Source organism: Streptomyces sp. NPDC016309, from assembly GCF_043077235.1.
GTDB lineage: Bacteria > Actinomycetota > Actinomycetes > Streptomycetales > Streptomycetaceae > Streptomyces.
Genome location: NZ_JBIBSG010000001.1, coordinates 453,968 through 509,600 on the forward strand (window position 1 = coordinate 453,968; position 55,633 = coordinate 509,600).

At 72.1% G+C, this 55,633-nt stretch carries 54 protein-coding genes (1 of these 54 only partly in view); 19 read left to right on the forward strand and 35 right to left on the reverse strand.

Features of this window, described 5'->3' with window-relative positions:
• The first annotated feature begins 177 nt into the window (after positions 1-177).
• The gene (locus tag ACF068_RS02000; RefSeq protein WP_392272197.1) at positions 178-1,059 is read left to right on the forward strand and encodes an alpha/beta fold hydrolase; all 882 of its coding nucleotides are present in this window, start codon (positions 178-180) and stop codon (positions 1,057-1,059) included.
• Here the strand turns inward: ACF068_RS02000 and ACF068_RS02005 are convergent, their stop codons facing one another.
• Entirely contained in the window at positions 1,060-1,971 is a 912-nt protein-coding gene (locus ACF068_RS02005; RefSeq protein WP_392272198.1) for an NYN domain-containing protein, read from the reverse strand.
• Between the two features lie 175 nt (positions 1,972-2,146).
• On the opposite strand from ACF068_RS02005, the gene ACF068_RS02010 reads away from it, so the two are divergent.
• Positions 2,147-2,299, forward strand: a complete 153-nt coding sequence (locus ACF068_RS02010) for a hypothetical protein (RefSeq protein ID WP_392272199.1) — start codon at positions 2,147-2,149, stop codon at positions 2,297-2,299.
• A gap of 111 nt (positions 2,300-2,410) precedes the next feature.
• Here the strand turns inward: ACF068_RS02010 and ACF068_RS02015 are convergent, their stop codons facing one another.
• The 4 genes from ACF068_RS02015 to ACF068_RS02030 form a co-directional block, all read right to left on the reverse strand.
• Positions 2,411-3,016, reverse strand: a complete 606-nt coding sequence (locus ACF068_RS02015; RefSeq protein ID WP_392272200.1) for a MarC family protein — start codon at positions 3,014-3,016, stop codon at positions 2,411-2,413.
• Positions 3,017-3,147: 131 nt separating this feature from the next.
• Positions 3,148-4,014: a PHP domain-containing protein gene (locus ACF068_RS02020; RefSeq protein WP_392272201.1), complete on the reverse strand. Its 867-nt coding sequence runs from the start codon at positions 4,012-4,014 to the stop codon at positions 3,148-3,150.
• A 74-nt stretch (positions 4,015-4,088) separates the two neighbouring features.
• Positions 4,089-4,727 (reverse strand): DUF6758 family protein, encoded by a 639-nt coding sequence (locus ACF068_RS02025; RefSeq protein WP_392272202.1) that lies wholly within the window; start codon positions 4,725-4,727, stop codon positions 4,089-4,091.
• Between the two features lie 153 nt (positions 4,728-4,880).
• On the reverse strand, positions 4,881-5,471 hold the full coding sequence (locus ACF068_RS02030) for a suppressor of fused domain protein (protein WP_392272203.1): 591 nt from the start codon (positions 5,469-5,471) through the stop codon (positions 4,881-4,883).
• Between the two features lie 472 nt (positions 5,472-5,943).
• Between ACF068_RS02030 and ACF068_RS02035 the strand changes: the two genes are divergently transcribed.
• Both ACF068_RS02035 and ACF068_RS02040 read left to right on the forward strand, forming a co-directional pair.
• Positions 5,944-7,077 (forward strand): magnesium and cobalt transport protein CorA, encoded by a 1,134-nt coding sequence (locus tag ACF068_RS02035; RefSeq protein ID WP_392272204.1) that lies wholly within the window; start codon positions 5,944-5,946, stop codon positions 7,075-7,077.
• A gap of 23 nt (positions 7,078-7,100) precedes the next feature.
• Positions 7,101-7,607: a hypothetical protein gene (locus ACF068_RS02040; protein ID WP_392272205.1), complete on the forward strand. Its 507-nt coding sequence runs from the start codon at positions 7,101-7,103 to the stop codon at positions 7,605-7,607.
• 78 nt (positions 7,608-7,685) lie between these two features.
• Here ACF068_RS02040 and ACF068_RS02045 read toward each other — a convergent pair whose 3' ends face one another.
• Entirely contained in the window at positions 7,686-8,546 is an 861-nt protein-coding gene (locus ACF068_RS02045) for a hypothetical protein (RefSeq protein ID WP_392272206.1), read from the reverse strand.
• Between the two features lie 157 nt (positions 8,547-8,703).
• On the opposite strand from ACF068_RS02045, the gene ACF068_RS02050 reads away from it, so the two are divergent.
• The 3 genes from ACF068_RS02050 to ACF068_RS02060 are packed head-to-tail and all read left to right on the forward strand — an operon-like array spanning position 8,704 to position 11,696.
• Complete coding sequence (locus ACF068_RS02050) at positions 8,704-9,984, forward strand: magnesium transporter MgtE N-terminal domain-containing protein (protein ID WP_392272207.1); 1,281 nt, start codon at positions 8,704-8,706, stop codon at positions 9,982-9,984.
• Positions 9,974-10,519 (forward strand): DUF1003 domain-containing protein, encoded by a 546-nt coding sequence (locus ACF068_RS02055; RefSeq protein WP_392272208.1) that lies wholly within the window; start codon positions 9,974-9,976, stop codon positions 10,517-10,519. The genes ACF068_RS02050 and ACF068_RS02055 overlap by 11 nt, the downstream gene beginning before the upstream one ends.
• Before the next feature lie 43 nt (positions 10,520-10,562).
• Positions 10,563-11,696, forward strand: coding sequence for an Mrp/NBP35 family ATP-binding protein (locus ACF068_RS02060; RefSeq protein ID WP_392272209.1), 1,134 nt, complete (start codon positions 10,563-10,565; stop codon positions 11,694-11,696).
• Positions 11,697-11,799: 103 nt separating this feature from the next.
• On the opposite strand, the gene ACF068_RS02065 is transcribed toward ACF068_RS02060, so the two are convergent.
• The 5 genes from ACF068_RS02065 to sigE all read right to left on the reverse strand — a co-directional run bounded on the left by ACF068_RS02065 (position 11,800) and on the right by sigE (position 16,643).
• Positions 11,800-12,495, reverse strand: coding sequence for a hypothetical protein (locus ACF068_RS02065; RefSeq protein ID WP_392272210.1), 696 nt, complete (start codon positions 12,493-12,495; stop codon positions 11,800-11,802).
• A 128-nt stretch (positions 12,496-12,623) separates the two neighbouring features.
• On the reverse strand, positions 12,624-13,049 hold the full coding sequence (locus ACF068_RS02070; RefSeq protein ID WP_392272211.1) for a sec-independent translocase: 426 nt from the start codon (positions 13,047-13,049) through the stop codon (positions 12,624-12,626).
• A gap of 188 nt (positions 13,050-13,237) precedes the next feature.
• On the reverse strand, positions 13,238-14,953 hold the full coding sequence (locus tag ACF068_RS02075; RefSeq protein WP_392272212.1) for a trypsin-like peptidase domain-containing protein: 1,716 nt from the start codon (positions 14,951-14,953) through the stop codon (positions 13,238-13,240).
• Positions 14,954-15,045: 92 nt separating this feature from the next.
• On the reverse strand, positions 15,046-15,882 hold the full coding sequence (locus ACF068_RS02080) for an anti-sigma factor family protein (protein WP_392272213.1): 837 nt from the start codon (positions 15,880-15,882) through the stop codon (positions 15,046-15,048).
• Positions 15,879-16,643, reverse strand: a complete 765-nt coding sequence (sigE, locus tag ACF068_RS02085; RefSeq protein ID WP_392272214.1) for an RNA polymerase sigma factor SigE — start codon at positions 16,641-16,643, stop codon at positions 15,879-15,881. Before sigE ends, ACF068_RS02080 begins: the two co-directional genes overlap by 4 nt.
• Positions 16,644-16,787: 144 nt before the next feature.
• Between sigE and ACF068_RS02090 the strand changes: the two genes are divergently transcribed.
• The gene (locus tag ACF068_RS02090; RefSeq protein WP_392272215.1) at positions 16,788-17,453 is read left to right on the forward strand and encodes an O-methyltransferase; all 666 of its coding nucleotides are present in this window, start codon (positions 16,788-16,790) and stop codon (positions 17,451-17,453) included.
• Between the two features lie 111 nt (positions 17,454-17,564).
• Here the strand turns inward: ACF068_RS02090 and ACF068_RS02095 are convergent, their stop codons facing one another.
• Positions 17,565-17,732: a DUF3117 domain-containing protein gene (locus ACF068_RS02095; RefSeq protein ID WP_003966491.1), complete on the reverse strand. Its 168-nt coding sequence runs from the start codon at positions 17,730-17,732 to the stop codon at positions 17,565-17,567.
• Positions 17,733-18,045: 313 nt separating this feature from the next.
• Between ACF068_RS02095 and ACF068_RS02100 the strand changes: the two genes are divergently transcribed.
• Positions 18,046-18,828 (forward strand): enoyl-CoA hydratase/isomerase family protein, encoded by a 783-nt coding sequence (locus tag ACF068_RS02100; protein ID WP_392272216.1) that lies wholly within the window; start codon positions 18,046-18,048, stop codon positions 18,826-18,828.
• A gap of 136 nt (positions 18,829-18,964) precedes the next feature.
• Here the strand turns inward: ACF068_RS02100 and ACF068_RS02105 are convergent, their stop codons facing one another.
• Both ACF068_RS02105 and ACF068_RS02110 read right to left on the reverse strand, forming a co-directional pair.
• The gene (locus ACF068_RS02105; RefSeq protein ID WP_392272217.1) at positions 18,965-19,555 is read right to left on the reverse strand and encodes a DNA-3-methyladenine glycosylase I; all 591 of its coding nucleotides are present in this window, start codon (positions 19,553-19,555) and stop codon (positions 18,965-18,967) included.
• Positions 19,552-19,941, reverse strand: coding sequence for a DivIVA domain-containing protein (locus ACF068_RS02110; RefSeq protein ID WP_392272218.1), 390 nt, complete (start codon positions 19,939-19,941; stop codon positions 19,552-19,554). The genes ACF068_RS02105 and ACF068_RS02110 overlap by 4 nt, the downstream gene beginning before the upstream one ends.
• Positions 19,942-20,044: 103 nt before the next feature.
• On the opposite strand from ACF068_RS02110, the gene folP reads away from it, so the two are divergent.
• A complete protein-coding gene (gene folP, locus ACF068_RS02115) occupies positions 20,045-20,905 on the forward strand; it encodes a dihydropteroate synthase (RefSeq protein WP_392272219.1) in 861 nt (286 codons plus the stop codon).
• 16 nt (positions 20,906-20,921) lie between these two features.
• Here folP and ACF068_RS02120 read toward each other — a convergent pair whose 3' ends face one another.
• Together ACF068_RS02120 and dapE are read right to left on the reverse strand one after the other, a co-directional pair.
• Positions 20,922-21,692, reverse strand: coding sequence for a TIGR00730 family Rossman fold protein (locus tag ACF068_RS02120; protein ID WP_392272220.1), 771 nt, complete (start codon positions 21,690-21,692; stop codon positions 20,922-20,924).
• A 77-nt stretch (positions 21,693-21,769) separates the two neighbouring features.
• Entirely contained in the window at positions 21,770-22,849 is a 1,080-nt protein-coding gene (gene dapE, locus ACF068_RS02125; RefSeq protein ID WP_392272676.1) for a succinyl-diaminopimelate desuccinylase, read from the reverse strand.
• Between the two features lie 51 nt (positions 22,850-22,900).
• On the opposite strand from dapE, the gene ACF068_RS02130 reads away from it, so the two are divergent.
• Together ACF068_RS02130 and ACF068_RS02135 are read left to right on the forward strand one after the other, a co-directional pair.
• The gene (locus ACF068_RS02130) at positions 22,901-23,806 is read left to right on the forward strand and encodes a hypothetical protein (RefSeq protein ID WP_392272221.1); all 906 of its coding nucleotides are present in this window, start codon (positions 22,901-22,903) and stop codon (positions 23,804-23,806) included.
• A gap of 327 nt (positions 23,807-24,133) precedes the next feature.
• On the forward strand, positions 24,134-24,487 hold the full coding sequence (locus ACF068_RS02135) for an ATP-binding protein (protein ID WP_392272222.1): 354 nt from the start codon (positions 24,134-24,136) through the stop codon (positions 24,485-24,487).
• A gap of 60 nt (positions 24,488-24,547) precedes the next feature.
• Here ACF068_RS02135 and ACF068_RS02140 read toward each other — a convergent pair whose 3' ends face one another.
• Complete coding sequence (locus ACF068_RS02140; RefSeq protein ID WP_392272223.1) at positions 24,548-25,645, reverse strand: bifunctional succinyldiaminopimelate transaminase/glutamate-prephenate aminotransferase; 1,098 nt, start codon at positions 25,643-25,645, stop codon at positions 24,548-24,550.
• An 82-nt stretch (positions 25,646-25,727) separates the two neighbouring features.
• Complete coding sequence (gene fdxA, locus ACF068_RS02145) at positions 25,728-26,048, reverse strand: ferredoxin (RefSeq protein ID WP_031078476.1); 321 nt, start codon at positions 26,046-26,048, stop codon at positions 25,728-25,730.
• Between the two features lie 113 nt (positions 26,049-26,161).
• On the opposite strand from fdxA, the gene ACF068_RS02150 reads away from it, so the two are divergent.
• Positions 26,162-27,163 (forward strand): GNAT family N-acetyltransferase, encoded by a 1,002-nt coding sequence (locus ACF068_RS02150; RefSeq protein WP_392272224.1) that lies wholly within the window; start codon positions 26,162-26,164, stop codon positions 27,161-27,163.
• A 5-nt stretch (positions 27,164-27,168) separates the two neighbouring features.
• On the forward strand, positions 27,169-27,993 hold the full coding sequence (locus ACF068_RS02155; protein WP_392272225.1) for a transglutaminase-like domain-containing protein: 825 nt from the start codon (positions 27,169-27,171) through the stop codon (positions 27,991-27,993).
• A 188-nt stretch (positions 27,994-28,181) separates the two neighbouring features.
• Here ACF068_RS02155 and ACF068_RS02160 read toward each other — a convergent pair whose 3' ends face one another.
• The 4 genes from ACF068_RS02160 to ACF068_RS02175 form a co-directional block, all read right to left on the reverse strand.
• A complete protein-coding gene (locus ACF068_RS02160; protein ID WP_392272226.1) occupies positions 28,182-30,233 on the reverse strand; it encodes a hypothetical protein in 2,052 nt (683 codons plus the stop codon).
• 142 nt (positions 30,234-30,375) lie between these two features.
• Positions 30,376-30,744 carry a DUF6113 family protein gene (locus ACF068_RS02165; protein WP_392272227.1) on the reverse strand — a complete coding sequence of 123 codons (369 nt, stop codon included), beginning with the start codon at positions 30,742-30,744 and terminating at the stop codon, positions 30,376-30,378.
• Positions 30,741-31,625, reverse strand: a complete 885-nt coding sequence (mshB, locus tag ACF068_RS02170) for an N-acetyl-1-D-myo-inositol-2-amino-2-deoxy-alpha-D-glucopyranoside deacetylase (protein ID WP_392272228.1) — start codon at positions 31,623-31,625, stop codon at positions 30,741-30,743. The genes ACF068_RS02165 and mshB overlap by 4 nt, the downstream gene beginning before the upstream one ends.
• Positions 31,626-31,662: 37 nt before the next feature.
• The gene (locus tag ACF068_RS02175) at positions 31,663-31,857 is read right to left on the reverse strand and encodes a hypothetical protein (RefSeq protein ID WP_189550932.1); all 195 of its coding nucleotides are present in this window, start codon (positions 31,855-31,857) and stop codon (positions 31,663-31,665) included.
• 157 nt (positions 31,858-32,014) lie between these two features.
• On the opposite strand from ACF068_RS02175, the gene ACF068_RS02180 reads away from it, so the two are divergent.
• Positions 32,015-34,144, forward strand: coding sequence for a prolyl oligopeptidase family serine peptidase (locus ACF068_RS02180; protein WP_392272229.1), 2,130 nt, complete (start codon positions 32,015-32,017; stop codon positions 34,142-34,144).
• Positions 34,145-34,441: 297 nt separating this feature from the next.
• Here ACF068_RS02180 and ACF068_RS02185 read toward each other — a convergent pair whose 3' ends face one another.
• The 12 genes from ACF068_RS02185 to ACF068_RS02240 all read right to left on the reverse strand — a co-directional run bounded on the left by ACF068_RS02185 (position 34,442) and on the right by ACF068_RS02240 (position 51,188).
• Positions 34,442-35,485 (reverse strand): ABC transporter ATP-binding protein, encoded by a 1,044-nt coding sequence (locus tag ACF068_RS02185; protein WP_392272230.1) that lies wholly within the window; start codon positions 35,483-35,485, stop codon positions 34,442-34,444.
• Positions 35,469-36,452 (reverse strand): ABC transporter ATP-binding protein, encoded by a 984-nt coding sequence (locus ACF068_RS02190; RefSeq protein ID WP_392272231.1) that lies wholly within the window; start codon positions 36,450-36,452, stop codon positions 35,469-35,471. Before ACF068_RS02190 ends, ACF068_RS02185 begins: the two co-directional genes overlap by 17 nt.
• Before the next feature lie 7 nt (positions 36,453-36,459).
• A complete protein-coding gene (locus tag ACF068_RS02195; protein WP_392272232.1) occupies positions 36,460-37,419 on the reverse strand; it encodes an ABC transporter permease in 960 nt (319 codons plus the stop codon).
• Complete coding sequence (locus ACF068_RS02200; protein ID WP_392272233.1) at positions 37,412-38,335, reverse strand: ABC transporter permease; 924 nt, start codon at positions 38,333-38,335, stop codon at positions 37,412-37,414. The genes ACF068_RS02195 and ACF068_RS02200 overlap by 8 nt, the downstream gene beginning before the upstream one ends.
• A 29-nt stretch (positions 38,336-38,364) precedes the next feature.
• Positions 38,365-39,990, reverse strand: coding sequence for an ABC transporter substrate-binding protein (locus ACF068_RS02205; RefSeq protein ID WP_392272234.1), 1,626 nt, complete (start codon positions 39,988-39,990; stop codon positions 38,365-38,367).
• Between the two features lie 221 nt (positions 39,991-40,211).
• Positions 40,212-41,375: an ABC transporter ATP-binding protein gene (locus ACF068_RS02210; RefSeq protein WP_392272235.1), complete on the reverse strand. Its 1,164-nt coding sequence runs from the start codon at positions 41,373-41,375 to the stop codon at positions 40,212-40,214.
• Positions 41,368-42,411 carry an ABC transporter ATP-binding protein gene (locus tag ACF068_RS02215; RefSeq protein WP_392272236.1) on the reverse strand — a complete coding sequence of 348 codons (1,044 nt, stop codon included), beginning with the start codon at positions 42,409-42,411 and terminating at the stop codon, positions 41,368-41,370. Before ACF068_RS02215 ends, ACF068_RS02210 begins: the two co-directional genes overlap by 8 nt.
• Positions 42,412-42,422: 11 nt before the next feature.
• Positions 42,423-43,373 carry an ABC transporter permease gene (locus ACF068_RS02220; protein ID WP_392272237.1) on the reverse strand — a complete coding sequence of 317 codons (951 nt, stop codon included), beginning with the start codon at positions 43,371-43,373 and terminating at the stop codon, positions 42,423-42,425.
• The gene (locus tag ACF068_RS02225) at positions 43,366-44,289 is read right to left on the reverse strand and encodes an ABC transporter permease (RefSeq protein WP_392272238.1); all 924 of its coding nucleotides are present in this window, start codon (positions 44,287-44,289) and stop codon (positions 43,366-43,368) included. Before ACF068_RS02225 ends, ACF068_RS02220 begins: the two co-directional genes overlap by 8 nt.
• Positions 44,290-44,446: 157 nt before the next feature.
• On the reverse strand, positions 44,447-46,066 hold the full coding sequence (locus ACF068_RS02230; protein WP_392272239.1) for an ABC transporter substrate-binding protein: 1,620 nt from the start codon (positions 46,064-46,066) through the stop codon (positions 44,447-44,449).
• Between the two features lie 474 nt (positions 46,067-46,540).
• A complete protein-coding gene (gene typA / locus ACF068_RS02235; protein WP_392272240.1) occupies positions 46,541-48,448 on the reverse strand; it encodes a translational GTPase TypA in 1,908 nt (635 codons plus the stop codon).
• A gap of 364 nt (positions 48,449-48,812) precedes the next feature.
• Positions 48,813-51,188, reverse strand: coding sequence for an ABC transporter family substrate-binding protein (locus tag ACF068_RS02240; RefSeq protein ID WP_392272241.1), 2,376 nt, complete (start codon positions 51,186-51,188; stop codon positions 48,813-48,815).
• 243 nt (positions 51,189-51,431) lie between these two features.
• Here ACF068_RS02240 and ACF068_RS02245 point away from each other — a divergent pair, with 243 nt between their 5' ends.
• From ACF068_RS02245 to ACF068_RS02260, 4 genes are all read left to right on the forward strand, one after another.
• The gene (locus ACF068_RS02245; RefSeq protein WP_392272242.1) at positions 51,432-51,662 is read left to right on the forward strand and encodes a hypothetical protein; all 231 of its coding nucleotides are present in this window, start codon (positions 51,432-51,434) and stop codon (positions 51,660-51,662) included.
• A 323-nt stretch (positions 51,663-51,985) separates the two neighbouring features.
• Positions 51,986-52,825, forward strand: a complete 840-nt coding sequence (locus ACF068_RS02250) for a hypothetical protein (RefSeq protein ID WP_392272243.1) — start codon at positions 51,986-51,988, stop codon at positions 52,823-52,825.
• A gap of 18 nt (positions 52,826-52,843) precedes the next feature.
• The gene (locus ACF068_RS02255) at positions 52,844-54,754 is read left to right on the forward strand and encodes a fumarate reductase/succinate dehydrogenase flavoprotein subunit (protein WP_392272244.1); all 1,911 of its coding nucleotides are present in this window, start codon (positions 52,844-52,846) and stop codon (positions 54,752-54,754) included.
• Entirely contained in the window at positions 54,751-55,521 is a 771-nt protein-coding gene (locus ACF068_RS02260) for a succinate dehydrogenase/fumarate reductase iron-sulfur subunit (protein WP_392272245.1), read from the forward strand. The genes ACF068_RS02255 and ACF068_RS02260 overlap by 4 nt, the downstream gene beginning before the upstream one ends.
• Positions 55,522-55,536: 15 nt before the next feature.
• Here the strand turns inward: ACF068_RS02260 and ACF068_RS02265 are convergent, their stop codons facing one another.
• On the reverse strand, positions 55,537-55,633 hold the 3' portion of the coding sequence (locus ACF068_RS02265; RefSeq protein WP_392272246.1) for a hypothetical protein. The gene runs 935 nt beyond the window's last position; 97 of the gene's 1,032 nt are visible here — the last part of the coding sequence; its start codon lies beyond the right edge, outside the window; its stop codon occupies positions 55,537-55,539.

Below are 55,633 nucleotides of genomic sequence, written 5' to 3' on the forward strand. Positions count from 1 at the left end.
CACCGAGACGGTCACCGAGGCCAAGCCGCGCCGGCGCCGGACGGTCAAGGCCGCGGCCTCCGCCCAGCCCGAGGGCTGACGGACCCCGCGCACACGGCCGACGGCCCCGCTCCCTTTCCGGGTGCGGGGCCGTCGCCGTACCCGCGCCCGGACCCCGGGCCCCGCTAGCCTCGTCCCATGAGCCGCCCTCCCACGTTCACCCCACCCCCTTGTGCCCGCTCCTACGCCCTCCGCACCGCTCGTGGTGACTTCGCCGTCCTGGACGCGGCGCCCGCCGACGGTACGGAGCCGAAAGGGACGGCCCTCCTGCTGCCCGGGTACACCGGGTCGAAGGAGGACTTCATCGCCATGCTCGAACCGCTCGCCGAGGCCGGCTACCGCACCGTCTCCGTGGACGGTCGCGGGCAGTACGAGACCCCCGGGCCGGCTGACCAACAGGCGTACGAGCAGGAGGAGTTGGCCCGTGACGTGCTTGCCCAGGCGGACGCCCTCGGGGTGGGCCGGGTCCATCTCCTCGGCCATTCCCTGGGCGGGCAGATCGCCCGGGCGGCGGTGCTGCTGGACCCGGCGCCGTTCACCACGCTGACGCTGATGTCGTCCGGGCCCGCCCAGGTCGCTCCGGCCCAGCAGGAGAAGATCAAGCTGCTGAGCGACGCGCTGGCGGTGATGACCATGGGCCAGGTGTGGGAGGCGATGCGGGCGCTCGACCCGCCGGAGGACGCCGACGAGGCGGGCGGCAATCGCGAGGACCTGCGGCGGCGCTGGCTGCTGCACAATCCGGCGCAGTTGCTGGCCACCGGGCGCCGGCTGTCGGTGGAGCCGGACCGTGTCGACGAGCTGGCCGCCCTGGAGCCGCCGCTGCCCGTGCACGTGGTCTCGGGCATCCGGGACGACACCTGGCCGGTGGCGCTGCTGGACGCGATGGCGGGCCGGCTGGCCGCCCGGCGTACCCGCGTCGAGGGGACCGAGCACTCACCGAACACGGACCGGCCGCGGGAGACGGCGGCGACGGTCGCCCGGTTCTGGGACGACCACGCCGGTGGTCGGAACCGGGCCTGATCAGAACCGGGACTGAAGGTGCTGCCAGAAGCCGTCGCGCAGCGAGCGCCGCAGCACCGCGTGCCCGCGCAGCGACCGGCTCAGGACGCGTTCCGCCTCCATGAGGAGGTCCTGGTCCACCGGCCCGGGCAGGTACGGGTGCCCGGGCAGCAGCTCGGCCATGGCCGCCCGGCCGCGCTCCCCCAGCCACGCCTCGGCGATCCGGGCGCCCACGAACCGCACCTCGTCCCGTGACGGCGGCGGCTCGCCCTCGCTCTCGTAGGTCGTGACGGGCCGGCGGCTGACGTAGGGGCGGCAGAAGTCGAGGTCCAGGGTGCGGGTGCTGTCGACCTCCCACAGGAGGGGTTCGGCCTGGTTGCGGCCCTCCGCCGCCTCGATGCCCCAGAGGTGGACGCGGGCCCCGTACCCCTGGGCCGCCTCGACCGCCGAGACCAGGTCCTCGTCCCCGCCGATCAGGGCGGCGTCGCTGATCGCGCGGTGACGGGCCAGGGACTCCAGGTCGGAGCGGATGAGGGAGTCGACGCCCTTCTGCTGGTTGTGGGCGTTGAGGTTGCCGAGCCGCACCTTGACGTCCGGGAGTTCGGCGATCGCCTGCTGTTCGGGGGTGTGGATACGGCGGCGTGCGCCGTCGTACCAGTAGACGCGCAGCAGCCGGCTGTCGGCGAAGACGGAGCGGGCCTTGTCGATGAGGGCCTCGATGAGCCCTTCCGCGTCGAGGTCGAAGGAGCGCCGGTCCTCGGTGCCCGCCACCAGCAACCCGGCCGAAGCATGGACGTAACCGGCGTCGACGAAGATGGCGTGTGTCGAGGGAGTCTTGGCGACCTCGGCCAGCATCCGCTGGAGGAGCTCGTTGGTGCGCTCCAGGCGGGTGCCGAGCTCGCTGAGGGTGGGGGTGTCAGGGTGCTGGTTCATACGGTGCCCATTGTCGGGGTCCGGGAGCCCGGTCGCCACCATCCACCCGCGATTACTTAGACGTGCGAAAATTTTCTTTAGCGTAGGGAATGTTTGCCCCCTACAAGCCGTTGGAACGGGTAACGAAACACAGTTCTCCACCAGGAGGATCAACTCGGACGAAGGGAGAAGCCCCATGCGCTTCGAAATCCTGCGACTCGACGACGTCGACGGCACGCCCGTGGACACCACCGTCGTGGACGCCGCCTCCGTCAACCGGATCGTGCAGCATGCCGCCTCGATCGGCCAGCGCATCTGGATCCGCCCGACCGGTGCCCCGGCCTCGTAACCCGTACATGCCACCGCGCCCCCGCGCGGACTCCGGCGCTCGATGTGAGCCGGAATCCGTACGGGGGCGCAGTGCTGTGCGGGGGCGGGTGGCCGGTGGCGGGCGGCCGGGTCAGGAGCCCTGGATGACCTGGGTGACGCCGTTGATGATCTGCTGCACCGCGATGGCCGACAGCATCATCCCGGCGAGCCGGGTCACCAGCACGACCCCGCCGTCCTTGATGACCCGGATGATCAGCAGCGAGTAGCGCATGGTCAGCCAGAGGACCACGTGCATGGCGGCGATGGCCGCCCACACCGAGACCTGGCCGCGCACGCCGTCCGCGTGCTGGACGGCGAGGATCACGGACACGATGGCACCGGGTCCCGCCAGCAGCGGCATGCCGAGCGGAACGAGGGCGACGTTGACGTCCTTGGTCTGCTTGGGCTCGTCGGTCTTGCCGGTCAGCAGGTCGAGCGCGATCAGCAGCAGGAGCAGCCCGCCGGCGATCATCAGCGCGGGCACGGAGACGTGCAGGTAGTCCAGGATCTGCTGGCCCAGGATGCCGAAGACGGTGATGACGCCGAAGGCGACGGCGACGGCCTGCCAGGCCATCCGGCGCTGCACCTTGGTGGCGCGCCCCGAGGTCAGGGCGAGAAAGATCGGGGTGATCCCGGGGGGATCCATGATGACGAAGAGGGTGAGGAACAGGGAGCCGAAGACGGCGACGTCGAACACGGTGAGGCCTTGCGAGAGAGGGTCGTACGGAAGTGAGGAGGGGCGGGGCGGGGCGGCGTCCGCCCCGGCGAGCCGCGCCCGAGGGAGCCGCGGCCCACGGGGCGGCGGCAGCAGCACGGGGTGCGGGACGGCTAGGCCCGGGAGGGTCCCCCGGTGCCCGGGACGGGGAACGCGCCGGTCGCGCGGCGCGTGATCTCGCCGTAGATCTCGGGGTCGGTGGTGTGGTCGCCGAGCCCGCAGGTCTTGCGGGTGCCGTGGTAGTCGCTGGAACCGGTGGTGAGCAGCCCGAGGTCGGCGGCGAGTCCGCGCAGCCGGGCGCGGGTCGGCCCGTCGTGGTCCATGTGGTCGGTCTCGATGCCGTCGAGGCCGTACGCGGCGAGTTCGGCGATGACGGACTCGGGCACCGTGCGGCCCCGCTTGGTGGCACCGGGGTGGGCGAAGACCGTGACGCCGCCGGCCGCCTTGACCAGACGGATCGCGGTGAACGGGTCGAGCTCGTGCTTGTCGACGTACGCCCGGCCGCCGTCGGCGAGCCACTGGGGCGTGAAGGCGTCGGAGACGGTGGGGACGACGCCGAGTTCGACGAGAGCCTCGGCGATGTGCGGCCGGCCCACGGAGCCGTCGCCGGCGATGGCGGCGACCCGCTCCCAGCGGACGGGGACGCCCAGCTCCTGGAGCTTGCCGACCATGGCCCGGGCGCGCGGGACGCGGTCGTCCCGGACCAGTTCCCGCTCGGCGAGCAGCTCGGGCTCGTCCGGGTCGAAGAGGTAGGCCAGCATGTGCATGCCGATGCCGTCGATCCGGCAGGACAGCTCGGCGCCGGTGACCAGGGTGAGGCCCTCGGGGAGGGCGGCGACCGCCTCGGCGTGGCCGCGGGTGGTGTCGTGGTCGGTCAGCGCGACGACGTCGAGTCCCGCCGCGGCGGCGTTGGCCACGAGCTCGGCGGGGGTGTCCGTACCGTCGGAAGCCGTGGAGTGGGTGTGCAGGTCGATGCGCACGACGCGGACTCCGGGGCTCGGGACGGACAGGGGACACCCAAGGATAACGGCCCCGGCCGCACCCCCCGGCCCCGTCAGTCCAGCAGCCTGGGGCTGAGCGCTCCGCACGGGAGCAGTTCCACCTCGGACCCGGCCTCGCGGAGGTCGGTCAGCACCAGCTCGTCGTACATCAGCAGGCCGGACTTCTCGGGCCAGACGATCGCCCAGAGCCACAGACCCCGCGCCTCACCGGCGAACACGGCCCGGTCCTCGGGGGCGTCGCTGACGTGCCAGAGCGGGGTGGGGCGGCCGGCGGCGAGCACCTTGGCCTGCGGGCGGGTGCCGGTGCACATATGGGGGCCCGGGTCGGGGCCGTCGAGCCCGGCGTACCGCGCCCCGAGTCCGACGCCCAGTTCCTCGGCGACCAGCAGCAGCTCGCCCACGCCGCCGAGCGGCCCGGGGCCGGAGCAGGCGACGACGGTGGCGCGGCCGCCGCTGCGGTCGTCCCCCGCGTACGCGACGCCGGTGAACAGCCAGCCCACCGGGAGCGGCCAGGGCATCCACACGGGCACCAGCGACCGGTGCGTCACCACGCCGAGCGCTTCGACGCTGGGCGGGATCACGGGCTGCAGCGGGTGCACGGCGCCGTGCAGGTCGCACTGCCAGGCGTCGGAAAAGAGACCGGGCGCCCGGACCCGACCACCGCACTTCGGGCAACTGGGTTCGCCCCTCATAGGGTTCAACGGTCCTCCCCGCCCGTCGCCCCGTCAAGGACGATCACCCGTCCGGTGTGCCGCCGACACCCACCAATATGGATGTAGATCACATTTATTAGCTCGTCCCGCTCACTGTGTGCATGGAGCACCCAGTGAGCCGGCCGGGCCGGCTCAGCCGAGGGGCACGGGCCCGCGCAGCGGATCGCGCAGGTCCGTGCCGGCCGCCAGCCACCGCTCCTGGAGGGCCTGCGCCCCATGCACCCGCTTCCACGCCGCCTCGTTGGGCGTCATCGGCAGCAGCGGCAGGAAGCGCACCGGATCCATCGGCGCGTCCAGCTCCAGGTCCTCCACCAGCCCGCCGGACTCCGCCACCAGCACGGAGGTGAACGGCGCGCCCGGCCACAGGGGTTCGCCGGTGTCCAGGGACGCGCCCGGGGCCACGACGACGCCCTCCACCTGCGGCGTGGCCGCGAGGACCGCCAGCGGGCGCAGCACCTTGTCGGTGTCGGCGAGCCCCGCCCGTACCGTCAGCAGCAGCTCGGCGCGCGGCCCTTCGACCGGGTCGGCCAGGACGGCGGCCGGGTCGGTCATCGGCCGGTCCGCCATACCGAGGGTGGCGTACCTCACCAGGCCGAGGGCGGCGTCCGGGAAACGGAGGACCTCGATGCGGTCGGTGCCCAGGAAGGTCACCGCGGCGCGCGCGTCCGGTTCTCCGAGGGCGGTGCGCAAACGGGCCTCGACCAGAGCAAGAACTTCTCCCATGTGGCGAGCATAGAGCGCGTATGGAACGGGCAAAGTAAGGGATTGACCCTCAGTCGGCTGATAGTCTTGGCCGTCTGCTGTTCGGGACAGCACGCCGGAGCTCCTCCGGCGGTGGCCGGGAGAGGCACTCTCCGGTCCCGACAACACGTCATCCCCCACGGGGGACCGGCCGGAGGAGGTGGGGCTGCGGTGGATCGAAGTCGACCGTGCAGTACCACCCGCTCTTCCGCCCGCGGCTTTTCTCTGTGACCTGAGAGGCATCCCATCCGCCTCCTCGCGCTCGTTCCCAGGGAGCGCGACACCGGGGTCATGGCTTTTCGCACGACGGAAGAGCACACCGTTTTGCCTGTCTGTAGCGAACGCCGCCACCGCGATCCCGAGGTGCCGCCCGCTTTGCGGACGTAAGGAACGACACGTCCCCATTCCGGGCTGTGCCACGCCCCGCGACGGCCTCTCCGTGAAGGAGCCAGCCATGTCGATGATCCGTGACCTGCGCGCAGCGGTCCGCCCGTCCCTGCGCAAGAGCAGTGCCTCCTACAACACGTACAACTCCTACGACGCGACCCGTGACCCCTCCACGTCCACCGCCGTCGTCGACTGCGCCGTCTACCGCGACGGCCGCCGGCTGAAGGACGACACCACCGACGCCTGCCTCACCCCGCGCGAGGCCATGCGGCAGGTGCGCGAGGGCGGCGGCTTCGCCTGGATCGGCCTGCACGAGCCGACCGAGGCCGAATTCGCCGGTATCGCCGCCGAGTTCGGACTGCACCCGCTGGCCGTCGAGGACGCGGTCCACGCCCACCAGCGGCCCAAGCTGGAGCGGTACGACGACACGCTGTTCACCGTCTTCAAGACCATCCACTACGTGGACCACGCCGAACTCACGGCCACCAGCGAGGTCGTCGAGACCGGCGAGGTGATGTGCTTCACCGGCCGGGACTTCGTGATCACCGTCCGGCACGGCGGCCAGGGCTCGCTGCGCAACCTCCGGCACCGGATGGAGGGCGAGCCCGAGCTGCTGGAGAAGGGCCCCTCGGCGGTACTGCACGCGATCGCCGACCACGTGGTGGACGGCTACATCGCGGTCGCGGACGCCGTGCAGATCGACATCGACCAGATCGAGATCGACGTCTTCTCGCCGCCGACCAAGACCTCCACGCGCGGCACCGACACCGGGCGGATCTACCAGCTCAAGCGAGAGGTGCTCGAGTTCAAGCGGGCGGTGTCGCCGCTGCTGCGGCCGATGCAGCTCCTGAGCGAACGGCCCATGCGGCTGGTCGACCCCGACATCCAGAAGTACTTCCGGGACGTCGCCGACCACCTGGCGCGCGTCCAGGAGCAGGTCATCGGCTTCGACGAGCTGCTGAACTCCATCCTCCAGGCCAACCTGGCACAGGCGACCGTCGCGCAGAACGAGGACATGCGCAAGATCACCTCCTGGGCGGCGATCGTCGCCGTGCCCACCGCCGTGTGCGGGGTGTACGGCATGAACTTCGACCACATGCCGGAGCTCCACTGGAAGTACGGCTACCCGATGGTGCTGACCGGCATCATCGGCGTCTGCTTCGCCATCCACCGCACCCTGAAGCGCAACGGCTGGCTGTAGCCCGACTGGTTAAGCTGCGGCCCATGACAAATGCGTCGCTCCAGCAGGCCCTCGTCGAGGAGGCCACCAAGAAGTCCGGCCTCATCTGGGTACGCGGCGGGGGCCCCGCCCGCGCGCTGTGGCACGTATGGCTCGACGGAGCGGCGTACGTCGTCGGCGACGGCCCGGGCGAGCAGCCGCTGCCGGGGCTGACCGACGGCTCCGAGGCCGAGGTGACGGTCCGCAGCAAGGACAAGGGCGGCCGGGTGGTCGCCTGGACCGCCGGCGTGACCGAGCTGGCCGCCGGGACCGAGGTGTGGGAGGCCGCCGTCGCCGAGCTCAAGGGCAAGCGGCTGAACGCCCCGGACGCGGAGACCATGACCGACCGCTGGGCCCGCGAATGCCGGGTCCTGCGACTGGCGCCGACCGGGGCCACGACCGCCCACCCGGACGGTTCCCTGGCCGCCCGCCCGCTGCCCACCACCGCCACCACCCGCCGGCCGGTACCGGCCGCGCTGCCCCGGCTGCTCTTCAAGCGCAAGAAGCGCTGACACCCCCGGGGGGAAGCGCACGGGGCGCCGGCGCGCCGGAGGCCACCAGGGCGCCCGGGCGCGTGCCCGCGGCGGCGGTCAGTCGCTGGTGCGCGGGAGCTGGCGGCCGTAGTCGAGGGTCTCGTCCTTGGAGGGGGCGGCCAGCGGGAACGGCTTGTTCCAGTCCGACAGCACGACCACTCCCGCGCCGCCGCCCCGGGCGAACTGGAGCGGGTACGGCGTGCCCTCCAGGGACACGTCCAGGGTTCCGCCCTCGCCCTTGGGGCCTCCCGCGACCTTGATGGTGCGGATCCCGCCGATCTTGGAACGGTCGCCCTTCACCACGTCGCCGTGCAGCTCCAGCAGCCCGCCCAGCAGGACGTTCATCTCCGTGAAGCCCCGGAGCTGCTTGTACGAGGGGTCGTCCTGCGGCACCTTCACGTACTTGTCGTCGAGCTTGTCCGCCGCCTCGTCCCCGGGGTCCCCGGAGCCGCCCGCCTCTCCGGACTCCCCGGACTCCCCGGACTCCCCGGACTCCCCGGACCCGCCGGCGCCGTCCTCCTCGCCGTCCTCGCCCGTCGCGCTCGCCCAGAAGTCCGCGTCGGCCTTCAGGTACAGGGCGTCGCCGACCCGCAGCAGCTCGAAGGTCGACGTCCTGGTCACGACCGACCCCGCCGCCCCCGACCGGTTCAGCCGCATGTTCAGCTCGTAGGTGCCGCCCTTGCTGACCAGTGACCCCGACAGCCGCACCGCCGTCGCCCCGTTGGCCGCCGCCCGCGCCTTGGACTCGATCGCGGTGGCGGACAGTCTGCCCACCCCGTTCGTGCCCGCGTCCGGATCGGGTTCCTCTCCGCAGGCGGTGAGCACCGCGGTCAGCCCGGCACACAGGGCGACGGGGAGGGCGGCCCGGCGGGCGCGCGAAGCCGGGGCGGGAAGGGTCACCAGCGCACTGCCTCTCATCAAACCGTGGGGGGTTGGCAGACCGCAGCGTACCCGTGCCGCCCACGGCGGTCGGCAGAGAGCCGTACGGACGCCCTGCCTGGGCGACCCGCACCGGGACGGGCTAGCCTGAACCGGCACAAAGGACGTTTTCCCGGCAGGCGAGGAGGTGTGCGGCATGGCGGCAGGCGCGTCCCGCATCTTCGTCTCCCATCTCGCCGGCGTCCCCGTCTTCGACCCCAACGGCGACCAGGTGGGCCGCGTCCGCGACCTGGTCGCGATGCTGCGCGTCGGCCGCCGCCCGCCCCGCCTGCTGGGCCTGGTGGTGGAGGTGATCGGCCGCCGCCGGATCTTCCTGCCGATGACCCGGGTCACCGGGGTCGAGTCGGGCCAGGTCATCACCACCGGTGTGCTCAACGTCCGCCGCTTCGAGCAGCGCCCCACCGAGCGGCTGGTCCTCGGCGAGCTGCTCGACCGGCGCGTCCGGCTCGTCGAGGACGGCTCCGAGGTGACCGTCCTGGACGTGGCCATCCAGCAGCTCCCGGCCCGCCGCGACTGGGAGATCGACAAGGTCGCGGTCCGCCGGGGCGGCGGCGGGGCGCTGCGCCGCAAGGGCGAGACGCTCACCGTCGAGTGGTCGGCGGTGACCGGCTTCTCGCTGGAGGAGCACGGGCAGGGCGCCGAGAGCCTGGTCGCCACCTTCGAGCGGATGCGCCCGGCCGACCTCGCCAACGTCCTGCACCACCTGACCCCCAAGCGCCGGGCCGAGGTCGCCGCCGCCCTCGACGACGACCGGCTGGCCGACGTCCTGGAGGAGCTGCCCGAGGACGACCAGATCGAGATCCTCGGCAAGCTGAAGGAGGAGCGGGCCGCCGACGTCCTGGAGGCCATGGACCCGGACGACGCCGCCGACCTGTTGTCCGAGCTGCCCGAGGAGGACAAGGAGCGCCTGCTGACCCTGATGCGGCCGGACGACGCCGCCGACGTACGCCGGCTGATGTCGTACGAGGAGCGCACGGCGGGCGGGCTGATGACCACCGAGCCCATCGTGCTGCGCCCCGACGCGACGGTCGCCGACGCGCTGGCGCGGGTGCGCCAGCAGGACCTCTCCCCCGCCCTCGCCGCTCAGGTGTACGTGTGCCGGGCGCCCGACGAGACACCGACCGGCAAGTACCTGGGGACGGTGCACTTCCAGCGGCTGCTGCGGGACCCGCCCTTCACCCTCGTCTCGGCCATCGCGGACACCGACCTGGCGCCGCTGTCCCCCGACACCCCGCTGCCCTCGGTGACCAGCTACCTCGCCGCCTACAACCTGGTCGCCGCCCCGGTCGTGGACGAGAGCGGTTCCCTGCTCGGCGCGGTCACCGTCGACGACGTGCTCGACCACCTGCTGCCCGACGACTGGCGCGAGACGGAGTTCGAACCGGACGGCGAGAGCGAGGCCCCGCATGGCGCATGAGCGCCCCGGCGAGCCGTCCACGCCCCGCATCCGGCTCGACCAGCCGCGCATCCGGCGGCCCAAGCTGCTGCCCGCCTACGACCCGGAGGCGTTCGGCCGGCTCTCGGAGCGGGTCGCCCGCTTCATCGGCACGGGCCGGTTCCTGGTCTGGATGACGGTGATCGTCGTCGTCTGGGTGGTGTGGAACATCTCGGCGCCCGACGAGCTGCGCTGGGACGAGTACCCCTTCATCTTCCTGACCCTCGCCCTGTCCCTCCAGGCCTCCTACGCGGCCCCCCTCATCCTGCTGGCCCAGAACCGGCAGGCCGACCGCGACCGGGTCAACCTGGAGCAGGACCGCAAGCAGAACGAGCGGTCCATCGCCGACACCGAGTACCTCACCCGGGAGATCGCCGCCCTGCGGATGGGCCTCGGCGAGGTCGCCACCCGCGACTGGATCCGCTCCGAGCTGGCGGACCTCGTCCGGGAGCTGGACGAGCGCCGGGATCTATTCCCGCCCGGCGGATCCCACCGGAGTGACGAAGCCGACCGCTGACAGGGCTTTCCGGGGGCCGGGGGCGGCGCCGTACCATCTCCATATGGTTACGGAAGACGCGGTGCGCGAAGCACTGGCGACGGTGAACGACCCCGAGATCAACCGACCGATCACTGAGCTCGGCATGGTCAAGTCGGTGGAGATCGGTGCGGACGGGACGGTCGCCGTCACCGTCTACCTCACGGTCTCCGGCTGCCCCATGCGCGAGACGATCATCACCCGCGTGACCGAGGCGGTCTCCCGCGTGGAGGGCGTCACCGGCGTCGACGTGACGCTCGACGTGATGAGCGACGAGCAGCGCAAGGAACTGGCCGCCGCGCTGCGCGGCACCACCGCCGAGCGCGAGGTGCCGTTCGCCAAGCCCGGCTCGCTGACCCGGGTCTACGCCGTGGCCTCCGGCAAGGGCGGCGTCGGCAAGTCGTCCGTGACCGTGAACCTGGCGGCGGCGATGGCCGCCGACGGTCTGAAGGTCGGTGTCGTGGACGCCGACATCTACGGCCACAGCGTGCCCCGCATGCTGGGCGCCGACGGCCGTCCGACCCAGGTCGAGAACATGATCATGCCGCCGTCGGCGAACGGCGTGAAGGTCATCTCCATCGGCATGTTCACTCCCGGCAACACGCCGGTCGTCTGGCGCGGCCCGATGCTGCACCGGGCGCTCCAGCAGTTCCTCGCCGATGTGTACTGGGGCGACCTGGACGTCCTGCTGATGGACCTGCCGCCGGGCACCGGCGACATCGCCATCTCGGTGGCACAGCTCGTGCCGAACGCGGAGATCCTGGTCGTCACCACGCCGCAGCAGGCGGCGGCCGAGGTCGCCGAGCGTGCCGGTTCCATCGCCGTGCAGACCCACCAGAAGATCGTCGGCGTCGTCGAGAACATGTCGGGCCTGCCCTGCCCGCACTGCGACGAGATGGTCGACGTCTTCGGCACGGGCGGCGGCCAGAAGGTCGCCGACGGCCTGACCCGGACCACCGGCGCCACGGTGCCGGTCCTGGGCTCCATCCCGATCGACGTACGGCTGCGCGAGGGCGGCGACGAGGGCAGGCCGGTCGTCCTGTCCGACCCCGACTCGCCGGCGGGCGCCGCGCTGCGCTCCATCGCGGGCAAGCTCGGCGGCCGTCAGCGCGGCCTGTCGGGCATGTCGCTGGGGATCACCCCGCGCAACAAGTTCTGACCCCGGCGCACGGGTACGGAAGACGGAAGAGGGGCACCGCTCGTCGAGCGGTGCCCCTCTCGCGCACTCCTGGCGTACGGGGCCGTGCGCCCGTACCCGGCGGCTAGACGTACGCGGCGACGTCCTGCACCACGGCGAAGCCCAGGCCGTAGGCGCTCATCCCCCGGCCGTACGCGCCCAGATGGACGCCCCGGTCCGTCGTGCCGGCCAGCACCCAGCCGAACTCCGACTCGCGGTAGTGGAACGGCGTGGGGACGCCGTCGACGGGCAGGGAGAGCGTCGACCACTCCGGGCCGTCCAGGTCGTCGGCGAGCTCGAAGGCGGCCTCCGTCTGCTGGTCCAGCCAGTCGTCCCGCCGCGTGTGGTCGAGCTGGGGCGGCCAGGTGGACGCGAGGAGCCCGGAGCCGGCCAGCCAGGCGGCGGACGACACGCTGGTGGCGTCCAGCACGCCCGTACCGTCGCCGCTGCGGCGCACGGGGCTCGCCGCGATCGTCACCACGACCGCGAACCGCTCCTTCTCGGCGCCGGCCGGGTCGAGCCGGTCCGGCCGTATCGACGGCTCGTCGCCGTGGCCGATCGAGCCGTGCTGCACCGTGCCGTCGGCGGACGTGCCCACCTGCATCAGCCAGCGCGGCCCGGTGTACGCCTCGTCCAGTGCGTACCAGGGGAAGGACGCCCGCTGATAGCCGTCGGCCGTACGCCGGGCCGCGGGCGCCCCCTCGGGCGACCCCGCCCCCTCGGGCGCCGACGTGGCGCCGGGTGCGGCACCCTGCGCCCCCACTCGACTCGTCGTCTCCATCTGCCCGGCCGCCTCCTCGATCCATGGAGTCCGGGACGGCACGCCCCGACGGGCGTTCTCGCTACCGGACAGATGGAGAGGATAGCCACCCTGCGGGGGCTCTTTCCGGAAGTGCGGTGCGTGGGGATCTAGGTGGCGTCGGCGTCGAACGGCGGACGCTCGCCGCGGCCGGGCCCGTCGCCCTTCTTCAGCATGTCCGTGCCGTTGACCCCGGCGGGGACGGACGAGTCCCGCTCGCGGCCGTTGACGGCGTCGGCGACGTCGTCGATCTCCTTCTTGAGATCGAAGCTGGTGCGGATCTCCTTGAGGTCCTCGTTCTCCGTGAGCTGCTTGCGGATGAACGTCTTGGGGTTCAGGTCCTCGAAGTCGAAGTCCTTGAACTCCGGACCCAGTTCGCTGCGGATGTCCTGCTTCGCGCTCTCGGAGAAGTCACGGATCTTGCGGATGAAGCCGGAGACGTCCTGGATGACCTTCGGCAGCTTGTCGGGGCCGAACACGAGCACGGCAAGGACCACGAGCGCCACCAGCTCGAGTGCGCCTATGTCATTGAACACCTTGCTGCTCCTTCACTGGGTCCGGTCCGGTCCGGTCCTGGTCCGGTCAGGTCCTGGTCCGCCGGTTCCGCCGGCCCGCCGGTTCCCGTCGGTCCGCTCGGCAGGACCCGGGGCCCGTAACACGGTACCTGGCCGCGCTGTCGGGGCGGTACCTGCCGGCGACGCCGCGGTGACCTGCCGGTGCACGTTCAGCCACCCGCGGAGGACCCCAGGGTCAGCGTCTTGGTCTGCTCCCGGCCGCCCCGCTCCAGGGTCAGCCGGAGCCGGTCCCCGGGGCGGTGGGCGCGGATCTTGACGATGAGCTCCTCGCCGCTGTGGATCCGCTGGCCGTCCACCTTGGTGATGACGTCACCGGGCCGGACGCCCGCCTCGGCCGCCGGGCCGCCGGGCGTAACGGAGGCGCTGCCGTCCTGGCCCTTGTCCCCGACCCTGGCGCCGTCACCGGTGTACTTCATGTCCAGGCTGACCCCGATGACCGGATGGTCGGCCTTGCCGGTGTTGATCAGCTCCTCGGCGACGCGCTTGCCCTGGTTCACGGGGATGGCGAAGCCGAGGCCTATCGACCCGGACTGGCCGCCCTCGGCCCCGGAGCCGCTGTCGGCGGCGCGGATGGCGCTGTTGATGCCGATCACCCGGGCCTGGGAGTCGAGCAGCGGGCCGCCCGAGTTGCCGGGGTTTATCGGGGCGTCGGTCTGGAGGGCGTCGACGTAGCTGATGTCGCTGCCGTCGCCCTTCTCGCCGCCCGCGGTGATCGGCCGCTCCTTGGCGCTGATGATGCCGGAGGTCACGGTGTTCTGGAGGTCGAAGGGGGCGCCGATCGCGACGACCGGGTCGCCGACGCGGACGTTGTCGGAGTTGCCCAGCGGCAGCGGCCGGAGGTTGGCGACGCCCTTCACCCGGACGACGGCCAGGTCGTAGCCGCTGTCCTTGCCGACCAGCTCGGCGGCGGCCGTCTCGCCGCCGCTGAAGGTGACGGTGATGTCGCCGGACGTGCCGGCCGGGTCGACCACGTGGTGGTTGGTCAGGATGTGGCCCTGCTCGTCGAGGACGAAGCCGGTGCCGGTGCCCTGCTCGCCGCTGCCGCTGACGTGGAGGGTGACCACGCCCGGCAGGGCGCGGGCCGCGATGCCGGCGACGCTGTCCGGGGCGCGGCCGCTGTTCTCGGGGCCCGCCTGCGGGAGCTCGACGGTGGTGAGGCCGCCGTGCCGCTCCAGGTAGGCGCCGACACCGCCGCCGAGGACGCCGGTGAGGCCCGCGAAGAGCAGCGCGGCCAGCACGACCGGGCCGCGGCGCCGGCCCTTGCGCGGGGCGTGCGGCGCGGCGCCGCCGGGGTGGAGGAGCGGGGCCTGGGGCCCGGCGGGAGTGCTCCACGGGTCGTACTGCAACCACTGCGTCGGCTGCGGCACGGGGTGGGCCTGCGGCTGTGGGAGCGGGGGCGCGGCGGCGGGCCGGGGCTGCGGTGGGTGCGGCTGCTGGTGCGGTGTGCCCGGCTGGGGCGTCCCGTAGGCGGGCGGGACGGTGGTCCCGTGCGCGGGGGTCGCCACCGGCCGCTGGACGGGCGGTGCGGGCGCCCAGGGGCCCGGCTCGCCGTAGGGCGGGGTGCGGTATTCGTCCGGCTGGTGCAGCGGCTGCGGGCGCGCGGGGGCGGCAGGCTGCTGTTCGGCGGCGGGGGCGGCGGGCTGCTGTTCGGCGGCGGCCACGGTGGCGTCGGACGGGCGCGGCTCCGGGACGGCCGCCTCGCGCGCCGGGACGGCCTGCTCCGGGGCGTCCGGGGCCGGGACGGCCTGCTCCGGGGTGTCCTGCTCCGGGGCCGGGGCGGTCTCCGGCCCGGCCGTCACGGTCTGCTGCCGCGTCGGGCGACTCCACCACTTCGGCTTCGGCCCCGTGGGCTTGTCGTCGTCCATGTTCTCCCCGCTGCGTACCCGTACGCGCCCCCTCGGGACGCCCCTGCGCAGGATTCAACCAGGTCGGACCGCCGCCGCGCAGGGGGCGCCGGTCAGTGGCCCGCGGGCAGGGAGAGCGAGCTCGGTGACGGGGTGGCGGCCGGGGTGGTCCCGGTGGCCGTCGCGAGCCGCGACACCGCCCCGGTGGGGCGTATCAGCGGGGCGGGCGGCGCGCTGCCGGCCGCGTTCACCACGCCGAGCGGGGAGGCCGAGAGAAAGGGGTGCGCTCCCGGGCGCTGCACCGCGTGCAGCGGTACGGCGGACAGCGGCGTGACCGGCCGGTCGGCCGTCCGCACCGGGCCGTACCCACCGCCCCGGCGGCGGCTGTTCTCGCCGGCCCCGGACCCGGTGCTCTGGGTCTGTCCGGGCGACCGCAGCGGCGTGACGTTGTTGCCCGTGCCGTCGCCGCGCGCGTCCACCGTGGCGACGGTCGGCAGCGCACCGCCCAGGGCGATGGCCGCGAACGACACGGCGCTGGCGGCCGCGAACGCGAACCTCCGGCCGCGCCACGGGGAGCGCTCCTGCTCCTGACGGCCCACTTCGTGGATCCGGAACCCGGAGTCGGCCCCCTGGGCGTACCCGAAGGCGCCGGGTCTCACTCCGTAGGGTCCGTCACCGCCGAAGGGTCCGCCCCGGTCGTCGTCGCCCGGAGCACCCCCGGGCAACCCCTGGAGGCGTGCGAGCAGCCCCTCGGAGGGGGGCGGCGGGGCGGCCTGGGCGAACACGGTCTTCAGCCGGCGCTGCGCGTCGGCCTCGGCCTTGCATTTGGGACAGGTCGCCAGATGGGCGAGGACCCGCTCGCGGGCGTCATGACCGAGCTCGCCGTCGACGAGCGCGGCGAGGCGGTCCCCCAGGTGCTGTTCCGCGGGGGTCGGACCGGTGCCACTCACGCGGGTCCGCCCTCCCCGCCCACGGCCACGAAGGCGCGCTGCTGCTCGGCCCGGGCCTCGGGCGACCGGTGCTTGAGGGCCTTGCGCAGGTGCGAGCGCCCGCGGTGGATCCTGCTGCGGACGGTGCCGAGCTTGACCCCCAGGGTCGCGGCGATCTCCTCGTACGACAGCCCTTCGATGTCGCACAGCACCACGGCCGCGCGGAACTCGGGAGCGAGGGTGTCGAGGGCCTGCTGGACGTCGGCGTCGAAGTGCGTGTCGTGGAAGACCTGCTGGGGGGAGGGTTCCCGGCTGGGCAGCCGCTCCGCCGCGTCGTCGCCGAGGGCGTCGAACCGGATGCGCTGCTTGCGGCGCACCATGTCCAGGAAGAGGTTGGTGGTGATGCGGTGCAGCCAGCCCTCGAAGGTGCCCGGTGTGTACGTGGACAGCGAGCGGAACACCCGGACGAACACTTCCTGGGTGAGGTCCTCGGCGTCGTGCTGATTGCCGGTCAGGCGGTACGCGAGGCGGTAGACCCGGCCACTGTGCGTGCTGACGATCTCCTCCCACGAGGGCGGAGTCCACGCCTGCGGTTCCGCATCCGATGCGAAGGTCGCTGTGGTGGGTGCGAAGGGTGCGGGCACGGAACGGTCAGCGGTGTCGGTCACGGATTTCGGCTCACCCGCCGACCTGAGAAGGCGCCGCAGCACTCCTCCCCGATCCACAGGCGCAGCCGCACCTCCCCTATCGGCTCTGGTGGTGTCCAGTGGAGCCCCTACCATAGCCACCTCGCCCGTTAGCTCCGGATAAGAATCTTTACGTGAATTTGGGACCGTCTTCGGCTCTTGATCCATGTGCTCCCCCCACCCCTCCACAACGCGTGGTCCCATCTGCGGGTTCCCGGCCCCGAACGGCTACAGTCACCGTTGCGCCAACTACGGGGACAGGAGAGGGTCATTACCGCCAACCGGCAGACGAGCTGGGCGTTCGCCGACGCCTTTGTCGCCGAGGACGAAGCGCTGCGCTGGGCCCGCGACCGGGCCCGGGACGCGGGGCTGCCCTCGGTGTCGCCAGGCACCGGCGCCGCGCTGCGTCTGCTGGCGGCCACGGCGGACGCCAAGGCGGTGGCGGAGATCGGCACCGGGACGGGGGTGTCCGGCATCTACCTGCTGGAGGGGATGCGCCCGGACGGCGTGCTGACCACGGTGGACACCGAGCCGGAGCGCCAGCAGTTCGCCAAGCAGGCGTTCCGGGCGGCCGGCTTCGCCGGGAACCGGGCCCGTTTCATTCCCGGGCGCGCCCTGGACGTCCTTCCCCGGCTCGCGGACGGCGGGTACGACCTCGTCTTCTGCGACGGCGACCGCACCGAGTGCCTGGACTACCTCGACGAATCGTTGCGTCTGCTGCGACCGGGTGGCCTGGTCTGCTTCGAGGGCGTCTTCGCGGACGGCCGGACGGTGGATTCGGCGGCCCAGCCGGCCGAGGTGCTCAGGGTGCGGGAGCTGCTGCGAGCGGTCCGGGAGAGCCAGGAGCTGCTGCCGGCGCTGCTGCCGGTGGGCGACGGGCTGCTGTGCGCGGTGCGGCGCGGCTGAGCCGCGTACGGGTGCGCGGGCCCGGGTACGGCCGCGCAGGACGGAAGCCCCGGCCCGGCCGCGTCACCGCGCACCGCACCGGGGCTTCCCGAAAACACAGGGGGCGTTCCGCTAGCCGACGACCTTCTTGAGTGCGTCGCCGAGCGCGTCGGCCTCGTCCGGAGTCAGCTCGACGACAAGCCGACCGCCGCCTTCGAGCGGAACGCGCATGACGATGCCCCGCCCCTCCTTGGTCACCTCGAGCGGGCCGTCGCCCGTCCGCGGCTTCATGGCCGCCATGCTCGTTCCCCTTCCTGAAACCAGCTCATCGTCGCCGACGGCCCTCTGGCATGGGCACGCATCACCGGCATCGAACACATTGCTTCCAGGTCATTATCCCGCATGGCAGGACCCGATGACCAACATCGGTCGGCATCGCTTGCGCAACGCGCTCTCGCAAAACCGTCCAATTCGGCGATCCGCCTGCGATACTTCGCCGCCGCACACGTCGGCGGGGCCCGGTCTTCTTTGACGCAGGTCACATGTCCGGGCGGGATGATCTCCGCCATGCTGGGCGGGACATCACCGCCGTAGCCGCAAAGGGGACCCTGCCATGGCCGACACCGTGCTGTACGAGGTGAGCGACGGGCTCGCCACGATCACCATCAACCGGCCCGACGCCATGAACGCGATGAACACCGAGGCGAAAGTCGCCCTCCGGGACTCGCTCACGGCCGCGGCCGGGGACACCGCCGTGCGGGCGGTCCTGCTCACCGCGACGGGCCGGGCCTTCTGCGTGGGCCAGGACCTCAAGGAACACGTCGCGCTGATCGGCACCGAGCACACGATGAGCACCGTGCGGGAGCACTACAACCCGATCGTCCGCGCCATCGCCGGCATGCCGAAGCCGGTGGTCGCCGGGGTCAACGGCGTGGCGGCCGGCGCGGGCTTCGGCTTCGCCCTGGCGGCGGACTACCGGGTGGTAGCCGACACGGCGTCCTTCAACACCTCGTTCGCCGGGGTGGCGCTGACCGCCGACTCCGGCGTCTCCTGGACCCTGCCCCGGGTGGTGGGCCCGGGCCGGGCGGCGGACCTGCTGTTCTTCCCGCGCTCGATCAGCGCGCGGGAGGCGTACGAGCTGGGCATCGCGACCCGGCTGGTCCCGGCCGCGGACCTGGCGGCGGAGGCCGCGTCCGTGGCTCGCACCCTCGCGGCGGGCCCGACCCTGGCGTACGCGGCGCTCAAGGAGTCCCTGGCGTACGGCGCCGCCCACACGCTCGACGAGGCGCTGGAGAAGGAGGACGAGCTCCAGACGAAGGCGGGCGCGTCGGCGGACCACGGGATCGCGGTGCAGGCCTTCCTCGCCAAGGAGAAGCCCACCTACCTCGGCCGCTGATCCCGCCGGGCGGGCGGGCCGGGGCGGACGCCGGTCCCGGCCGGGCGGCCGGGGGCCGAGCGGTCGGGGGCCGGGGTGGCCGGAGGCCGGGGTGGCCGGAGCCGGGCGGCCGGGAGGGCCCGGGCGGCCGGGGCGGTCAGGCCGGGGCGTCGGTGCGGGCGACGCAGTCGGCGAGGTGGTCGTCGACCAGGCCGCAGGCCTGCATCAGGGCGTAGGCCGTGGTGGGGCCGACGAACCGGACGCCCTCCTTCTTGAGCGCCTTGGACAGCGCCGTCGACTCGTCGGTGACCGCCGGCACGTCGGCCGTGGTGCGGGGTGCCGGACGGTCGGCGGCGTCCGGGGCGTACGACCAGATCAGGGCGTCCAGCTCGCCGGGCGCCCAGCCGGCCAGCACGCGCGCGTTGCCGAGGCAGGCGTCGATCTTGGCGCGGTTGCGGATGATGCCGGTGTCGGCCAGCAGCCGGCCCCTGTCCGTGTCGGTGAACTCCGCGACCGAGGCGATCCGGAAGCCGGCGAACGCCCGCCGGAAGCCCTCCCGGCGGCGCAGGATGGTGAGCCAGGACAGGCCGGACTGGAACGCCTCCAGGCAGAGCCGTTCGAACAGGGCGTCGTCACCGTGGACCGGGCGTCCCCACTCCTCGTCGTGGTACCGCACGTAGTCCTCGGTCGACAGGCCCCACGGGCAGCGCAGCTTCCCGTCCTGGCCCGGCAGTGCCTCCCCGGTCACCGGTCCCGCTCCCCGCCCGGCTGGTGTCCCGCCTCCCCGCCCGGGGCCTCGCCGGGCAGGTCGAACGGTTCCGGCCGGCCGGCCGCGTCCGCGCGGGCGCCCGCGAGCGCGGCCTCCAGGTCGGCGATCCGCGCGTCCCGCTCGGCGAGCTCCGCGCCGAGCCTGCCGAGGACGTCGTCGACCTCCGCCATGCGGTAGCCGCGCGGCGCCAGCGGCAGCCGCAGCGCGTCGACGTCGACGCGGCCGACGGGGCGGGTCAGCGGCAGCCGGTCCACCGTGTGCTCGGGCGCCGCCTCCGGGAGCACGTCGCTCTCCCCGCCGCCGATCACGGCGAGGGTGACCGCGGCAACGACCACGACCATCGCTACAGCCAAGAACCAGAACACGACCGTGCCTCTCCACCCGGAGCGAAAACCCGACGGTGCCGATCGTGCCATGCCCCACCGACGGTTAAGGTCGCAGGCGACGAACGCGAGGAGGACGAACGGGATGCTGCGCTTGGGACGGCGGGAATTCGGGCCGCACGAGCCGGTGATCATGGCGATCGTGAACCGGACGCCCGACTCCTTCTACGACCGGGGCGCCACGTTCCACGACGAGCCGGCGCTCGCCCGCGTCGAGCGGGCGGTGGCGGAGGGCGCCGCCATCATCGACATCGGCGGGGTGAAGGCCGGTCCCGGCGAAGAGGTCACCGCCGAGGAGGAGGCGCGCCGCACGGTCGGTTTCGTCGCCGAGGTCCGCCGGCGGTTCCCCGACGTGGTGATCAGCGTCGACACCTGGCGGCACGACGTCGGGGAGGCGGTCTGCGAGGCGGGGGCCGACCTGCTGAACGACGCGTGGGGCGGGGTGGACCCCAAGCTCGCGGAGGTCGCCGCGCGGTACGGGGCGGGGCTGGTGTGCACGCACGCGGGCGGCGCGGAGCCGCGCACCCGGCCGCACCGGGTCGCGTACGACGACGTGGTGGCGGACATCCTGCGGGTGACGGTGGGCCTGGCCGAGCGCGCCGCCGCCCTGGGCGTACGCCGCGACGGGATCATGATCGACCCCGGTCACGACTTCGGGAAGAACACCCGGCACAGCCTGGAGGCGACCCGGCGGCTGGGCGAGCTGACCGACACCGGCTGGCCGGTGCTGGTGTCGCTGTCCAACAAGGACTTCGTCGGCGAGACCCTCGACAGGCCGGTCAAGGAGCGGCTGCTGGGGACGCTCGCGACGACGGCCGTCTCGGCCTGGCTGGGCGCCCGGGTCTACCGCGTCCACGAGGTCGCCGAGACCCGGCAGGTGCTGGACATGGTCGCGTCCATCGCGGGCCACCGCGCCCCGGCGGTCGCCCGCCGGGGGCTGGCGTAACACCCGGAGCGCCCCGTCAGGGGTGGCCGGGCCCGGTCTCCTTGGTGACCAGGGCGACCGCCTCCTCCACGTCGTCCGTGACGTGGAAGAGCAGCAGGTCCCGCTCCGAGGCCTTGCCCTGGGCGATGACCGTGTCGCGCAGCCAGTCGACCAGGCCCGACCAGTAGGCGGTGCCGAACAGCACGATCGGGAAGCGGGTCACCTTCCGCGTCTGGACCAGCGTCAGGGCCTCGAACAGCTCGTCCAGGGTGCCGAGCCCGCCCGGCAGGACCACGAACCCCTGGGCGTACTTCACGAACATCGTCTTCCGGACGAAGAAGTACCGGAAGTTGACGCCGATGTCGACGTGCGGGTTCAGGCCCTGCTCGAAGGGCAGCTCGATGCCCAGGCCCACCGAGACGCCCTTGGCCTCCCGGGCGCCCTTGTTCGCCGCCTCCATCGCGCCCGGGCCGCCGCCCGTGATCACCGCGAAGCCGGCCTCGACCAGCGCCCGGCCGAGCCGCACGCCCGCCTCGTACTCCGGCGTGCCCTCCGGGGTGCGGGCCGAGCCGAAGACGCTGATCGCGCTGGGCAGTTCGGCCAGCGCGCCGAAGCCCTCCACGAACTCCGACTGGATGCGCATGACGCGCCACGGGTCGGTGTGGACCCACTCGGAGTCGCCCGCGGTGTCCAGCAGCCGCTGATCGGTGGTGCCGGGCTGGACCTGCTCCCGGCGGCGCAGTACCGGCCCCAGCCGCTGCTCGGCCAGCGCTCGCAGTCCTTCGGCCTCGGCCTCGGGGTTGCCCATGATCCGCTCCCTCCGCTGAACATCGTTTCCCGCTCAGGGTAGGACGGAGGACGTGACAAAAGGCGAAATTACGGAGGTCAGGCAGTGAGCCAGTCGTACAGTCGCCGTTCACAGTGGGTGATCCGGTCCACGGCGACGTGCTCGTCCCGCTTGTGCGCGAAGAGCGCGTCGCCCGGGCCGTAGTTGACCGCGGGCACGCCCAGCGCGCTGAACCGGGACACGTCGGTCCAGCCGAACTTGGGCTGCGCCGTGCCGCCGACCGCCGCCATGAAGGCCGCGGCGGCCGGGTGCGACAGCCCGGGCAGGGCGCCGCCGGTGTGGTCGTCCACCACGAACTCCTCGACCCCGCAGTCCGCGAACACCTCGCGCACATGGGCCTCGGCCTCCGCCATGGAGCGGTCCGGCGCGTAGCGGTAATTGACGGTGACGGTGCACGCGTCGGGGATCACGTTGGTGGCGACCCCGCCCTCGATGCCCACGGCGTTGAGGCCCTCGTGGTACTCCAGCCCGTCGATCACCGGGCGGCGCGGTTCGTACGCGGCCAGCTTCGCCAGGATGGGCGCGGCGGCGTGGATGGCGTTGGACCCCATCCAGCTCCGCGCGGAGTGCGCCCGCTCGCCGGTGGTGCGGAGGTGGACCCGCAGGGTGCCCTGGCAGCCGCCCTCGACCTGGCCGTCGGACGGCTCCAGCAGGACGGCGAAGTCGCCCTCCAGCCACTCGGGGTGCGCCTCGGCCACGTGCCCGAGGCCGTTGAGGTGGGCGGCGACCTCCTCGTTGTCGTAGAACACGAAGGTCAGGTCGCGGTTGGGCGCCGGGACGGTCGCGGCGATGCGGAGCTGGACGGCCACGCCGGACTTCATGTCCGAGGTGCCGCAGCCCCACAGGATCCCGTTCCCGTCGAGACGGGAGGGGACGTTGCCGGCGATCGGCACGGTGTCGATGTGTCCGGCCAGCACCACCCGCTCGGCCCGGCCCAGGTGCGTCCGGGCGACGACGTTGTTGCCGTACCGGTCGACGGTCAGGTGCGGCAGCGTGCGCAGCGCCTGCTCGATCGCGTCGGCGAGCGGCTTCTCGGTGCCGCTCACCGAGGGGAAGTCGACCAGCGCGGCGGTGAGCGCGGGGCCGTCCTGGGTGAGGTCCAGCAGGGTGGCGGGCATCGTTTCGGACATGGTGCCGAGCCTAACGCGGCCTCCAGTACGGTGTGCTTCGTGTCCGAGTCCATCCGCCCCCGCCGACTGAGAACCGCCGTCGCGCTCGCCGTGCTGCTGGCGGTGATCGCGTACGTGGTGGTGCAGTACGTGACGGGCGGCAAGGACGCCCCGCACTGCGTCGTGGGCAGCGGGAACAACACGTACCGGTTCACCCCCGAGCAGGCCTCCAACGCCGCGACGATCTCCGCCGTGGGCACCACCCGGGGAATGCCCGAGCGGGCGGTCACCATCGCGCTCGCGACCGCCCTCCAGGAGTCCGCGCTGCGGAACATCCGGTACGGCGACCGCGACTCCCTGGGGCTGTTCCAGCAGCGCCCCTCGCAGGGGTGGGGCACCGAGCGGCAGATCCTGGACCCGGTGTTCTCGGCCGGGAAGTTCTACGACCACCTGGCCGACGTCCCGGGCTACTCGCGGCTGCCGCTGACCGTCGCCGCGCAGCGCGTGCAGCGCAGCGGGTTCCCGCAGGCGTACGCCAAGCACGAGCCGGACGCCGCGCTGCTGGCCGCCGCGCTCACCGGGCGGTCGCCGGCGTCCCTGACGTGCACGGCCGGCAAGGGGCCGGCACGGGCCGGCGACCCGGCGAAGGTGCGGGCGGAGCTGAAGCGGGCGTTCGGCGGGGACGCGCCGGCCGGCGGCACCGCGCGGAACATCGTCGTACCGGTGCGGACCGTCGCCGCCGGCCCGGCCGGCCCCGAGGGCGCCGGCGCGGCTCCCGGGGGCTCGCGCGGCGGCTGGGAGCTGGCGCAGTGGGCGGTGGCCCGGGCGGACGCCCTGCGGATCGCCGAGGTGACGTACGCGGGCCGGGTCTGGAGCGCGGCGGACTCCGAGGACGGCTGGCGCCCCGCCGAGGGCCCCGCCCCGCGCGCGGACGAGGTCCACATCCGGGTCGCCGAGCGCTCCTAGGCGCGGCGCCCCGGGTCCGCCCCCGCGCGGGCCGGGTCGGGGTTCCGGGCGGGCCGTGCGCGCGTACGGGCGTTCACCCGGGCGAGGAGCGTGCACACGGGATGCCGGCCGTGTTCGGTACCGGGCCCGCGCACCCGTTCCGAGCTGCGAAGTGACGGTTCCTCAGTGGGCCCCTTTGCCCGGGTTTACGGCGGGCCGATAATGCGACGCATTACCCACTCTTTACCTCGGGTCACCGCAACCTCCCCCGGCCCCCGAGCGGTTGTCACAGCGTCCGATCGTCGGACAGGCACCACAGACAACGACCTCTTCCGTCGAAGGAGCATCATGTCCCTCCCCCTGACCCGCCGGATCGCCCGTGCCGCGCTGCTGCTCGCAGCGGGCGCAGCTCCCGTGGTCGGTGCGGCCGGCTCCGCGAGCGCCGTGGACCTTCCCCAAGCACCCGAGCTGGGCGGCGTGAGCAGCCTCGACACGGCCTCGGCGTCCGAGACCGTCAGCGGCGCCTCCCGGAACACGACCGGCACGGTCGGGGAGGCGGGCGGCCGGACGGTCGAGCAGGCCGTACCCGCCGCGGGCCAGGCCGTCACCAAGACGGGCGGCACCGCCGCCCCCGCCGCCCAGGAGGCCGCCGGCGGGCTCGTCGGCGGCATGCCGGCCGGCCTGCCGGCGCTGGGCGCGTAACCGTACGCACGCCGAAGGGCCCGGGGAGCGACGCACGCTCCCCGGGCCCTTCGGTGTGTCTCAGACCAGCCGCTTGACCGCGGCCTCGACCCGCTCGTCGGTGGCCGTGAACGCCACCCGGACGAACCGCTCCCCCGCCTCGCCGTAGAAGTCGCCCGGCGCGACCAGGATGCCGAGGGACGCCAGGTCGGCCACGGTGTCCCAGCAGGGCTCGTCCCGGGTCGCCCACAGGTACAGGCTGGCCTCGCTGTGCTCGATCCGGAAGCCGTGCGTCTCCAGGGCCGTGCGCAGCGCCGTACGCCGCGCCGCGTACCGGGCGCGCTGGTCGGCCACGTGCGCGTCGTCGCCGAGCGCCGCGACCGTGGCCGCCTGGACCGGGGCGGGCGTCATCATGCCGCCGTGCTTGCGGATCCGGAGCAGCTCGCCGAGGACGGCCGCGTCGCCCGCGATGAACGCGGCCCGGTAGCCGGCCAGGTTCGAGCGCTTGGACAGCGAGTGGACGGCGACGATCCCCTCGTACGAACCACCGCACACGTCCGGGTGCAGGACCGAGACGGGGTCGGCCTCCCAGCCGAGCTCCAGGTAGCACTCGTCGCTGAAGACCAGGACGCCGTGCTCGCGGGCCCAGGCCACGATCCGGACCAGCTCGTCCTTGGGGACGACCTTGCCGGTCGGGTTGGACGGCGAGTTCAGCCAGAGCAGCTTCAGCCCGGCCGGGTCCAGCTCCGTCGGGTCGTCGTAGACGACCGGCGTCGCGCCGCACAGCCGGGCGCCGACCTCGTACGTCGGGTAGGCGAGGCGCGGGTAGGCCACCGTGTCACCGGCGCCCAGGCCGAGCTGGGTCGGCAGCCACGCGACCAGTTCCTTGGAGCCGACGACCGGCAGGACGTTGGTGTGCGCGAAGCCGCGCGCGCCCAGGCGCCGCTCGCACCAGCCGGTGAGCGCGTCGCGCAGCTCGGGGGTGCCCCACACCGTCGGGTAGCCCGGCGAGTCCGCCGCGGCCACCAGAGCCCGCCGCACCACCTCGGGGACGGGGTCCACCGGCGTCCCGACGGACAGGTCCACGATGCCGTCCGGGTGGGCCGCGGCCGTCTTCTTGTACGGCTCGAGCTTGTCCCACGGGAAGACGGGGAGGCGGGAGGAGACGGGGGAGGACACGGTGCTCGCTTTCTTCTGCTTCAGGGGCGATACGCGTCGGTCCCGTACAGCGGCGGAGCCGTACGGGACCGAGGGCGCGCGATCAGCCGTTCTGCGGCGGCAGAGCGGCGATGAAGGGGTGGTCGCGCTCGATCAGGCCCAGCTTCGAGGCACCACCGGGCGAACCGAGATCGTCGAAGAACTCGACGTTCGCCTTGTAGTAGTCCTTCCACTCCTCCGGGGTGTCGTCCTCGTAGAAGATGGCCTCGACCGGGCAGACCGGCTCACAAGCACCGCAGTCGACGCATTCGTCCGGGTGGATGTACAAGGACCGCTGGCCCTCGTAGATGCAGTCGACGGGGCACTCCTCGATGCACGCCTTGTCCTTGACGTCGACACAAGGCTGCGCGATGACGTAGGTCACGCTGGTCGTTCCTCCTCGGTAGGGCTGTTTGCGCGGGAGCGCGGCGTCGTCGATGCCCGCACCTAGTATCTCCGTTCTCACGACGGAACCGAACAGGAGGGGCGGACTGAGCTGTGGAATTCACTGCGGGCGGACGGCTGGAGGTCCGGATCACCCCTTCTGACGTGGGTAAACGAGTCTCCGTCCGCCGGTTGAGCGACACCGGAGCGCGGCCGGAGAGGTTCACCGACACGGTCGGTGTTCTCACATCATGGACCGGGGGTGTGCTGGTGATCACACGACGGACGGGTGAGACCGTCCGCATCGCGGAATCGGCGCTGGTCGCGGGGAAGGTCGTGCCCGCCGCGCCGGCCCGCCGGCGGGGCCCCGCGGCCGGTTTCGAGGAGCTGACCCGGGCGGCCGCGCGGGCGTGGCAGCCGGTGGAGAGCGAGCCGCTCGGCGACTGGACGCTGCGGGCCGCGGCGGGGTTCACCCGCCGGGCCAACTCCGTGCTGCCGCTCGGTGATCCCGGGATGCCGCTGGACGAGGCCCTGGCACGCGCGCGTGCCTGGTACGAGGAGCGGGGCCTGCCCGCGTACGTGCAGGCGGCGACCGGCGCGGCGGACACCCAGGAGCGGCTGTGCGCGGCGCTGGAGGAGCGGGGCTGGCGCCGGGAGGTCTCGGCGGAGCTGCGGACCGGGGCGCTGGCGCCGGTCGGGGACCTGGACGCCGGTGACGTACGGCTGTCCCGGTCCGTCGACGGGGCGTGGCTGCGCCGCTACAACCGCTCGGGCGAGCCGGGCCCGCACGTGCTGCGCGTCCTGGGCAGCGGGCCGTCGGTGTGGTTCGCCACCGTGCCGGGCGACGGTGACGTGCCCGCCGCCATCGGGCGGTGCGTGGTCGACGGGCGGTGGGCCGGTTTCATGGCGGTCGAGGTGGACCCGGCGTACCGCAGGCGGGGGCTCGGCACGGCGGTGATGGCCGCGCTCGCCCGCCGGGCGCTGGACGAGGGCGCGTCGGCCGCCTGGCTCCAGGTGGAGTCGGACAACGAGGGCGCCCTCGCCCTGTACGGGGGGATGGGTTTCACCGTCCACCACCTGTACCACCACTTCCGGTCCCCCGAAGCGGGTACGTGAGGCGTATGCACACCACGGAGTGGCGCCGCCGGTTCGCCGAGGAGGCCCGCGAGGAGCGTCCGGACCTCGCGGCGCTGTGCCTGCTGGTGGGCGCGGAGGCGGATCCCGCCCTGGGGCAGGCCGGGATGGACGCCGCAGAGATCGAGCTGGACCGGCTGGCAGGGCTGCTGCCGTACGGGCTGCGCGGGCCCCGCTCCTGGGTGGCCGCGCTCGCCGCCCTGCTGGGCGACCGGTGCGGCTTCCACGGCACGCCCGGCGACTACCAGCGTCTGGAGTCGTCGCTGCTGCACGAGGTGCTGCGGCGGCGCCGGGGGCTGCCGATCCTGCTGTCGGTCGTGTGGACCGAGGTGGCCCGGCGGGCGGGCGCGCCGGTGTACGGGGTGGCGCTGCCCGGGCACTTCGTCGTCGGGTTCGGCGACCCGGAGGAGCGGGTGCTGGCGGACCCGTTCGCCGGTGGCCGGGCCCTGACCGGGGCGGACGCGGAGCTGCTGGTGGCGGGGGCGACCGGGGAGCGGCTGGTCCCGTCGATGCTGACGCCCGCGGACCCGTTGCAGATCGTGCAGCGGATCCTCAACAACATCCGCGCCTGGGCGTCCGTACGCCCGGAGCGTTCGGACGTGGCCCTGTGGGCGGTGGAGCTGTCCCTGCTGCTGCCCGCGCACCCCGCACGGCTGCGGTACGAACGGGCCCAGTTGCTGGTGCAGCGCGGTGACTTCCTGACGGGCGCGGCGGAGATGGACGCGTACGCGGAGGTGGTGGCCGCCGTCGAGCCGACCGTGGCGGAGACGGTCCGCCACCGTGCCCGTGCGGCCCGTGCCCGGCTGAACTGATCGCGGCCGGCGGCGGGGGTCGGTCCCGGTCGACGTGCTCCCCCACGATCCCTACGGAGGCGGGGCCGAGCGGTCAGGTCCGCACCGGTAACCGGTCCGGTGCCCGGGCAGGCCGCCGGGGACCGGAGGCACCCGGAAGGCCCCCGCCCGGGTGGGACGGGGGCCGGGGCACGGGGGCCGGGGCGGGCTCAGCCCTGGGGGTCGAGTTCGATCGTCCCGGTGCGCTCGGCGGGGGTCTTGCCGAGCAGGGCCTTCTGCATCGCGTGGGCCACGTCGTCGGCGGAGACCTCGTGCTCCTTGCCGTCGCCCTTGGTGATCATGACGCCCTCGAAGACGCCGTCCAGGAGCGTGTTGATCGCCTGCTTGTCGTAGACCTCGACCAGCCGGCCGTTGACCGGCTTCATGGAGAGGATCTTCGGCAGGGACCTCTCGGGGCCGAACTGGATCTGCTTGCCGCCGGCCTGGATGGTCACCAGCCCGGACATCGCGGGCTCGGCGAACTCCTTCATCGCCCGGTTCAGTTCCGCCTGGGTGACGGTCGGCTCCTTGGTGACGACGGGCAGTTCGACCGGGTTCGTCCTGCCGGTCTCGACCTGGGCGCGGTAGGCGTCCCGTACCGAGATCATCGACCGCTGGACGTCCAGGGTCTTGCCCGCCTTGCCCGGTACGGCGACGGCCTTGCCCGGTTCGAACCGGATCGTGCCCTCGGTGGCCGAGCCGGAGGTGCCCGCGAGGTCGGTCAGGGCCACGCCCAGCTTCTCCTCGTCGACCAGGATCACCGGCTGGGCGACGCGCTCGCCGCCGAAGAGGGAGCCGATCACGGAGACCGGGTTGTAGTCGGCGCCCGCGGCGGCCCGCACGGTCTCCTGGGCGTCCAGGGACAGCCCGGCCTTGTCGGGGGCCAGCTCCTCCTTCTTGCCGCCCACGCTGAGCTGCATAGGGGCGGACGCCCAGTCGCCGAAGGCGGTGTCCAGCTTCTGCACCGCCTGCTCCTTGGTCCCGCCGCCGATGTCGACGCCGAGGACCGTGGTGCCCTTCGGGACCTCGGAGTGGTTCAGCAGCAGCCCGGCACCGTAGGCGACACCGGCCAGGCCGATCACCGCGGCGCCCAGGAGGACCGCCTTGGAGCGGCCCTTCTTCTGCTGCGGGCGGGCCGGGGAGGCGGCGGGGGCCGGGGCGGGCGGCACGGGTGCGGGCGCCGCCTCCGGCTCGAAGTCCTCGTACGCCGGGGGGACCCGGTCGGCCGCGACCTGCGCGGGGCCGGTGACCGGGAACGGCGACGAGGAGCGGTGCTCCGGCGGGACCACGGGGATGCCGCTGGTGAGGGTGTCGCCCGACACGTGCCCCCCGGCCGGCGGACCGGCGGGCGGACGCGCGGCACCCTGCCGGGGCACCTGGGGGTCCTGGCCGTACGCGGGTTCGTAGCCGGGCTCGTACCCGGTGTCGTACCCGGCGCCGGGGTCCGGCTCGGGCGCGGGCTGCTGCGGGGTCAGTACGGCGGTGTCGTCGGACATCCACGGCACGGCGGCCATGGCGCCGGTCACGGGGCCCGTCGTGGGGCCGTCCGGGCGCGCCGGGCCGCCCGGGCCGGGGGGCGCGGTGTCGCCCGCCAGGTCGGCCAGCGAGCTGTGCGGGCGCGGCGCCTCGGCGCGCGGGGCGTCGGCCGGGCGCGGCACCCCGCCGGGGGCGGCCGGGCCGCCGGGCGCGGGCGCACCGGTGGGCGCGGGCCCCTGGCCGGGGACGCGGCCGGGCCCCTGGGGCCGCTCGGGCGCGGAAGGCCGCGCGGAGGCCTGCCCCGGCGCGGAGGCCTGCGGCTGGGCGGGGGCGGGCGCGGGGGCCGGGGGCTTGCGGGGGGCGAACCAGTCGCTGGCCGGCTTCTCCTCCGCGGGCGGCTCCTCCGCCGGCTCCGGGGCCTCGGCCGCCGGCGGCCGCTCCGCCGGCGCGGAGCGGGGCGCCGGGGCGGTGCCCGCCCCGTCCGTCTCGCTCACCGGCTTGCGCATGACGACCGGCGGGATGGGCCGCGAACCCGGGATGTTGATCCGGATGCGGGTGGTCAGCGTGGTCTCGGTCCTGGGCTCGTCCGGCTCCGCGGCGGCGGCTCCGGCACCCTCCTCCGGTGCGTCCTGCGTCGGGTGCAGCGACGGATACTGGCGCGATCCGTACGGCGGTGTACCCGAGGGGTACGCGGCTCCGCCGCGCCCCTGGGCGCCGGAGGACGAACTGTCAGTTTCACGACTCAAAGCAGGTTCTCCCGGTTGGCTCCGCCGCCCGCTCTTACACGTGCGGGCGCTCGGCGGCGCGCACCACCATACTGGCCGCCGCCGCCGGGTATCCCACGACCAGGGCAACCCGGCCGGGCATTCCGCCCCAAGTCAGGGCACGTCACATGCCAAGTGACCCGGATCGGCCGTCCCGATGCGGAAGCCGTGTGATCGTGGCGCACATCACAGCGATGACCATGCCGCCCAGGACGTACACCAGCTCGGCCAGGCCGCCCCAGAAAAGCTGGTCCCCTTCGGGCCGTCCGAGGCTCAGCAGCACCACGGCGATCAGCCAGCCGGCCCCCGGGGCCAGCACACCCGCCTGAGTGCCCGTCGCCCGCATCCCGCCGCGGAACAGCCCCGCGCACGCCGCCAGCGCCAGCAGCAACCCACCGGGGAACCAGGCCGATTGGACCAGCGCCCCGGCGAGGCCGACCACGGCCCCGAGCACGGCCAGGCCCGCGTAGGAGGCGATCCGCGCGGCCCTCATGACGTCACCCCGGCGAACAGGTCGTCCTCGCGCCGGCCGGCCGGGGCGCCCGCTTCCCCCCGTACCAACTGGTAGTACTCCGTGGTGAAGAGAGGCTGGCCCAGGTCGTTGGACAGGGCGAAGAACTCCCCCTCCACGGTGATCTGGGTGACATGGGCGCGCATCGCGGCGGCCTTGCGGCCGGCGTGCGCGGTGCCGTCGATCGCGGCCGTGACGAGCTCGTCGTCGACCACGCCGGGCACGTCGGCGACGGACGCGGTCCGGGGGAAGGCGCCCGCGGCCCGGAGCCTGGCGAAGCCTTCCTCGGCGACCGTGCGCGGCACCCGGTTCCAGTAGGTCTTGGCGATCCGGTGGGGTGCGCCCAGGTCGCGCCGGAAGTCCGGTTCGGCCGCCAGTTCTGCGGCGCGCATGGCGACGCGGTGCGCCTGGATGTGGTCCGGGTGGCCGTAGCCGCCGTCCGGGTCGTAGGTGACCAGCACCTGGGGGCGGACCGAGCGGACGACGGCTACCAGGTGGGCGGCGGCCTCGTCCACGTCCGCGCTCCAGAAGGCGCCGTCGCGGTGGTTCTGCTCGGTGCCCATCATCCCGGAGTCGCGGTACCGGCCGGGCCCGCCCAGGAAGCGGTGGTCGGTGACGCCCAGCTCCTTCATCGCGGCGGCCAGTTCGCCGACGCGATGGGGGCCGAGCCGGTCCTCCCGGTCGGGTGCCAGATGGGCGAGGGCGGGCGGGATGACCTCGCCCTCCTCGCCGCGTGTGCAGGTCACCAGGGTGACCTGGGCGCCCTCGGCCGCGTACTTGGCCATGGTGGCGCCGTTGTTGATCGACTCGTCGTCGGGGTGCGCGTGCACCAGGAGCAGACGACGGGCGGGGAGTTCCGTCATACCGACACCCTAGGGGGTGGTGCCCGGAACCCGGCGACTAGAACTTGATGCCGCCGATCATGCCCGCCACGTTGGTCGTCAGCTCGCTGATGGTCGGGGCGATGGAGGAACTCGCCAGGTAGAAGCCGAGGAGCATGCAGACGACCGCGTGGCCGGCCTTCAGGCCGGACTTCCGGATCAGCAGGAAGACGACGATCGCCAGCAGCACCACCGCCGAAATCGAGAGTGCCACGGCGGTTCACCTCCATACGTGTTCGTTCCGGACCGGGCAGGGAGCACGTGCCGGAGGGTACATACCCACCCGGCGCTACGGATCATAACTATCCGTTCCCACGCATCGATCGGTGCACGGCAGCACATGGGGGCGCACGACCGCTAGTTTCGGTCGTATGACCTCCAGGCAACAGCTCTCATTCCCTCGCCAGTACGCGCGGACTCAGCGCTACACCCTTGGTGTTCCCCGGGCGTTCACCGTCTCGCCGGACGGCTCCCGGGTCGTGTTCCTCCGCTCCCCCGCCGGCACCGACAGAGCGAACCGGCTGTGGGTGCTCGACCTGGACGACGGCATGCGGGAGCGTGTGGCCGCCGATCCCGGGGCGCTGCTGGGCGGCGCGGAGGAGGAGTTGTCGCCCGAGGAGCGGGCACGCCGCGAGCGCAGCCGGGAGGGCGCGGGCGGCATCGTGGGGTACGCGGTGGACGGGGCCGTCGAGTTGGCCGCGTTCGCGCTCTCGGGGCGGCTGTTCGTGGCGGAGCTGAGGGCCGGGACGGCGCGTGAGCTGCGCGTACCGGGCCCGGTGATCGACCCGCGGCCGTCGCCGGACGGGCGGCACGTGGCGTATGTGAGCGGGGGCGCCCTCCGGGTGACGGGCACCGGGGGCGAGGGCGGTGACCGGGCGCTGGCCGAGCCGGAGGACGGGCACGTGACGTACGGGCTCGCGGAGTTCATCGCGGCCGAGGAGATGGGCCGCTCGCGCGGTTTCTGGTGGTCGCCGGAGTCGGACCGGCTGCTGGTCGCGCGGGCCGACGACCGCCCGGTGCGGCGCTGGTGGATCGCGGACCCGGCGCATCCGGACCGGGAGCCGGTGAAGGTGGCATACCCGGCGGCGGGGACGGCGGACGCGGAGGTGTCGCTGTGTCTGCTCGGCCTGGACGGTACGCGTACGGAGGTGGAGTGGGACCGTACGCGCTTCCCGTACCTGGCGCGGGTCCACTGGTCCTCCGGTGGGGCTCCGCTGCTGCTGGTGCAGGCCCGCGACCAGCGCACCCAGCTCTACCTGGCGGTGGACACCGCGTCCGGGTCGACCCGGACGGTGCACGTCGACGAGGACCCGGACTGGCTGGAACTGCTCGGCGGGGTGCCGGCGTGGGCGCCGGACGGGCGGCTGGTGCGGATCGCCGACGAGGGCGGGGCGCGGGTGCTGGCCGTCGGCGACCGGACGCTGACGGGGGCGCAGCTCCACCTGCGGGCGGTGCTGGACGTCGGCGAGAACGACGTGCTGGTGTCGGCGTCGGCGGGCGAGGAGGCCGTCGACGCGGAAATTGGCGAGATCCATGTGTACCGGGTCAACGAACTGGGCGTGGAGCGCGTCTCCGACGGGCCCGGTGTGCACGCGGCGGTCCGGTCCGGCGCGGTGACGGTGCTGGCGTCGGCGCGGCCCGGTGAGCCGGGGACGACGGTGCGGGTGCTGCGGGAGGGCAAGCCGGTGGCGCGGGTGGAGTCGTACGCGGAGCGGCCGGTGCTGTCGCCGCGGTTGACGCTCACCGAGGCGGGCCCGCACCGCGTCCCGTGCGCCGTGCTGCTGCCCCGGGACCACCGGGAGGGCGACGGGCCGCTGCCGGTGCTGCTGGACCCGTACGGGGGGCCGCACGGGCAGCGGGTGGTGGCGGCGCACAATCCGCACCTGACGTCGCAGTGGTTCGCCGAGCAGGGTTTCGCGGTGGTCGTGGCGGACGGGCGGGGCGCTCCGGGCCGGTCGCCGGGCTGGGAGAAGGCGGTCAAGAACCGGCTGACGCTGGCGCTGGACGACCAGATCGAGGCGCTGCACGGGCTGGCGGACCGGTTCCCGCTGGACCTGGGCCGGGTGGCGATGCGGGGCTGGTCGTTCGGCGGCTACCTGGCCGCGATGGCGGTGCTGCGGCGGCCGGACGTGTTCCACGCGGCGGTGGCGGGCGCGCCGATGTCCGACCTGCGGCTGTACGACACGCACTACATGGAGCGGTATCTGGGCCTGCCCGAGGAGGCGCCGGAGGTGTACGAGGCGAACTCGCTGATCACGGACGACGGCCTGTCGGCGCCGGAGAACCCGCACCGCCCGCTGATGCTGATCCACGGGCTGGCGGACGACAACGTGGTGGCGGCGCACACGCTGCGACTGTCGTCGGCGCTGCTGGCGGCGGGCCGGCCGCACGAGGTGCTGCCGCTGACGGGCGTGACGCACATGACGCCGCAGGAGCAGGTGGCGGAGAACCTGCTGCTGCTCCAGGTGGACTTCCTGAAGCGGTCGCTGGGGCTCGCCTAACGCGGGGCGGCGCGCCGGCGAGTGAGCCGAAGGGGCGCCGCCGGGGGAACGGTCCCGAGCGCGCGGAGGCCCGTGAGGAACGAACGGGTCGAGCACGGTCGGGGTCGTGAGCCCGGCTCCAGCGCCCCGGAGGCGAACCGAGCCCGGAAGGGGGGACGCCCACACCGGCCGGGGCGGCGTGGTGCGCCCCGGCCGGTCCACGGCACCCGCACGGCCGTACGGTGGCCAGCGTGCCGTGTCCGTATATCGGAGCGGGGTCGGGCGGGTTGCCCGGGTGTTAACGAGGTTGACGGACGGTCAGCCCGCCGGCCCCCCGGTCCCGCCGGGCACGACGTGCTTCTCCTCGGCGAAGTGGCACGCCGAGTCGTGCCGCGCCGGGGTGTCGCTGTCGCGGAAGACGGCCGGGACCGCGAGCAGCGGCACCTCGGTGGCGCAGCGTTCGCGCGCCTTCCAGCAGCGGGTGCGGAAGCGGCAGCCGGAGGGGATGTCGGTGGGCGAGGGCACGTCGCCGGTGAGCAGGATCCGCTCGCGCCGTCCCCGGGTCGTCGGGTCGGGTACGGGCACGGCCGACAGCAGCGCCTGGGTGTAGGGGTGGGTGGGGTGGTCGTAGATCTCGGTGTCGGTGCCGGTCTCGACGATCCGCCCGAGGTACATCACGCCGACGCGGTCGGAGATGTGCCGGACGATGGACAGGTCGTGCGCGATGAACACGTACGACAGGCCGAAGGCGTCCTGGAGCCGTTCCATCAGGTTGACGACCTGGGCCTGGACGGAGACGTCGAGGGCCGAGACCGGTTCGTCGGCCACGATGACCTCGGGCCGGAGGGCGAGGCCGCGGGCGATGCCGATGCGCTGGCGCTGGCCGCCGGAGAACTGGTGCGGGTAGCGGTTGATGTACTCGGGGTTCAGGCCGACGACGTCCAGCAGCTCCTGCACCTTGCGGCGCCGGTCGCCCTTGGGGGCCGCCTCGGGGTGGATCTCGTACGGCTCGCCGATGATGTCGCCCACCGTCATCCGCGGGTTGAGCGAGGTGTACGGGTCCTGGAACACCATCTGGATGTTCCGGCGGACCGCCTTCAGCGCCCGGCCGGACAGCCTGGTGATGTCCTCGCCCTTGTAGAGGATCTGTCCGGCGGTGGGGCGTTCCAGGCTGACGAGCATCTTGGCGACCGTGGACTTGCCGCAGCCGGACTCGCCGACGATGCCGAGGGTCTCGCCGGGCTGGAGGGCGAAGGAGACGCCGTCGACCGCCTTGACGGCGCCGATGTGCTTGCGGAAGAGGACGCCCCGGGTCAGCGGGTAGTGCTTGACGAGCTCGCGCACCTCAAGAAGAGGAGGCATGGACCGTCTCCTCCCAGAAGTGGCAGGCGCTGCGCCGGTCCTCGGCTACCCGGTACAGCGGGGGGACGTCGACGCGGCACACGTCGCGGGCGCGGGGGCAGCGGGGGTGGAAGGGGCAGCCGGGCGGGATGGCCGTGAGGTTCGGCGGGAGGCCCTTGATGGCGTACAGCTCCTTGCCCTTGCGGTCGAGGCGCGGGATGGACCGCAGCAGGCCCTCGGTGTAGGGATGAGCGGCGCTTTTGTAGATGTCGTGGACGGGCGCGGTCTCGACGATCCGCCCGGCGTACATCACGGCGATCCGGTCGGCGACGTCGGCGACGACGCCGAGGTCGTGGGTGATGAGGATGAGGCCCATGCCGATTTCCCGCTGGAGTCCGGCGAGGAGTTCCATGACCTGGGCCTGGACGGTGACGTCGAGGGCGGTGGTGGGTTCGTCGGCGATGATGAGCGCCGGTTCCAGCGCCATCGCCATGGCGATCATGATGCGCTGGCGCATGCCGCCGGAGAACTGGTGGGGGTACTGGCTGACGCGTTGCGCGGCGCCGGGGATGCGGACGCGGTCCATCAGCTCAACGGCCTTGGCCCGGGCGTCCTTCCTGGACATGCCGCGGTGGACGACGAACATCTCGCCGAGCTGGTCGCCGACGGTGAGGACGGGGTTGAGGGACGACAGCGCGTCCTGGAAGATCATCGCCATCCGGGCGCCGCGTACGGCGCGCCGGGCGTCCTCCTTGAGCGTCAGCAGGTCCTGCCCCTGGAAGAGGACCTCGCCGCCGGTGATCCGCCCGGGCGGGGTGTCGAGGATGCCCATGACGGCCTGGGCGGTGACGGACTTGCCGGAGCCGGACTCGCCGAGCACGGCGAGGGTCTCGCCGGCGTCCACGGAGTACGTGACGCCGTTGACGGCCCTGGCGATCCCGTCCCGGGTGCGGAACTCCACGTACAGGTCGCGTACTTCGAGCAGCATGGTGGGCCTACCGCAGCTTCGGGTCGAGGGCGTCGCGCACCGCGTCGCCGAGCATGATGAACGCCAGGACGGTGATGCTGAGGGCGCCGGCGGGCCACAGCAGCATGTGGGGGGCGTTGCGGATCTGGGGGGCGGCGTTGGAGATGTCGATGCCCCAGGAGACGGTGGGCGGCCGCAGTCCGACGCCGAGGAACGACAGGGTGGCCTCCAGGGCGATGTAGGTGCCGAGGGCGATGGTGGCGACGACGATGACGGGCGCGACCGCGTTGGGCGCCACGTGGCGCAGCAGCATCCGGCCGCTGCCGGCGCCGAGGGCGCGGGCGGCCTGGACGTAGTCGTTCTCCTTGGCGGTGATGACGGAGCCGCGGGCGATACGGGCGAGCTGGGGCCAGCCGAGCAGCACGATGAAGCCGACGACCGGCCAGACGGTGGAGCTGGTGACGACGGACAGGAAGACCAGGCCGCCGAGGACGACGGGGATGCCGAAGAAGACGTCGGCGACCCGGGAGAGCAGCGCGTCCCACCAGCCGCCGAAGAACCCGGCGAGCCCGCCCAGCAGGCTGCCGAGCAGGGCGGCGCCGAGGGTGGCGCAGACGCCGACGGTGATGGAGGCCCGGGCCCCGTACACGGTGCGGGTGTACACGTCGCAGCCCTGGGTGTCGTACCCGAAGGGGTGGCCGGGGGAGGATCCCTGCTGCGACTTGGACAGGTCGCACTGGAGCGGGTCGGCGCTGGTGAGGATCTGCGGCCAGATGGCGATGAGGACGAGGAAGACGATCAGCAGCGCGGACACCAGGAAGACGGGGTTGCGGCGCAGTTGGTGCCAGGCGTCGGACCACAGGCTGCGGGGTCTGCCGGTCGTGGGGCGGAGCGTCTCGGCCTCGCTCATGGCGAGGTCCATGCCGCCGCCCGCGCCGGTGGGGGCGATGGCCTCCCTCGGGTTCTCGTACGGGTCGGGCTCAGGCATAACGGATCCTCGGGTCCAGGACCGCGTAGAGCAGGTCGACGAGCAGGTTCGCCACCAGGAAGACGATCACGAGGATGGTCACGAAGCCGACGACGGTGGGCGCGTTGTTGCGGAGGATGCCCTGGTAGAGCTGGTAGCCGACGCCGTGGATGTTGAAGATCCGCTCGGTGACGATCGCTCCGCCCATCAGCGCGCCGATGTCGGCGCCGATGAAGGTGACGACCGGGATGAGGGAGTTGCGCAGCAGGTGGCGGGTGATGACCCGGCGGCGCGGCAGGCCTTTGGCGACGGCGGTGCGGACGTAGTCGGCGCGGACGTTCTCGGCGATGGAGGTGCGGCTGAGGCGGGTGACGTAGGCGAGGGAGACGAGGGCGAGGACGACGCCGGGGAGGATCAGTTCGTCGATGCGGGCGTCGGAGGAGACGGAGGGGCGCACCCAGCCCCATCTGACGCCGAAGAGGAACTGGAGGAGGTAGCCGGAGACGAAGGTGGGGATGGAGATGACGACGAGGGTGAGGACGAGCAGGCCGGTGTCGAGGGGGCGGCCGCGTTTGAGGCCGCTGACGACGCCGAGGGTGATGCCGACGACGATCTCGATGACGATGGCGACCACGGTGAGGCGGAGGGTGACGGGGAAGGCGGAGGCCATCAGTTCGGTGACCGGCTGGCCGTTGAACGCGGTGCCGAAGTCGCCCTGGAAGATCGCGCCCATGTAGAGCAGGTACTGCTTCCACAGCGGCTCGTCGAGGTGGAGGTCCTCACGGATGCGGGCGGCGGTGGCGGGGTCGGGTGCCTTGTCGCCGAACAGGGCCGCGACCGGGTCGCCGAGCGCGTACACCATGAAGAAGATGAGGAACGTGCTGCCGATGAACACCGGGATCATCTGGAGCAGCCGCCGGATCACGTAGCGTCCCATGGGGGCTCCGGTGGGGGAGGTGGCGGGTGTCAGCCGACCTTGATCTGGTCGTAGACGGGGACGCTGAACTGGTTGAGGGCGACGTCGGAGAGCCGCTCGGAGTAGCCGGCGCTGCCGTTCTGGTACCAGAGGGGGATGGCCGGCATCTGTTCGGCGAGGATCTGCTCGGCGGCCTGGAAGTCCTTGACGGCGGTCGCCCGGTCGGCCTCGCGGTTGGCCTTGTCGACGAGGGCGTCGAACTGCTTGTTGCTGAACTTGCCGTAGTTGGAGGAGCCGCCGGTGTAGTAGAGCGGTTCGAGGAAGTTCTGGATCAGCGGGTAGTCGGCCTGCCAGCCGGAGCGGAAGGGGCCGCTGAGCTTGAAGGTGGTCTGCTGGTTGCGGAAGTCGGCGAAGGTGCCGATGGGGTTGACGGTGCAGACGGCGCCCCGGCCGAGCGCGTTGTTGACGCTGTTGCAGACGGCGTCCATCCAGGCGCGGTGGGAGCCGGTGTCGACGTTGGAGGTGAGCGTCACCTTGCCGCCGGGCAGCCCGCCGCCCTCCTCGATGAGCCGTTTGGCCGCGGCGGGGTCGTAGTCGCAGGCGTCGCCGCAGAGCTCCTTGTAGCCGCCGTCGGCGCCGAGGGCGGGTGAGGTCCAGTCCTTGGCGGGGGTGCGGGTGCCCTGGAAGATCTGCTTGGTGATCTCCTCGCGGTTGATCGCCCTGGACAGGCCGCGGCGGACCTTCTCCATGCCGGCCTTGTTCCACTCGGGCCGGTAGAGCGGGAAGACGAGGGTCTGGATGATGAGGGCGGGCTGGTTGATGTAGCGGTCGCCGAGGTCGTTCTTGACGTTCTTGAGCTGCTGGGCGGGTACGTCGTCGACGAGGTCGAGGTTGCCGGCGATCAGGTCGGTGTAGGCGGTGTTGTTGTCGGTGTAGACGGTCAGGTCGACACCGCCGTTCTGCGCCTTGTCCTCGCCGGTGTAGCCGTCCCAGCGGCGCAGTTTCATGCCGCTGCCGCGGGCGTAGGACTCGACGGTGTAGGGGCCGTTGCCGATGGGCTTGGCGAGCCAGGCGTCGTGGTCGGTGAAGAACACCTTGGGCAGCGGGACGAAGGCCTGGTAGCCGAGGGTCTCGGGCCAGCTCGAGAACGTGTCCTTGAGCGCGACGGTGAAGGTGCGGTCGTTCTTGACGACCAGTCCGCGCATGGTCGTGGCCTTGGCGGTGCCGGAGGCGGGGTGGACGTCCTCGTAGCCGACGATGTCGCTGAAGAACGGCGAGTTGGCCTGCTTGTTCTCGACGTGGGCGCCGTAGTTCCAGGCGTCGGTGAAGGAGCGGGCGGTGACCGGCTCGCCGTTGCTGAACTTCCAGCCGGGCTTCAGCGTGATGGTGAAGTTCCGGGAGTCGGTGGTCTCGATCTTCTCGGCGACCATGTCCTTGGCCTCGCCGGTCTTCGGGTCGTACTTCTTCAGGCCGCGGAAGAGCATGTCGAGGACCTTGCCGCCCTGGACCTCATTGGTGTTGGCCGGCTCGATGGGGTTCTGGGGGTCACCCCAGGAGGAGCTGAGGATCCCGTCGGCTCCGCCGCCGCTGTCGGCGCCGCCCCCGCAGGCGGTCGCCGCGAGGGCGACGGCGGTCGCGCACGCGGCCCACTGGGCGTGCCTGGTGGCTCGGCGCATGGGTGCCTCCCGTGGTCCTCGGACTCGCCTAGGCCCACATACCACCGCATACGCACGGGTATCGCACTCTTTGTCCGCCCGTACGGGCGCGGCACCACCCGCATGCGGGACGCGGGTGCGCGCCCGGAACCGGACCCGGCCGCGGACGCACGGGTGCCCCGGCCGGGATCCGGCCGGGGCACCCTCGTGCGCGGTGAGCCGTACGCGACTACGGACACTGCCTAGGCCGCGTGGACGACGTCCTTCTCCTCGGCGAAGTGGCACGCCGACTCGTGCGCGGCCGGGCTGTCCGAGCCCTGGAAGCGCTCGGGGATCGCCAGCAGCGGCACCTCGGTGGCGCACTTGTCCTCGGCCTTCCAGCACCGGGTGCGGAAGCGGCAGCCGGACGGCGGGTTGGCCGGAGACGGGACGTCACCGGTGAGGATGATCCGCTCGCGGCCGTCGCGGGCGTCCGGGTCCGGGACGGGGACGGCCGACAGCAGCGCCTGGGTGTAGGGGTGCGTCGGGTGGTCGTAGATCTGGACGTCCGTACCGATCTCCGCCATCTTGCCCAGGTACATCACGCCGACGCGGTCGGAGATGTGCCGGACGATCGACAGGTCGTGCGCGATGAAGAGGTAGGAGAGGTTGAACTCGTCCTGGAGCTTCTCCATCAGGTTGACGACCTGCGCCTGCACCGAGACGTCCAGCGCCGAGACCGGCTCGTCGCAGATGATGATCTCCGGGTTGAGGGCCAGGCCGCGGGCGATGCCGATGCGCTGGCGCTGACCGCCGGAGAACTGGTGCGGGTAGCGGTTGATGTACTCGGGGTTCAGACCGACGACGTCCAGCAGCTCCTGCACCTTGCGGCGCCGGTCGCCCTTCGGGGCCACCTCGGGATGGATCTCGAAGGGCTCGCCGATGATGTCGCCCACCGTCATCCGCGGGTTCAGCGAGGTGTACGGGTCCTGGAACACCATCTGGATGTTCCGGCGGACCGCCTTCAGCGCCCGGCCGGACAGCTTGGTGATGTCCTGGCCCTTGTAGAAGATCTCGCCCGCGGTCGCCGTCTCCAGCATCATCAGCAGCTTGGCGACCGTGGACTTGCCACAGCCGGACTCGCCGACGATGCCGAGCGTCTCGCCCTGGTAGAGGTCGAAGGAGACCCCGTCCACGGCCTTGACCGCGCCGACCTGCTTCTTGAACAGGATGCCCTGGGTCAGCGGGAAGTGCTTCACCAGACCGCGCACCTGGAGGATCGGCTCACCGCGCTCCACCGGGGCCTCGATGGCCGCGACGGCGGCGGTCTCGGTGGCCGCCTCGACCGTCTCCACCTCGGTGACGTTCGGGGTCGCGTCCACGGCCGCGTCCTGTGCCGACGTGGCGGGCTTGCTGAGCTCAGCCATGGATCGTCTCCTTCCAGAAGTGGCACGCGCTGCCGCGGCCCGGCAGCTCGCCACCGTCCTGCTCCGTCACCGGCACCAGGGCCGGGATCTCCGTACGGCAGATGTCGTCCGCCTTGGGGCAGCGCGGGTTGAAGGCGCAGCCCGGCGGGATCTTCATCAGGTTGGGCGGCAGGCCCTTGATCGCGTACAGCTCCTGGCCCTTCTGGTCCAGGCGCGGGATGGAGTCGAGCAGGCCACGGGTGTACGGGTGCGCGGGGCGCTTGTACAGCTCGTGGACGGGCGCGTTCTCGACGATCCGGCCGGCGTACATCACCGCGATCTTGTCGGCGACGTCGGCGACCACACCCAGGTCGTGGGTGATCAGGATCATGCCCATGTTCTCCTCGCGCTGGAGCTCCGCGAGCAGGTCCATGACCTGGGCCTGGACGGTCACGTCGAGCGCGGTGGTCGGCTCGTCCGCGATGATCAGGTCCGGCTCCAGGGCCATCGCCATGGCGATCATGATGCGCTGGCGCATACCGCCGGAGAACTGGTGCGGGTAGTCGTTCACCCGCGCCGCGGCGGCCGGGATCTTCACCCGGTCCATCAGCTCGATGGCCTTGGCCTTGGCGTCCTTGCGGGACATGCCCAGGTGCACGCGGTACATCTCGCCGAGCTGGTAGCCGACGGTCAGCACCGGGTTCAGCGCGGAGAGCGCGTCCTGGAAGATCATCGCGATCCGGCGGCCGCGGATCTTGCGGCGCTCCTCGGCGGACATCTTCAGCATGTCCTGGCCGTGGAACAGGATCTCGCCCTTGGGGATCCGGCCGGGCGGCATGTCGAGGATGCCCATGATCGCCTGGGCGGTGACCGACTTGCCGGAGCCGGACTCGCCGAGGACGGCGAGGGTCTCACCGGCGTCGACGCTGTAGCTCACGCCGTTGATGGCCTTGGCGACACCGTCGCGGGTGTGGAACTCGACGTGCAGGTCGCGCACTTCGAGGAGCGGGGCGCTCGTGGCGCCCGGCGCGCTCGTCTTGTTGTCGATGGTGGTCAACGTACGCCCTCCTAGCGCAGCTTGGGGTCGAGGGCGTCGCGAACAGCTTCGCCGAGCATGATGAACGCGAGGACCGTGATGCTCAGGAACAGCGACGGGAAGAGCACCATGTGCGGGCTGCTCAGGAAGCGGTCCTGGCCGTCACTGATCATCAGGCCCCAGGAGATGTTCGGGGACTGGACACCGATGCCGAGGTAGGAGAACGCCGCCTCGGCCGAGATGTAGACGCCGAGGTTGATCGTCGTGACGACGATGACCGGCGCGAGCGCGTTCGGCAGGATGTGGCGCATCGCGATGCGCCAGCCGCCGGCACCCAGGGCGCGGGCCGCCATCACGTAGTCGTTCTGCTTGTTGGTGATCACCGAACCGCGCATGATGCGGAAGAGCTGCGGCCAGCCGAGCACGGCCATGATCAGCGAGACGGTGACGACGTTGCCGGTGCCCAGCATCGCCAGCACCAGCAGACCGCCGAGCAGGGTCGGGATGGCGAACCAGATCTCGGTGAAGCGGGACACCACGGCGTCCAGCCAGCCGCCGCGCAGACCGGCGATCATGCCGAGCACGCCGCCGGCGAGCGTCGTCAGCACCGACGTCAGGACACCCACGATGATCGAGTTGCGGGTGCCGTAGATCGTGCGGGTGTAGATGTCGCAGCCCTGGACGTCGAAGCCGAACCAGTGCGCGCCGCTGGGCGGGGTGACCGAGTTGGACAGGTCGCAGAAGCCCTTGGCGTACGGGTCGCCGCTGGTGAACAGCTGCGGCAGGGCCGCCATGACCAGCAGGAACAGGATCAGCACCGCGGAGACCAGGAACACCCAGTTGCGCATCAGGTCGCGCCGGGCGTCGCTCCACATGCTGGCGACCCGCTCGGGCTTGTCCTGCTTGGTGCGGACGGGGCTGCCGGGCGCGGCCGTCTTGACGGCCTCGCTCTCCTCGACGGTGGTGGAGGTGTTCTCAGGCATAGCGGATCCTCGGGTCGAGCACGGCGTAGAGCAGGTCCACGATCAGGTTCGCGGCGATGTAGACGAGGACGAGCACCGTCACGATGCTGACGACGGTCGTCCCCTGGCGCAGGTACACGGCCTGGTAGAGGGTGCCGCCGATGCCGGGGATGTTGAAGATGCGCTCGGTGATGATCGCGCCGCCCATGAGGGAGCCGAGGTCGACACCGAGGAAGGTGATGATCGGGATCATCGCGTTGCGCAGACCGTGGCGCACGATGACGCGGGACCGGCTCAGACCCTTGGCGGTCGCGGTGCGCACGTAGTCGGCGCGCATCGTCTCGATCATGCTGGTCCGGGTCAGCCGCGCGATGTACGCGAGCGAGACCGAGGCCAGCACGGTGCCGGGGAGGATCAGGGTGGTGATGTCCTCGGCGTCGTACGAGATCGGCGCGATCGCCCACTGGACGCCGAGCACGAGCTGGAGGACGTTGCCGAGCACGAACACCGGGATGGAGACCAGGAGAAGGGTCGACAGGAGCACGACGTTGTCGAGGAACTTGCCACGGCCGAGCGCCGCGAACACACCCGCGACGATACCGACGATGGACTCGACGACGAAGGCGATCGCCGCCAGCCGGAGCGTGACCGGGAAGGTCTCGCCCATGATCTCGGACACCGCGCGGCCGGTGAAGTCGGTGCCGAAGTCCCCGGTGAGCACTCCGGAGATGTAGTACCAGTACCGCATGTAGAGCGGGTCATTGAGGTGGTACTGCTCTCGCAGGATCGCTGCGATGGCCGGGTCCGCCCGCTTCTCTCCGGCCAGTGCCTGGATCGGGTCACCGGGCAGCAGGAAGACGAGGCAGTAGAGAAGAATTGTCGCGCCGAGCAGTACGGGTATCGCCTGCAGAAGACGCCTGATCACATAACGACCCATCAGGTCTCCAGTTGTACGGATACCGGGAGGGGCACACCAATGGGCCCCGCCCCGGGTGAGGGGTAATCGACAACGGACGGCAGAAGGGGGGTGACGGGGCAGAACCCCGTCACCCCCACTGCTGTCAGGATCTCCCGGGAGGAGATCCTCCGAACCGTCAGGCGGGGTTGACCGTGGTCCAGTCGATCTGGGTCATGTTGTCGATCCGCACGCCCGGCTTGACGTTCTTGCTGACGCCGGCGTTCAGCTTGTAGAAGTACACCGGGATGTAAGGCATGTCCTTCAGGATGAGGTCGTCAGCCTGCTGGTACGCCTTGATGGCGGCGTCCTCGGTGGTCGCCGTGTCGCCCTGGTCGAGGAGCTTCTCGACCTGCGGGTTGACGTAGCCCGAGTAGTTGGAGCCGTTCTCGATGGCGTCCTGGGAGAAGACCGGACGCAGGTAGTTCTCCGCGTGCGGGTAGTCCATGGACCAGGCCAGACGGAACGCGCCGCCGTACTTCTTCTCACCGAGGTCGTTCAGGATGGTCTGGAACTGCTCGAACGGCTTGACGGTGACGTCGACGCCGAGGTTCTTCTCGAGCTGCGCGGCGACGGCCTCGATCCAGTCCTTGTGGCCGCCGTCGGCGTTGTAGCCGAGCTCCATCTTGTTGCCCGGCAGGCCGCCCGCGGCGTCGAAGGCCTTCTTGGCCGCGGCCGGGTCGAAGGTGCAGGGGGCGCCACAGGCACCGCTGCGGTAGCCCGGGACCAGCGGGTTGATGAAGTCGTCCGCCGGCGTACGGGTGTTGACGAAGATCTTCTCGGTGATCGCCTTGCGGTCGATCGCCTGGGAGATCGCCTTGCGGATCTCCGGCTTCGCGTAGACCTTGTTGTACTTGATCGGGAAGCCGATGTAGCCGACGCCCGAGTCGGTGCCCTGGATGTAGCGGTCGCCGAGGTCCTTCGCGGCGGTGGTCATCGCGGACAGCGGAACGGTGTCCATGATGTCGACGCGGCCGCCGAGCAGGTCACGGTAGGCCGTGTCCTGGTTGTTGTAGATCTTGAACGTGACGCCCGAGACCTTGATCTGCGACGCGTCGGGGTGCTTGTCGTACTTGACGGTCTTGATCTGCTGGTTACGGACGAACTTGCCGTCCATCTTGAACATGCCGTTGCCGATGGGCGCGGTCTCGAAGCCCTTCGGGTCCTTGAAGAAGGCCTTCGGCAGCGGGAAGAACGCGTTGAAGCCCAGCATGGTCTTGAAGGCGCTGAACGGGGCCGTGAGCGTGACCTCGAGGGTCTTCTCGTCGACGACCTTCAGGCCCTTCATCTTGTCCGTCGCGGGCTTCTTGCCCGCGCCCGGGTTCAGGTCGGCGTACCCGTCGATCTTGTTGTAGAGCGGGTTCGTCTCCTGCGTGTTGTCCTGGTTGGCGCCGTAGTTCCAGGCGTCCGCGAAGGACTGCGCGGTGACGGCCTCACCGTTGTGGAAGGTGTAGCCGTCCTTCAGCTTGATCGTCCAGACCTTGCTGTCCTTGGTCTCGATCGACGCGGCCATGTCGAGCTGGGTCTCGTTCTTCTCGTCGTACTTGACGAGGCCGGTGAACAGCGCGTTCATGACCTCGGAGCCCTCGGACTCGTACGTGTTCGAAGGGATCAGACCGTTCTGGGGCTCGCCGAGCTCCATCACGACCTGGCGGGCGCCCCCGCTCTTGCCTTCGCTACCGCCACCGCCACAAGCCGTTGCTGCCAGGGCGACGACTATCGCGCCCGCGACCCACTTGGCGCTCTTGGCACCGCGCATGGGTTCCTCCTCATGAGTCCACTTGTCACTACGAGAAGGGCACTTCGAGGTTGCACGCCGACACCCCTGACGGCGATGACCCAAGTGCCCCGAGTGTGCTCGTGAGTCGGCGCTCCCCACAGCGCGTGACCCATTGACCCGAGCTCAATGGAGCCAACTATTAAGTACGTCCGGGCCGTAAACCACACTTAAAGGGTCTCGTTTTGGCAACATCACCAAGGGGCCGAAGACCGAAATCCGGACAAAGCGAGCACAGACAGACACCCGCGAAACGGACCGTTAACACATGTTCCGGAGAGCGACGGTCGATATCCGGACGCTTCGGCGGTGAAAAAGCGTTGACGAGCGGCCGGCCGGCGACCCTTCCCTGCCCGGCGCGGGCGCAGGAAAAACTCCCCGCCGGGGAAGGGATGAACCCTTCCCGGACGGGGAGTCGGCGGCCGGCGGGCCCGGCGGGCGGGCCCTGGGGCCGTGTCAGCCGTTCTTGGCGCGCGAGGCGGCGCGGGCGCGCTCGCGCTGGTCCAGGTTCACCTTGCGGATGCGTACGGCCTCGGGGGTCACCTCGACGCACTCGTCGTCGCGGCAGAACTCCAGGGACTGCTCCAGGGAGAGCTTGCGCGGCGGGACGATCGCCTCGAACGAGTCGGCCGAGGACGACCGCATGTTCGTGAGCTTCTTCTCCTTGGTGATGTTGACGTCCATGTCGTCGGAGCGCGAGTTCTCGCCGACGATCATGCCCTCGTACACCTCGGTGCCGGGCTCCACGAAGAGGACGCCGCGCTCCTGGAGGTTGGTCATCGCGAAGGCGGTGACGGCGCCGGAGCGGTCGGCGACGAGCGAACCGTTGTTACGGGTCGTCAGCGTGCCGAACCACGGCTCGTGGCCCTCGTGGATGGAGTGGGCGATGCCCGTGCCGCGCGTCTGCGTCAGGAACTCCGTACGGAAGCCGATGAGGCCGCGGGACGGCACCACGAACTCCATGCGCACCCAGCCGGAGCCGTGGTTGGACATGTTGTCCATGCGGCCCTTGCGGACGCCCATGAGCTGCGTGACGGCGCCCATGTGCTCCTCGGGCACGTCGATGGTCATCCGCTCGACCGGCTCGTGGACCTTGCCGTCGATCTCCTTGGTGACCACCTGCGGCTTGCCGATGGTCAGCTCGAAGCCCTCGCGGCGCATCTGCTCGACCAGGATGGCCAGCGCCAGCTCACCGCGGCCCTGCACCTCCCAGGCGTCCGGGCGCTCGGTGTCGAGGACGCGCAGCGAGACGTTACCGACCAGCTCGCGGTCCAGGCGGTCCTTCACCTGGCGGGCGGTGACCTTGCGGTCCTTCACGGCCGCCTTGTTGTCCGCGCCCTTGCCGGTGGCGCCCCGCCCGACCAGCGGCGAGGTGTTCGTACCGATGACCATCGAGATCGCGGGCTCGTCGACCGTGATCAGCGGCAGCGCGACCGGGTTCTCCGGGTCGGCCAGCGTCTCGCCGATCATGATGTCCGGGATGCCGGCGACGGCGCAGATGTCACCGGGGCCGGCTACCTCGGCCGGCTTGCGGGTGAGCGCCTCGGTCATCATCAGCTCGCTGATGCGCACGTTGGAGACGGTGCCGTCGCGCTTGATCCACGCGACCGTCTGGCCCTTGCGCAGCTCGCCCTGCTCGACGCGGAGCAGCGCGATACGGCCGAGGAAGTTGTCGGCGTCCAGGTTGGTGACGTGCGCCTGGAGCGGGGCCTCCTCGTCGAACGTCGGCGCCGGGATGTGCTCCAGGATGGTGGAGAAGAACGGCTCCAGGTTGGCGGAGTCCGCCGGGACGGTGCCGTCCTCCGGCTTGGTCAGCGACGCGATGCCGTCACGGCCGCAGGCGTAGACGATCGGGAACTCGATCTGCTCCTCGTCCGCGTCCAGGTCCAGGAACAGGTCGTAGGTCTCGTTGACGACCTCGTCGATCCGGGAGTCCGGGCGGTCCGTCTTGTTGATGCAGAGGATGACGGGCATCCGGCGCTGGAGCGCCTTGCGGAGCACGAAGCGCGTCTGCGGCAGCGGACCCTCGGAGGCGTCCACGAGGAGCACCACGCCGTCGACCATCGACAGGCCGCGCTCGACCTCACCACCGAAGTCGGCGTGGCCGGGGGTGTCGATGATGTTGATGGTGATGGGCGCCCCGCCGTCCTTGGGGTGGTACTTCACCGCCGTGTTCTTGGCGAGGATCGTGATGCCCTTCTCACGCTCCAGGTCGTTCGAGTCCATCATGCGGTCGTCGACCGAGTCGAGCTGGTGGGCGGCGAAGGCGCCGGCCTGCTTGAGCATGGCGTCGACGATGGTCGTCTTGCCGTGGTCGACGTGGGCGACGATGGCTACGTTACGGATGTCGTGGCGCGTGGGCATGAGTGGCTGGCGCTTCTCTCAGGATCGTGGGTGCGGCGTCTCTTTGTTCCTCGTACGCCCGCCGGGCGGACGCGCCACGGCTGTGTCCATGGTACGGGGCCGAGGCGCACAAGGCTTCCCGGCCCATCCGGAGAAGATCGAACGGGTGTGTGGCGGGGTGATGCGGGATCCGCGTACGGGGGCGGGTACGGGTCCTGGTGCGCGCCCGCGTGCGGGTGCCGCGGTGCGCGCGGGTGGGTGCTGCGTGGTGGAGCCCGGGTCATGGTCCGGAACGGAGCTTGCCCGCCGGTGGGACCGGCGGGCAAGTGACTTGAGCGGATTCTGAGGTTGGCCTTACCTGCCCGGGCGGCTCGCCCCCGGCGGCTCACTTCCGCCGGAAGCCGATGTCCTCGTAGTGGGGGGTCGCGAAGCCGAAGGCTCCCGCGTTCACCACCGTCGGGCGGGCCGCCACGAGCTGCGGCCGCTGGAAGAGCGGGATGGAGCCGGCGGCCGCCCAGATCCGGGCGTCGGCCTGCTTCACCAGGTCGCGGGCGGCCTTCTCGTCCAGCTCGGCGGCCGCCTGGTCGAAGAGCTGGTCGATGTGGTCCGTACCGACCCGGGTGTAATTCTGCTCCACCAGCAGCGAGCCGTCGGCGGCGGGCTGCGGTTTGGCGAAGATGGGCCGCCCGTCGGTGGCGGGGAAGGCGGTGGCGGGCCAGGAGAAGAGGGCCAGGTCGTAGGCCCCGGACGCGATGTGGTCCTTGAAATAGCTGTCGTCGGGCACCTTGACGATCTCGGTGCCGATGCCGACGCGGTCCAGCATGCGGGTGATCTTCTCACCGACGGTCCGCAGCGTCTGCGAGTCGGGGCCCGACGGAAGGACGAAGCGGAGCGTCAGCGGCTGGCCGTCCTTGCCGAGCGGGCCGGCGGCCGCGCGGCCCGCGGGGCCCGCCGGGGCGGGGGCGGCGGTGCCGACGGGCGCGTAGGCGCCGGGGACGCCGCCGCCCTGCGCCTCGGACCGGGCGGCCGCGCCGGTGTCGGTGTCGGTGTCCTCCAGGACGGCGGTCCGCCGGTGCGCCTGGCCCTCGGCCTGGCGGTGGAGGGCGATGCCCTGGGCCGCCGCGGCGGGGGCGGGGGCCAGGACGTACGTGCCCTCGGGGCCGTCGTTGCCGCCGATGGCCGGCTTGTCGTCGCCGCCGATGGCCGGCTTGTCGTCGCCGCCGATGGCCGGCTTGTCGTCGCCGCCGATGGCCGGCTTGTCGTCGCCGACGATGTACAGGCCCTCGTCGGACGGTACGTCGGCCTTCCCGCCGTTCTTCCCGCCCGCGACCGGGCCGTGGGCGGCGGGGGACGCCCCGGCGCCGGCCTTCGCGCCCGCCTTCGGGGCGGCGGGCTTACGGGCGCCGCCACGCGTCCAGCCCGCGTCGGCCAGCAGTTCCTGGGCCTCCTCGGTGTCCTGGCCGCCCAGGGCGCCGCTGCTGTCGGCGTACGCCTGCTGCCCGGCGAGCGCGAGATGGCTGCCGACCGGCTGGGCGGGCAGCCCCAGCGGCTTGAGGACCGCCTCGGCCAGCTCCCGGCGGTCCAGGGCGCGGGCCACCGCGCGGCGCACCCGCTCGTCGGACAGCGGCCCGCTCTCGCCGTTCAGCGCGAGCTGCGTGTACGCCGGCTCCAGGGACTTGCGCACCACCCAGCCGCGCAGGACCCGCCCCTCGGCGGCCCGGGCCGCCAGGGACTGCTGGTCCTGCCGGTCCTGCTGGTCCTTGGGGCCGGCCGCCGCGGGGAGCGGGGCCTTGGCGGCACCGGCGCCCCCGGCGGGCGTGCCGGCCTTGCCGTGGGCCGCGCCGTCCTTCTGCTGTGCCGCGCGGGTGATGCGGTCCGCCGTGGCGGGGTCGATCTCGGCGAGGTCGACGGTCCCGGCGGCGAGGGCGGTGGCGCGGCCGGTGCGCGGGACGGCGCGCAGCACGATCGCGTCCAGCTTGGCCGGCTCCCCCCACCAGCGGGGGTTGCGGACGAGCGTGGCCGTGCCGGCGCGGGAGTCGACGCCCTTGAGCTGGAAGGGGCCGGCGGTCGACGCCAGCCGGGTGCGGGCCTCGTCGTTGAAGGCGGCCGGGGTCGCCATCACCTCTTTGGGGTAGAGCGGCGAGAACAGGGCGCGCCAGTCGGTGTACGGCTTGTTGAAGGTGACCCGGACCTCCAGGTCGCCGGCGCCGCGCTCGATCTTCTCGATGCGCTCGTAGCCCGCGTTGCGGGCGGTCCAGTAGGCGGAGTCCTTGCCGCTGAGCGCCCGCCACTGGGCGACGAAGTCGGGAGCGCCGATCTCGCGGCCGTCGCTCCACACCGCCTGCTGGTTGAGCTTGTAGAGGACCACCTGCTTGGGCTCGCGCTCGACGATCTCGGCGGATTCCAGGTAGTCGGCGTTGCGCTGGGGGCGGCCGCGCTCGTCGAGGGTGAAGAGGGTGGGCAGGACGGCCTGGGTGATGCGGGTGGTGGTGGCGTCGGCGTCCGCCTGGAAGGCGTTGAGGGTGGTGGGCATCGCGTCGACCGCCCAGCGCAGGGTGCCGCCGTCGGCGACCTTGGCGCGGGCGGCGTGGGCGATGTCCTGGGGTACGGCCTTGGCGTCGCTCTCCTCCTCGGGGGAGCTGCAGCCGCCCAGCACGGAGACGGCGAGTACGCCGGTGGTGAGGAGGACGGCGGACCGCAGCGTGCGGGAACGGGGTCCCCGGGAGCATGTCCTCCCCCGAGGGGCGCCGACGTGGGACATGTCTTGTACCTCTTCGTCCTGTTTTGTGGAATTTAGAGATGATCACACCTATTGCCCATACACTGAAAGCGACCGGGAGGGCTCCGCGGCGGCGACACGGCGGCCCGGCGCTCGAACTCCACCCGTGCGGCCCAAGCCCCGGGGGAGTGGAATCGGTGCACATGGCTTCACAATGGGGGATGTGACGCGCGACACTCTCAGGCGCGTGTTTGCCACCCGCTATTGCGGAAGTGAGGGCAATTCATGTCACTCGAAGACGATCTGACAGAGGTCAAGCGCCGCCTTGAGGAGCTGGCCCGCTCGGTCATCCAACTGGAACGGAACCTCACGCAGCAGCGGGAGGGGAAGCCCGTCCCCATGGCGGTCGGCCGGCCCGACGGCCTGGTGACCATCCCGGACACGCCGTACGACAACACCCTGTGGACCGACTCGGACGACGAGGGCCTGGGCGCGCGGGACCGCCGCGCCCCCTGACGGGCGTGGCACCGACGGGCAGGGCGTCGCGGCGGTGCCACGGCCCCCGCCCGCCGGGCGGTGGACCATGACCGGCGCGGCCGCCGGCGACCCGTGCGCCGGTGCGCGCCGCCCCGTACCGCGTCAGGGTGCCGGGCGTCCGGTGCCGCGTCAGGGTGCCGGGCGGAAGGCCGCGCCGCGCCCGGGCCCGGGCCGCCGGGCCCCTCCGCCCCGCACAGGCACCCGCCCGGCCGCGGTACGCCGGGCGCGGTCCGCAGCCGAACCGGCAACCACTCTCACCGACCGGCACGCGCCACCACCGGCGCGGGCCCCAGGAGACCCCGTTGGCCACAGGCACCCGACAACCACACACCGATCCGGCGGAACCGGGGCGCGGCGGCGTGCGCGGCCCGGCCCGCGCCCGCATCGCGGCCGCCCACCTCCGTACCGACCGCTGGTGGCTCGCACCCGCCGCCACCGCGGCCGGACTGCTCGCGTTCATCGTCTACTCGACCTGGCGCGCCTTCGCGAACAGCGACTACTACGCGGCGCCCTACGTCTCGCCGTTCTACTCGCCCTGCCTCGCCGAGAACTGCGCACCCATGAAGGGCGGCCCCAACTGGGAGGTCTTCGGAAGCTGGTGGGGCCTCTCCCCCGCCCTGCTCATCCTGATCTTCCCGCTCGGCTTCCGGCTGACCTGCTACTACTACCGCAAGGCCTACTACCGGGGCTTCTGGGCGTCGCCACCGGCCTGCGCGGTGGCCGAGCCGCACCGCGCGTACACGGGCGAGACCCGCTTCCCGCTGGTGCTCCAGAACATCCACCGGTACTTCTTCTACGCCGCCCTGCCGGTCGCCGGAATCCTGACGTACGACACCGTGCTCGCCTTCCGGGACGCGTCCTACGCCTGGGGGCACATGGGCCTGGGGACAGTGGTGTTCCTCGTCAACATCACGCTGATCTGGGCGTACACGCTCTCCTGCCACTCCTGCCGGCACATCGTCGGCGGGCGCCTGAAGCACTTCTCCCGGCATCCGGTCCGCTACCGGCTGTGGAGCTGGGTGGGCAGGCTGAACGCGCGTCACATGCAGCTCGCCTGGGCCTCGCTGCTCAGCGTCGCGCTCGCCGACTTCTACGTGTACCTGCTCGCCACGGGCGCCTTCGAGGATCCGCGCTTCTTCTAGAAAGGGGGTGCCTTTCCGATGAGCGCAGCGGAACGGCAGCAATGGGACGTCGTCGTGGTCGGGGCCGGCGGTGCGGGGCTGCGGGCGGCGATCGAGGCGCGCGAGCAGGGTGCCCGTACGGCGGTGATCTGCAAGTCCCTGTTCGGCAAGGCCCACACGGTGATGGCCGAGGGCGGCATCGCCGCGTCCATGGGCAACGTCAACGCCGGTGACAACTGGCAGGTCCACTTCCGCGACACCATGCGCGGCGGGAAGTTCCTCAACCAGTGGCGGATGGCCGAGCTCCACGCGCGCGAGGCGCCGGACCGGGTGTGGGAGCTGGAGACCTGGGGCGCCCTCTTCGACCGTACGAAGGACGGCCGCATCTCGCAGCGCAACTTCGGCGGCCACGAGTACCCGCGCCTCGCGCACGTCGGCGACCGGACCGGCCTGGAGCTGATCCGGACGCTCCAGCAGAAGATCGTCTCCCTCCAGCAGGAGGACTTCCGGGCCTTCGGCGACCACGAGGCCCGGCTGAAGGTGTTCCAGGAGTGCACGGTCACCCGTGTCCTCAAGGACGGCGACCAGGTGTGCGGGACCTTCTGCTACGAGCGCGAGTCCGGCCGCTTCTTCGTGCTGGAGGCACCGGCGGTCGTCCTGGCGACCGGTGGCATCGGCAAGTCGTTCAAGGTGACGTCCAACTCGTGGGAGTACACCGGCGACGGTCACGCGCTGGCCCTGCTGGCGGGCGCGCCGCTGGTGAACATGGAGTTCGTGCAGTTCCACCCGACCGGCATGGTCTGGCCGCCGTCGGTGAAGGGCATCCTGGTCACGGAGTCGGTGCGCGGCGACGGAGGGGTGCTGCGCAACTCCGAGGGCGAGCGGTTCATGTTCGACTACGTCCCCGACGTGTTCAAGGAGAAGTACGCGCAGTCGGAGGAGGAGGGCGACCGCTGGTACGAGGACCCGGACAACAACCGGCGGCCGCCCGAGCTGCTGCCGCGCGACGAGGTGGCCCGCGCGATCAACTCCGAGGTGAAGGCGGGCCGGGGATCGCCGCACGGCGGGGTGTTCCTGGACGTGTCCACCCGGATGCCGGCCGAGACCATCCGGCGCCGGCTGCCGTCGATGTACCACCAGTTCAAGGAACTCGCGGACGTCGACATCACGGCCGAGGCGATGGAGGTCGGGCCGACCTGCCACTACGTGATGGGCGGCGTGGCGGTGGAGTCGGACACGGCCGCGGCGGTCGGGGTGCCGGGGCTGTTCGCGGCCGGTGAGGTCGCGGGCGGGATGCACGGCTCCAACCGGCTCGGCGGGAACTCGCTGTCCGACCTGCTGGTCTTCGGCCGGCGGGCCGGGCTGTACGCGGCCCGGTACGCGAGCGGCCTGGCCGCCCGTCCGCGGGCGGCCGACGATCAGGTGCAGGCGGCGGCCGCGGAGGCACTGCGCCCGTTCAGCGGCGAGGCCGCCGACGGGCCGGGCCCGCGGCCGGAGAACCCGTACGCCCTGCACCAGGAGCTCCAGCAGACGATGAACGACCTCGTCGGCATCATCCGCCGCGACGAGGAGATGAAGCGGGCGCTGCGGACGCTGGCCGAGCTGCGGCTGCGGGCCCGGGGCGCGGGCGTCGAGGGGCACCGGCAGTTCAACCCCGGCTGGCACCTGGCGCTGGACCTGCGGAACATGCTCCTGGTCAGCGAGTGCGTGGCCCGCGCGGCGCTGGAGCGCACGGAGAGCCGGGGCGGGCACACCCGGGAGGACTGCCCGGCCATGGAGCGCTCGTGGCGGCGGGTGAACCTGCTGTGCCGGATCGCCGACCCGGAGTCCGCCGAGGGCCAGATCGCCCTCGACCGCACGACGACCGAACCCATCCGTCCCGACCTGCTCGCCCTGTTCGACAAGGAGGAGCTGGTCAAGTACCTCGCCGAAGAGGAGCTGCCCGAGTGACCAGCTATGACGCGAGCTTCCGGGTGTGGCGGGGCGACACGGAGGGCGGCGGACTGGAGGACTTCACCGTCGAGGTGAACGACGGGGAGGTCGTCCTCGACATCATCCACCGGCTCCAGGCGACCCAGGTGCCGGACCTGGCGGTGCGCTGGAACTGCAAGGCCGGCAAGTGCGGTTCGTGCAGTGCCGAGATCAATGGCCGGCCCCGGCTGATGTGCATGACGCGGATGTCGGTGTTCTCCCGGGACGAGGTCGTCACGGTGACGCCGATGCGGGCCTTCCCGGTCGTCCGCGACCTGGTGACGGACGTGTCCTTCAACTACGAGAAGGCCCGTGAGGTGCCGTCCTTCGTCCCGCCGCCGGGCGTGGCACCGGGCGACTACCGGATGCGGCAGATCGATGTGGAGCGCCCCCAGGAGTTCCGCAAGTGCATCGAGTGCTTCCTGTGCCAGGACACCTGCCACGTGGTCCGGGACCACGAGGAGAACAAGCCCGCCTTCGCCGGTCCGCGCTTCCTGATGCGCATCGCCGAACTGGACATGCACCCCCTGGACGCGGCCGCGGAAGCGGGGCTGGACCGCAAGCGCACGGCACAGGAGGAGCACGGGCTCGGCTACTGCAACATCACCAAGTGCTGCACCGAGGTCTGCCCCGAACAGATCAAGATCACGGACAATGCGCTGATCCCGCTGAAGGAGCGGGCCGTGGACCGGAAGTACGACCCCCTGGTGTGGCTCGGCGACAAGATCGGCCGCCGGAAGGGCTGACCTCGTCCCGGCGCCTCAGTGCCATCCCGCCCGGTACGCCGCCCAGTCCTCCTCCGTGGCGGCGAAGTCGACGTACAGGGCGACGCCGAACCGCTCGCGGTCGTGGTCCGTG

What these genes read in the sequence shown, in the direction of transcription:
- ACF068_RS02000 (WP_392272197.1), top strand. Translation starts at nt 178, where the DNA reads ATGAGCCGCCCTCCCACGTTCACCCCACCCCCTTGTGCCCGCTCCTAC.
- ACF068_RS02005 (WP_392272198.1), bottom strand. Translation starts at nt 1,971, where the DNA reads ATGAACCAGCACCCTGACACCCCCACCCTCAGCGAGCTCGGCACCCGC.
- ACF068_RS02010 (WP_392272199.1), top strand. Translation starts at nt 2,147, where the DNA reads ATGCGCTTCGAAATCCTGCGACTCGACGACGTCGACGGCACGCCCGTG.
- ACF068_RS02025 (WP_392272202.1), bottom strand. Translation starts at nt 4,727, where the DNA reads ATGAGGGGCGAACCCAGTTGCCCGAAGTGCGGTGGTCGGGTCCGGGCG.
- ACF068_RS02030 (WP_392272203.1), bottom strand. Translation starts at nt 5,471, where the DNA reads ATGGGAGAAGTTCTTGCTCTGGTCGAGGCCCGTTTGCGCACCGCCCTC.
- ACF068_RS02035 (WP_392272204.1), top strand. Translation starts at nt 5,944, where the DNA reads ATGTCGATGATCCGTGACCTGCGCGCAGCGGTCCGCCCGTCCCTGCGC.
- ACF068_RS02040 (WP_392272205.1), top strand. Translation starts at nt 7,101, where the DNA reads ATGACAAATGCGTCGCTCCAGCAGGCCCTCGTCGAGGAGGCCACCAAG.
- ACF068_RS02045 (WP_392272206.1), bottom strand. Translation starts at nt 8,546, where the DNA reads ATGAGAGGCAGTGCGCTGGTGACCCTTCCCGCCCCGGCTTCGCGCGCC.
- ACF068_RS02050 (WP_392272207.1), top strand. Translation starts at nt 8,704, where the DNA reads ATGGCGGCAGGCGCGTCCCGCATCTTCGTCTCCCATCTCGCCGGCGTC.
- ACF068_RS02055 (WP_392272208.1), top strand. Translation starts at nt 9,974, where the DNA reads ATGGCGCATGAGCGCCCCGGCGAGCCGTCCACGCCCCGCATCCGGCTC.
- ACF068_RS02060 (WP_392272209.1), top strand. Translation starts at nt 10,563, where the DNA reads ATGGTTACGGAAGACGCGGTGCGCGAAGCACTGGCGACGGTGAACGAC.
- ACF068_RS02065 (WP_392272210.1), bottom strand. Translation starts at nt 12,495, where the DNA reads ATGGAGACGACGAGTCGAGTGGGGGCGCAGGGTGCCGCACCCGGCGCC.
- ACF068_RS02075 (WP_392272212.1), bottom strand. Translation starts at nt 14,953, where the DNA reads ATGGACGACGACAAGCCCACGGGGCCGAAGCCGAAGTGGTGGAGTCGC.
- sigE (WP_392272214.1), bottom strand. Translation starts at nt 16,643, where the DNA reads ATGGTAGGGGCTCCACTGGACACCACCAGAGCCGATAGGGGAGGTGCG.
- ACF068_RS02095 (WP_003966491.1), bottom strand. Translation starts at nt 17,732, where the DNA reads ATGGCGGCCATGAAGCCGCGGACGGGCGACGGCCCGCTCGAGGTGACC.
- ACF068_RS02100 (WP_392272216.1), top strand. Translation starts at nt 18,046, where the DNA reads ATGGCCGACACCGTGCTGTACGAGGTGAGCGACGGGCTCGCCACGATC.
- folP (WP_392272219.1), top strand. Translation starts at nt 20,045, where the DNA reads ATGCTGCGCTTGGGACGGCGGGAATTCGGGCCGCACGAGCCGGTGATC.
- ACF068_RS02120 (WP_392272220.1), bottom strand. Translation starts at nt 21,692, where the DNA reads ATGGGCAACCCCGAGGCCGAGGCCGAAGGACTGCGAGCGCTGGCCGAG.
- dapE (WP_392272676.1), bottom strand. Translation starts at nt 22,849, where the DNA reads ATGCCCGCCACCCTGCTGGACCTCACCCAGGACGGCCCCGCGCTCACC.
- ACF068_RS02135 (WP_392272222.1), top strand. Translation starts at nt 24,134, where the DNA reads ATGTCCCTCCCCCTGACCCGCCGGATCGCCCGTGCCGCGCTGCTGCTC.
- ACF068_RS02155 (WP_392272225.1), top strand. Translation starts at nt 27,169, where the DNA reads ATGCACACCACGGAGTGGCGCCGCCGGTTCGCCGAGGAGGCCCGCGAG.
- ACF068_RS02165 (WP_392272227.1), bottom strand. Translation starts at nt 30,744, where the DNA reads ATGAGGGCCGCGCGGATCGCCTCCTACGCGGGCCTGGCCGTGCTCGGG.
- mshB (WP_392272228.1), bottom strand. Translation starts at nt 31,625, where the DNA reads ATGACGGAACTCCCCGCCCGTCGTCTGCTCCTGGTGCACGCGCACCCC.
- ACF068_RS02180 (WP_392272229.1), top strand. Translation starts at nt 32,015, where the DNA reads ATGACCTCCAGGCAACAGCTCTCATTCCCTCGCCAGTACGCGCGGACT.
- ACF068_RS02185 (WP_392272230.1), bottom strand. Translation starts at nt 35,485, where the DNA reads ATGCCTCCTCTTCTTGAGGTGCGCGAGCTCGTCAAGCACTACCCGCTG.
- ACF068_RS02190 (WP_392272231.1), bottom strand. Translation starts at nt 36,452, where the DNA reads ATGCTGCTCGAAGTACGCGACCTGTACGTGGAGTTCCGCACCCGGGAC.
- ACF068_RS02195 (WP_392272232.1), bottom strand. Translation starts at nt 37,419, where the DNA reads ATGCCTGAGCCCGACCCGTACGAGAACCCGAGGGAGGCCATCGCCCCC.
- ACF068_RS02200 (WP_392272233.1), bottom strand. Translation starts at nt 38,335, where the DNA reads ATGGGACGCTACGTGATCCGGCGGCTGCTCCAGATGATCCCGGTGTTC.
- ACF068_RS02205 (WP_392272234.1), bottom strand. Translation starts at nt 39,990, where the DNA reads ATGCGCCGAGCCACCAGGCACGCCCAGTGGGCCGCGTGCGCGACCGCC.
- ACF068_RS02210 (WP_392272235.1), bottom strand. Translation starts at nt 41,375, where the DNA reads ATGGCTGAGCTCAGCAAGCCCGCCACGTCGGCACAGGACGCGGCCGTG.
- ACF068_RS02220 (WP_392272237.1), bottom strand. Translation starts at nt 43,373, where the DNA reads ATGCCTGAGAACACCTCCACCACCGTCGAGGAGAGCGAGGCCGTCAAG.
- ACF068_RS02225 (WP_392272238.1), bottom strand. Translation starts at nt 44,289, where the DNA reads ATGGGTCGTTATGTGATCAGGCGTCTTCTGCAGGCGATACCCGTACTG.
- ACF068_RS02230 (WP_392272239.1), bottom strand. Translation starts at nt 46,066, where the DNA reads ATGCGCGGTGCCAAGAGCGCCAAGTGGGTCGCGGGCGCGATAGTCGTC.
- typA (WP_392272240.1), bottom strand. Translation starts at nt 48,448, where the DNA reads ATGCCCACGCGCCACGACATCCGTAACGTAGCCATCGTCGCCCACGTC.
- ACF068_RS02240 (WP_392272241.1), bottom strand. Translation starts at nt 51,188, where the DNA reads ATGTCCCACGTCGGCGCCCCTCGGGGGAGGACATGCTCCCGGGGACCC.
- ACF068_RS02245 (WP_392272242.1), top strand. Translation starts at nt 51,432, where the DNA reads ATGTCACTCGAAGACGATCTGACAGAGGTCAAGCGCCGCCTTGAGGAG.
- ACF068_RS02255 (WP_392272244.1), top strand. Translation starts at nt 52,844, where the DNA reads ATGAGCGCAGCGGAACGGCAGCAATGGGACGTCGTCGTGGTCGGGGCC.